This window comes from Leifsonia sp. CL147, assembly GCF_900114565.1.
In the GTDB taxonomy this organism is placed as follows: Bacteria; Actinomycetota; Actinomycetes; order Actinomycetales; family Microbacteriaceae; genus Leifsonia.
Genome location: NZ_FOTM01000001.1, coordinates 222,284 through 276,871 on the forward strand (window position 1 = coordinate 222,284; position 54,588 = coordinate 276,871).

Annotated in this window: 57 protein-coding genes and 1 tRNA gene (1 of these 58 running past the window's edge); 30 read left to right on the forward strand and 28 right to left on the reverse strand. The window is 69.1% G+C overall.

Annotated elements, in window-relative coordinates:
- Positions 1-76 precede the first annotated feature (76 nt).
- The gene (locus BM287_RS01135) at positions 77-1,261 is read left to right on the forward strand and encodes an ROK family transcriptional regulator (protein WP_170857375.1); all 1,185 of its coding nucleotides are present in this window, start codon (positions 77-79) and stop codon (positions 1,259-1,261) included.
- Positions 1,262-1,670: 409 nt separating this feature from the next.
- On the opposite strand, the gene BM287_RS01140 is transcribed toward BM287_RS01135, so the two are convergent.
- The 4 genes from BM287_RS01140 to BM287_RS01155 all read right to left on the reverse strand — a co-directional run bounded on the left by BM287_RS01140 (position 1,671) and on the right by BM287_RS01155 (position 6,739).
- On the reverse strand, positions 1,671-3,437 hold the full coding sequence (locus BM287_RS01140) for a glycoside hydrolase family 35 protein (protein ID WP_090035170.1): 1,767 nt from the start codon (positions 3,435-3,437) through the stop codon (positions 1,671-1,673).
- A gap of 66 nt (positions 3,438-3,503) precedes the next feature.
- Positions 3,504-4,850 (reverse strand): ABC transporter substrate-binding protein, encoded by a 1,347-nt coding sequence (locus tag BM287_RS01145; protein WP_090035167.1) that lies wholly within the window; start codon positions 4,848-4,850, stop codon positions 3,504-3,506.
- A gap of 39 nt (positions 4,851-4,889) precedes the next feature.
- Positions 4,890-5,840 carry a carbohydrate ABC transporter permease gene (locus tag BM287_RS01150; RefSeq protein WP_090035164.1) on the reverse strand — a complete coding sequence of 317 codons (951 nt, stop codon included), beginning with the start codon at positions 5,838-5,840 and terminating at the stop codon, positions 4,890-4,892.
- A complete protein-coding gene (locus BM287_RS01155; RefSeq protein WP_090035163.1) occupies positions 5,840-6,739 on the reverse strand; it encodes a carbohydrate ABC transporter permease in 900 nt (299 codons plus the stop codon). Before BM287_RS01155 ends, BM287_RS01150 begins: the two co-directional genes overlap by 1 nt.
- A 114-nt stretch (positions 6,740-6,853) precedes the next feature.
- Between BM287_RS01155 and BM287_RS01160 the strand changes: the two genes are divergently transcribed.
- The gene (locus BM287_RS01160) at positions 6,854-7,906 is read left to right on the forward strand and encodes a LacI family DNA-binding transcriptional regulator (protein WP_090035160.1); all 1,053 of its coding nucleotides are present in this window, start codon (positions 6,854-6,856) and stop codon (positions 7,904-7,906) included.
- Between the two features lie 143 nt (positions 7,907-8,049).
- On the opposite strand, the gene BM287_RS01165 is transcribed toward BM287_RS01160, so the two are convergent.
- Positions 8,050-8,122, reverse strand: a tRNA-Arg gene (locus BM287_RS01165).
- Positions 8,123-8,885: 763 nt separating this feature from the next.
- Positions 8,886-9,665 (reverse strand): dienelactone hydrolase family protein, encoded by a 780-nt coding sequence (locus BM287_RS01170; RefSeq protein WP_090035158.1) that lies wholly within the window; start codon positions 9,663-9,665, stop codon positions 8,886-8,888.
- Positions 9,666-9,834: 169 nt separating this feature from the next.
- Here BM287_RS01170 and BM287_RS01175 point away from each other — a divergent pair, with 169 nt between their 5' ends.
- Entirely contained in the window at positions 9,835-10,128 is a 294-nt protein-coding gene (locus BM287_RS01175) for a GNAT family N-acetyltransferase (protein WP_090035155.1), read from the forward strand.
- A 6-nt stretch (positions 10,129-10,134) separates the two neighbouring features.
- Positions 10,135-11,136, forward strand: a complete 1,002-nt coding sequence (locus BM287_RS01180) for a zinc-binding dehydrogenase (protein WP_244527806.1) — start codon at positions 10,135-10,137, stop codon at positions 11,134-11,136.
- A 50-nt stretch (positions 11,137-11,186) separates the two neighbouring features.
- On the opposite strand, the gene BM287_RS01185 is transcribed toward BM287_RS01180, so the two are convergent.
- Positions 11,187-11,417 carry a hypothetical protein gene (locus BM287_RS01185; protein ID WP_244527807.1) on the reverse strand — a complete coding sequence of 77 codons (231 nt, stop codon included), beginning with the start codon at positions 11,415-11,417 and terminating at the stop codon, positions 11,187-11,189.
- 149 nt (positions 11,418-11,566) lie between these two features.
- Between BM287_RS01185 and BM287_RS01190 the strand changes: the two genes are divergently transcribed.
- The 5 genes from BM287_RS01190 to BM287_RS01210 all read left to right on the forward strand — a co-directional run bounded on the left by BM287_RS01190 (position 11,567) and on the right by BM287_RS01210 (position 17,832).
- Positions 11,567-12,577: an SDR family NAD(P)-dependent oxidoreductase gene (locus BM287_RS01190; protein ID WP_090035152.1), complete on the forward strand. Its 1,011-nt coding sequence runs from the start codon at positions 11,567-11,569 to the stop codon at positions 12,575-12,577.
- A 243-nt stretch (positions 12,578-12,820) separates the two neighbouring features.
- Positions 12,821-13,378 (forward strand): dihydrofolate reductase family protein, encoded by a 558-nt coding sequence (locus tag BM287_RS01195; protein WP_090035149.1) that lies wholly within the window; start codon positions 12,821-12,823, stop codon positions 13,376-13,378.
- A gap of 104 nt (positions 13,379-13,482) precedes the next feature.
- Complete coding sequence (locus BM287_RS01200; protein WP_090035147.1) at positions 13,483-15,216, forward strand: ABC transporter ATP-binding protein; 1,734 nt, start codon at positions 13,483-13,485, stop codon at positions 15,214-15,216.
- 1 nt (position 15,217) lies between these two features.
- Positions 15,218-17,197 carry an ABC transporter ATP-binding protein gene (locus BM287_RS01205; RefSeq protein WP_090035145.1) on the forward strand — a complete coding sequence of 660 codons (1,980 nt, stop codon included), beginning with the start codon at positions 15,218-15,220 and terminating at the stop codon, positions 17,195-17,197.
- Between the two features lie 248 nt (positions 17,198-17,445).
- Entirely contained in the window at positions 17,446-17,832 is a 387-nt protein-coding gene (locus BM287_RS01210; protein ID WP_090035142.1) for a hypothetical protein, read from the forward strand.
- A gap of 50 nt (positions 17,833-17,882) precedes the next feature.
- Here the strand turns inward: BM287_RS01210 and BM287_RS01215 are convergent, their stop codons facing one another.
- Positions 17,883-18,164 (reverse strand): Fe-S cluster assembly protein HesB, encoded by a 282-nt coding sequence (locus BM287_RS01215; RefSeq protein ID WP_090035139.1) that lies wholly within the window; start codon positions 18,162-18,164, stop codon positions 17,883-17,885.
- Positions 18,165-18,279: 115 nt separating this feature from the next.
- Entirely contained in the window at positions 18,280-18,822 is a 543-nt protein-coding gene (locus tag BM287_RS01220; protein WP_090035136.1) for a type 1 glutamine amidotransferase domain-containing protein, read from the reverse strand.
- 56 nt (positions 18,823-18,878) lie between these two features.
- Between BM287_RS01220 and BM287_RS01225 the strand changes: the two genes are divergently transcribed.
- Together BM287_RS01225 and BM287_RS17725 are read left to right on the forward strand one after the other, a co-directional pair.
- The gene (locus BM287_RS01225; RefSeq protein WP_090035133.1) at positions 18,879-19,703 is read left to right on the forward strand and encodes an aldo/keto reductase; all 825 of its coding nucleotides are present in this window, start codon (positions 18,879-18,881) and stop codon (positions 19,701-19,703) included.
- A 111-nt stretch (positions 19,704-19,814) separates the two neighbouring features.
- Positions 19,815-19,976, forward strand: a complete 162-nt coding sequence (locus BM287_RS17725; protein ID WP_170857376.1) for a hypothetical protein — start codon at positions 19,815-19,817, stop codon at positions 19,974-19,976.
- Between the two features lie 14 nt (positions 19,977-19,990).
- Here BM287_RS17725 and BM287_RS01230 read toward each other — a convergent pair whose 3' ends face one another.
- From BM287_RS01230 to BM287_RS01255, 6 genes are all read right to left on the reverse strand, one after another.
- Positions 19,991-22,129: a S9 family peptidase gene (locus tag BM287_RS01230; RefSeq protein WP_090035130.1), complete on the reverse strand. Its 2,139-nt coding sequence runs from the start codon at positions 22,127-22,129 to the stop codon at positions 19,991-19,993.
- 62 nt (positions 22,130-22,191) lie between these two features.
- Positions 22,192-23,169 carry a zinc-binding dehydrogenase gene (locus tag BM287_RS01235; RefSeq protein ID WP_170857397.1) on the reverse strand — a complete coding sequence of 326 codons (978 nt, stop codon included), beginning with the start codon at positions 23,167-23,169 and terminating at the stop codon, positions 22,192-22,194.
- A 24-nt stretch (positions 23,170-23,193) separates the two neighbouring features.
- Positions 23,194-23,616 carry an organic hydroperoxide resistance protein gene (locus BM287_RS01240; protein WP_090035125.1) on the reverse strand — a complete coding sequence of 141 codons (423 nt, stop codon included), beginning with the start codon at positions 23,614-23,616 and terminating at the stop codon, positions 23,194-23,196.
- Between the two features lie 52 nt (positions 23,617-23,668).
- On the reverse strand, positions 23,669-24,139 hold the full coding sequence (locus BM287_RS01245) for a MarR family winged helix-turn-helix transcriptional regulator (protein ID WP_170857377.1): 471 nt from the start codon (positions 24,137-24,139) through the stop codon (positions 23,669-23,671).
- A gap of 72 nt (positions 24,140-24,211) precedes the next feature.
- Complete coding sequence (locus BM287_RS17730) at positions 24,212-25,801, reverse strand: FUSC family protein (RefSeq protein ID WP_170857378.1); 1,590 nt, start codon at positions 25,799-25,801, stop codon at positions 24,212-24,214.
- A gap of 57 nt (positions 25,802-25,858) precedes the next feature.
- Positions 25,859-27,472: an MFS transporter gene (locus BM287_RS01255; RefSeq protein ID WP_090035119.1), complete on the reverse strand. Its 1,614-nt coding sequence runs from the start codon at positions 27,470-27,472 to the stop codon at positions 25,859-25,861.
- A gap of 172 nt (positions 27,473-27,644) precedes the next feature.
- Here BM287_RS01255 and BM287_RS01260 point away from each other — a divergent pair, with 172 nt between their 5' ends.
- Both BM287_RS01260 and BM287_RS01265 read left to right on the forward strand, forming a co-directional pair.
- Entirely contained in the window at positions 27,645-28,091 is a 447-nt protein-coding gene (locus BM287_RS01260; RefSeq protein WP_090035117.1) for a DUF805 domain-containing protein, read from the forward strand.
- 198 nt (positions 28,092-28,289) lie between these two features.
- Positions 28,290-28,760, forward strand: coding sequence for an SRPBCC family protein (locus tag BM287_RS01265; RefSeq protein ID WP_244527808.1), 471 nt, complete (start codon positions 28,290-28,292; stop codon positions 28,758-28,760).
- Between the two features lie 3 nt (positions 28,761-28,763).
- On the opposite strand, the gene BM287_RS01270 is transcribed toward BM287_RS01265, so the two are convergent.
- The 4 genes from BM287_RS01270 to BM287_RS01285 form a co-directional block, all read right to left on the reverse strand.
- Positions 28,764-29,348, reverse strand: coding sequence for a TetR/AcrR family transcriptional regulator (locus tag BM287_RS01270; protein WP_090035114.1), 585 nt, complete (start codon positions 29,346-29,348; stop codon positions 28,764-28,766).
- 48 nt (positions 29,349-29,396) lie between these two features.
- Positions 29,397-31,652, reverse strand: a complete 2,256-nt coding sequence (locus BM287_RS01275; RefSeq protein ID WP_090035111.1) for a transglycosylase domain-containing protein — start codon at positions 31,650-31,652, stop codon at positions 29,397-29,399.
- A 128-nt stretch (positions 31,653-31,780) separates the two neighbouring features.
- Positions 31,781-32,248, reverse strand: coding sequence for a MarR family winged helix-turn-helix transcriptional regulator (locus BM287_RS01280; RefSeq protein ID WP_090035108.1), 468 nt, complete (start codon positions 32,246-32,248; stop codon positions 31,781-31,783).
- A 626-nt stretch (positions 32,249-32,874) separates the two neighbouring features.
- Complete coding sequence (locus BM287_RS01285) at positions 32,875-33,996, reverse strand: LacI family DNA-binding transcriptional regulator (RefSeq protein WP_090035105.1); 1,122 nt, start codon at positions 33,994-33,996, stop codon at positions 32,875-32,877.
- 113 nt (positions 33,997-34,109) lie between these two features.
- Between BM287_RS01285 and BM287_RS01290 the strand changes: the two genes are divergently transcribed.
- The 9 genes from BM287_RS01290 (at position 34,110) to BM287_RS01330 (ending at position 42,052) form a co-directional block, all read left to right on the forward strand.
- Entirely contained in the window at positions 34,110-35,219 is a 1,110-nt protein-coding gene (locus BM287_RS01290) for a substrate-binding domain-containing protein (protein ID WP_090035102.1), read from the forward strand.
- Between the two features lie 69 nt (positions 35,220-35,288).
- Complete coding sequence (locus tag BM287_RS01295) at positions 35,289-36,332, forward strand: ABC transporter permease (RefSeq protein WP_090035099.1); 1,044 nt, start codon at positions 35,289-35,291, stop codon at positions 36,330-36,332.
- Entirely contained in the window at positions 36,329-37,129 is an 801-nt protein-coding gene (locus BM287_RS01300) for an ATP-binding cassette domain-containing protein (RefSeq protein ID WP_090035096.1), read from the forward strand. Before BM287_RS01295 ends, BM287_RS01300 begins: the two co-directional genes overlap by 4 nt.
- Entirely contained in the window at positions 37,126-37,425 is a 300-nt protein-coding gene (locus tag BM287_RS01305; protein ID WP_090035094.1) for a putative quinol monooxygenase, read from the forward strand. The genes BM287_RS01300 and BM287_RS01305 overlap by 4 nt, the downstream gene beginning before the upstream one ends.
- Complete coding sequence (locus BM287_RS01310) at positions 37,422-38,393, forward strand: carbohydrate kinase family protein (protein ID WP_090035092.1); 972 nt, start codon at positions 37,422-37,424, stop codon at positions 38,391-38,393. Before BM287_RS01305 ends, BM287_RS01310 begins: the two co-directional genes overlap by 4 nt.
- A gap of 118 nt (positions 38,394-38,511) precedes the next feature.
- A complete protein-coding gene (locus BM287_RS01315) occupies positions 38,512-39,312 on the forward strand; it encodes a class I SAM-dependent methyltransferase (protein WP_090035089.1) in 801 nt (266 codons plus the stop codon).
- 78 nt (positions 39,313-39,390) lie between these two features.
- A complete protein-coding gene (locus BM287_RS01320) occupies positions 39,391-40,065 on the forward strand; it encodes a PadR family transcriptional regulator (protein WP_090035086.1) in 675 nt (224 codons plus the stop codon).
- A 152-nt stretch (positions 40,066-40,217) separates the two neighbouring features.
- The gene (locus tag BM287_RS01325; protein ID WP_090035083.1) at positions 40,218-41,231 is read left to right on the forward strand and encodes an ABC transporter ATP-binding protein; all 1,014 of its coding nucleotides are present in this window, start codon (positions 40,218-40,220) and stop codon (positions 41,229-41,231) included.
- Positions 41,228-42,052 (forward strand): ABC transporter permease, encoded by an 825-nt coding sequence (locus BM287_RS01330; protein WP_090035081.1) that lies wholly within the window; start codon positions 41,228-41,230, stop codon positions 42,050-42,052. The genes BM287_RS01325 and BM287_RS01330 overlap by 4 nt, the downstream gene beginning before the upstream one ends.
- A gap of 131 nt (positions 42,053-42,183) precedes the next feature.
- Here BM287_RS01330 and BM287_RS01335 read toward each other — a convergent pair whose 3' ends face one another.
- Together BM287_RS01335 and upp are read right to left on the reverse strand one after the other, a co-directional pair.
- Entirely contained in the window at positions 42,184-42,942 is a 759-nt protein-coding gene (locus tag BM287_RS01335; protein ID WP_090035078.1) for a winged helix-turn-helix domain-containing protein, read from the reverse strand.
- 379 nt (positions 42,943-43,321) lie between these two features.
- A complete protein-coding gene (upp, locus tag BM287_RS01340; protein WP_090035075.1) occupies positions 43,322-43,954 on the reverse strand; it encodes a uracil phosphoribosyltransferase in 633 nt (210 codons plus the stop codon).
- A gap of 50 nt (positions 43,955-44,004) precedes the next feature.
- Here upp and tadA point away from each other — a divergent pair, with 50 nt between their 5' ends.
- Positions 44,005-44,472: a tRNA adenosine(34) deaminase TadA gene (gene tadA, locus BM287_RS01345; RefSeq protein WP_090035073.1), complete on the forward strand. Its 468-nt coding sequence runs from the start codon at positions 44,005-44,007 to the stop codon at positions 44,470-44,472.
- Between the two features lie 18 nt (positions 44,473-44,490).
- Here tadA and BM287_RS01350 read toward each other — a convergent pair whose 3' ends face one another.
- Positions 44,491-45,207 carry a glutamine amidotransferase-related protein gene (locus BM287_RS01350; protein WP_090035071.1) on the reverse strand — a complete coding sequence of 239 codons (717 nt, stop codon included), beginning with the start codon at positions 45,205-45,207 and terminating at the stop codon, positions 44,491-44,493.
- Positions 45,204-46,166: a cation diffusion facilitator family transporter gene (locus tag BM287_RS01355; protein ID WP_090035070.1), complete on the reverse strand. Its 963-nt coding sequence runs from the start codon at positions 46,164-46,166 to the stop codon at positions 45,204-45,206. The genes BM287_RS01350 and BM287_RS01355 overlap by 4 nt, the downstream gene beginning before the upstream one ends.
- Before the next feature lie 23 nt (positions 46,167-46,189).
- Between BM287_RS01355 and proC the strand changes: the two genes are divergently transcribed.
- Positions 46,190-47,035 carry a pyrroline-5-carboxylate reductase gene (gene proC, locus BM287_RS01360; RefSeq protein WP_090035069.1) on the forward strand — a complete coding sequence of 282 codons (846 nt, stop codon included), beginning with the start codon at positions 46,190-46,192 and terminating at the stop codon, positions 47,033-47,035.
- An 88-nt stretch (positions 47,036-47,123) separates the two neighbouring features.
- On the opposite strand, the gene BM287_RS01365 is transcribed toward proC, so the two are convergent.
- The 3 genes from BM287_RS01365 to BM287_RS01375 all read right to left on the reverse strand — a co-directional run bounded on the left by BM287_RS01365 (position 47,124) and on the right by BM287_RS01375 (position 50,265).
- Positions 47,124-48,011, reverse strand: a complete 888-nt coding sequence (locus BM287_RS01365; protein ID WP_244527809.1) for a hypothetical protein — start codon at positions 48,009-48,011, stop codon at positions 47,124-47,126.
- Between the two features lie 153 nt (positions 48,012-48,164).
- Positions 48,165-48,836: a potassium channel family protein gene (locus BM287_RS01370; RefSeq protein WP_090035066.1), complete on the reverse strand. Its 672-nt coding sequence runs from the start codon at positions 48,834-48,836 to the stop codon at positions 48,165-48,167.
- Positions 48,829-50,265 carry a TrkH family potassium uptake protein gene (locus tag BM287_RS01375; RefSeq protein ID WP_090035063.1) on the reverse strand — a complete coding sequence of 479 codons (1,437 nt, stop codon included), beginning with the start codon at positions 50,263-50,265 and terminating at the stop codon, positions 48,829-48,831. Before BM287_RS01375 ends, BM287_RS01370 begins: the two co-directional genes overlap by 8 nt.
- A gap of 81 nt (positions 50,266-50,346) precedes the next feature.
- Between BM287_RS01375 and BM287_RS01380 the strand changes: the two genes are divergently transcribed.
- The 5 genes from BM287_RS01380 (at position 50,347) to BM287_RS01400 (ending at position 51,849) form a co-directional block, all read left to right on the forward strand.
- Positions 50,347-50,772, forward strand: coding sequence for an ArsR/SmtB family transcription factor (locus tag BM287_RS01380; RefSeq protein ID WP_090035061.1), 426 nt, complete (start codon positions 50,347-50,349; stop codon positions 50,770-50,772).
- A gap of 37 nt (positions 50,773-50,809) precedes the next feature.
- The gene (locus BM287_RS01385; protein WP_090035058.1) at positions 50,810-51,022 is read left to right on the forward strand and encodes a helix-turn-helix domain-containing protein; all 213 of its coding nucleotides are present in this window, start codon (positions 50,810-50,812) and stop codon (positions 51,020-51,022) included.
- A 70-nt stretch (positions 51,023-51,092) separates the two neighbouring features.
- Complete coding sequence (locus BM287_RS01390; protein ID WP_003792170.1) at positions 51,093-51,191, forward strand: 30S ribosomal protein bS22; 99 nt, start codon at positions 51,093-51,095, stop codon at positions 51,189-51,191.
- A gap of 98 nt (positions 51,192-51,289) precedes the next feature.
- Positions 51,290-51,553, forward strand: a complete 264-nt coding sequence (locus tag BM287_RS01395) for a glutaredoxin family protein (RefSeq protein WP_090035056.1) — start codon at positions 51,290-51,292, stop codon at positions 51,551-51,553.
- Complete coding sequence (locus BM287_RS01400) at positions 51,550-51,849, forward strand: Dabb family protein (protein ID WP_090035053.1); 300 nt, start codon at positions 51,550-51,552, stop codon at positions 51,847-51,849. The genes BM287_RS01395 and BM287_RS01400 overlap by 4 nt, the downstream gene beginning before the upstream one ends.
- A gap of 16 nt (positions 51,850-51,865) precedes the next feature.
- On the opposite strand, the gene BM287_RS01405 is transcribed toward BM287_RS01400, so the two are convergent.
- Complete coding sequence (locus BM287_RS01405; RefSeq protein WP_090035050.1) at positions 51,866-52,567, reverse strand: GntR family transcriptional regulator; 702 nt, start codon at positions 52,565-52,567, stop codon at positions 51,866-51,868.
- Positions 52,567-53,235 carry a GntR family transcriptional regulator gene (locus BM287_RS01410; RefSeq protein ID WP_090035047.1) on the reverse strand — a complete coding sequence of 223 codons (669 nt, stop codon included), beginning with the start codon at positions 53,233-53,235 and terminating at the stop codon, positions 52,567-52,569. The genes BM287_RS01405 and BM287_RS01410 overlap by 1 nt, the downstream gene beginning before the upstream one ends.
- A gap of 145 nt (positions 53,236-53,380) precedes the next feature.
- On the opposite strand from BM287_RS01410, the gene BM287_RS01415 reads away from it, so the two are divergent.
- Positions 53,381-54,588 carry the 5' portion of an isochorismate synthase gene (locus BM287_RS01415; RefSeq protein WP_244527810.1) on the forward strand. The gene runs 55 nt beyond the window's last position, so only the first 1,208 of its 1,263 coding nucleotides appear in the window; it begins with the start codon at positions 53,381-53,383; the stop codon falls past the right edge of the window.

The window sequence follows — 54,588 nt, forward strand, 5'->3', positions numbered from 1 at the left end:
GAAGCGGGCGGGCCCTGCCGTGATGGCGCACGGGACCGCTGGAAGATTTACTCACCGCGATGTCAAAGGGGGCGCCATGGGGGCATCGGACGGCCCGCGAACCGCAACCACGCGCGATGTGACGGAGATCAACCGCACCGCGATCCTCGACCTGCTGCTCGCCGCCGGGCCCCTCTCGCGCCGCGAGATCCGGGAGCGCACGGGGCTCGGTTCCGCCACCGTCGAACGCCTCACCCAAGCGCTCATCGACGAAGGCGAGCTCGAGATCGCGGGGCTCGACCGGTCGTCGCCCGGCCGGCCGTCCGGCCTGCTGCGCTATGTGTCGAGCCGCCGTGCCATCCTCGCCGTCGACCTCACCGAGGCGAACGCCCGCGGGCGGATCGTCGACCTCGCCGGCACTGTCCTGCACGAGCAGTACCTCCCCTTCCGCTTCGAGGGCTCCGATCCGGGAGCCGCCCGTCTCGACGGCCTGCTCGAACTCGTCGACACCCTCGTCTCCGGCGTGCCCGGAGTCCGGACCCCGGTGACCGGCATCGGGATCGCGGTGCCCGGCATCACCGACGACGGTCACGTGACGAAGGCGAGCGAGCTGGAGTGGCGGGATGTGCCGGTCGCCGATATCCTGCAGGAGCGCACCGGACTCCCGGTCCTCGCCGAGAACGACGCCAATGCGACCGTGTACGGCGAATACCTTCACGGGGCGGCGCGAGGCGAGGAGAGCGCCATCGCCCTCGTGCTCGGGACCGGGATCGGCGCCGGGATCGCCAGCGAGGGCCGCATCCACCGCGGTTTCCGCTCGGCAGCGGGTGAGGTCGGGTACCTGCTGACCTCCACGACCTCCTTCTCGCGCTACTTCACGGACCACGGCGACACGGAGAACGCGATCGCCGCCGAACTGGCCGCATGGGTGGACCGCGACGGCCCGCACGTCGACCGGCGCATCGGTCCGGCCTTCCGGCGCATGATGGCCGCGGTCGAGGCGGGCGAGGACCTCGCCGGCCAGGCCCGCGACGAATTCTTCGACCTCATCGGCCTGGTCTGCGCGGCGATCTCGGTCGTGATCGCTCCCAGCGTCATCGTCCTCGCCGGAGCCTTCGGCCAGTACAGTGCCCTCTCGGTCGACCAGCTCAGCCGTCGGCTCATCGGCCGCATCCCCTCCCCGCCGCGCCTGGTCGCGAGCAGTCTGAGCTTCGACGCGGCGATCACGGGAATCAGCGCGCTCGCGATCGAGAAGGCGCGCGCCGCGACGTATCTCGTCTGAGCCGCCCTCCGTCGTGGCGCAACTGCACATTCGTGACGAATGTTGCCCTGGGCCGCGTCTAACTGCACATTCGTGACGAATCTCGCCCTGGGCCGCGTCTAAGTGCAAATTCGTCACGAATCTCGCCCTGGCCGGTTCGCGAGAGCTTGGGGGTGGAGGGGAGATTCGTGACGAATGTTGCCTTGGGCCGCGTTTAAGTGCACATTCGTGACGAATCTCGCGTGGCTGGTGCGCGAGAGCATGGGGGTGGAGGGGAGATTCGTGACGAATGTTGCCCTGGGCCGCGTCTAAGTGCACATTCGTGACGAATCTCGCGCCGTGCCGTGCCGTGCCGCGCCGTGCCGTGCCGTGCCGTGCCGTGCCGCGCCGCGCCGTGCCGCGCCGCAGCGCCGGCGCGCCGCCGCGGCGCCTAGACCTCGGTGTGCCCGAGCCGGAGCTCGGGGACGAAGGCGGCGATGGGTTCCGCAGCCGACTCCAGCTCCAGCACGATGAGCTCGTTCCGTCCGGCTCGGACCACACCGCGCGGGACGTACAGCGTCTGCTGCGGTCCCCGAGTCCAGTACCGGCCCAGGTTGAAGCCGTTGATCCAGGCGACGCCCTTGCCCCAGCCGGTCGTGTCGAGGAACAGCGCTCCCGCCTCCTCCAGGTCGAACACGGCGCGGGCGAAGACCGGCCCGGCGAGTCGCTCGGGCGCAGCATCCCCCGCCGCCGCGTCGAGGGCCGCGCGCACCGGATCGATGGATGACAGCTGCAGCGGGAGCACGCTCCAGCGCCGCAGCTCCTCGCCGTTGAGCTGCACAGGTCCGACCAGGCCCTTCGGCTCGCCGATCCGGATGCCGTAGTCGACGCGGCCCTGGTCCTCGACCAGCACGGTCAGGGTGCCGCGGCTGGGGGAGAGCGCGATGGCGGAGTCGTGGTGGTCGCGGGCGAGCACGCCCAGGCGGCTGGAGCCGACCGACACGTAGGCGCGGTCCCGGACTTCGCCGAACTCGAGCACGGCGGGCTCCGTCGTGTCGATCTCGGTCCGGTAGAGGCCGAAGCCCGTGTAGTGGCCCAGCTGGTCGAACGTGGGCAGCGTGTCCGTGTGCACCCAGTCGCCGAGCCGGTCGGCCACCGCCCACAGCGGGACCGCGACGTCGAACGGCACCGTGAACGACGGTGCCGCTGCCGCGACGACGGGCTCGAGCTCGGGGACCGGTGCGTGCTTCGCGATGACGTCGCGGAACGCCCAGTACTTCTCGGTCGGTTCGCCCGCCTCGTCCAGTGGCGCGTCGTAGTCGTAGCTGGTGACGATCGGCTGGTAGACGCCCTTGTCGTTGGCGCCGTTCGTGAAGCCGAAGTTGGTGCCGCCGTGGAACATGTAGACGTTGACGGAGGCGCCCAGCGCGAGCAGCTCATCCAGTTCGGCGGCGGATTCCGCCACCGGCGTCGTGTGGTGGTGGCCGCCCCAGCTGTCGAACCAGCCGTCCCAGAACTCGGAGCACATGAGAGGACCGGTCGGCTGGTGGCGCCGCAGCGTGGCCAGACGCTCGCGCGAGCGGGAGCCGAAGGAGGCGGTCTTCAGCACACCGGGCAGCGAGCCGTTCTCCAGCATCCGGTCCTCCGGCTGGTCAACGGTCATCAGCGGAACCGTGATGCCTGCGTCGCGGATCGCGTCCGCCAGCTGCTGCAGGTACTCCGTGTCGTCGCCGTACGCTCCGTACTCGTTCTCCACCTGGACGAGCACCACGGGGCCGCCCTCGGTGATCTGCAGCGGCCGGACGATGTCGAGCACGTTCTGCAGGTAGCGCTTCAGGGCCGCCACGAACTTCGGCTCGGAGCGGCGGATGCCGACCTCGGGATCCGTGAACAGCCACGCGGGCAGTCCGCCGTTGTCCCACTCGGCGCAGATGTAGGGTCCGGGGCGGACGATCGCGTGCATCCCCTCGTCGGCGATCGCGCGCAGGAAGCGGTCCAGGTCGAGCGGGCCGTCGGCACGCCACTCGCCCTCCTGCGCTTCGTGCGCGTTCCACGGGACGTAGGTCTCGATCGTGTTGAGCCCCATCAGGCGAGCCTTGTGGATGCGGTCGGCCCAGTCATCCGGATGCACCCGGAAGTAGTGGAGGGCACCCGAGAGGATGCGGTGGGGTTCTCCATCGAGGAGGAAGTCGTCTCCCGCGATCTCGAAGGTGTTCATGGTTCTCCTGAGGGGTGGGAAAGCCGTGGCCGGCCGCGACGCGCGCGGCCGGCCACGTGCCGATTACTACTTGCCGGTGACCGTGAAGCCCTGCTGGTTTCCGTAGGTCACGAGCGCCTTCTGCCAGGCCTGGAGGCCCGGGTTGAGGCTGCTGTTGGAGCTGTACGACTGCCCGACCGTGTCGCCGTAGATGCTGTTCGCGTAGACCTGGAACGGCAGGTAGTGCCATCCGGTGGAGACGTTCTTGGCGCCATCCACGAGCACCTCGTTGATCTTCTGGCCGCCGAAGTACGACGGGGCGGTGGCCAGGAAGTCGGACGAGTTCAGGTCCTTGGTGGTGGACGGGAATCCGCCCGACGCCAGGAAGACCTTGATGCTGGCCGGGTCGTTGTTCAGCCACTTGAGGAAGCCGGCCGCGAGAGCCTGGTTCTTGCTCTGCTTCAGCACCACCTGGGCGCCGCCGCCGTTCTCGGCGTTGGTGGGCGTCCCGTCGTAGGTCGGGATGGGCGCGACGCGCCACTGTCCGGCGCCGTCCTTCACCGACGACTCGAGCACGCCGGGCATCCAGGCGCCGGTGACCAGGGTCGCGATGGAGCCGTTGCCGAGCGCCTTGAACCAGTCGTCGCTCCAGCCGGGGACGGTGGAGAGCAGCTTGCCCTGCACCAGCTTGTCCCAGGTCGCCGTCCACTTCTTGGTGCCGTCGTCCTGCAGGTTGATCGACACCTTGGTGCCGTCCGCGGAGAACGGCCGGCCGCCCGCCTGCCAGATCATCGACGTCGTGAAGCCGGAGTCGCCGGAGTCGCTGGTGATGTAGGCGTTCGGGTCGGCGGCGTGCAGCTTCTGCGCGTCGGCGACGTACTCGTCCCAGGTCTTCGGGACGGTCAGGCCGTACTTGTCGAAGACGGTCTTGTTGTAGAACATCGCCATGGGCCCGGAGTCCTGGGGGAGGCCGACCAGCTTGCCGCCGACGTTGACCGAGCCCCACGGGCCGGGCGTGTAGTCGCTCTTCAGCTTGTCGAAGCCGTACTTCGTCAGGTCGACGAGCGAGTCGGAGAGGGCGAACTGCGGGATGGCGTAGTACTCGACCTGCGCGACATCCGGGGCGCCGGAGCCGGCCTTGATCGCGTTCTGCAGCTTCGTGTACTCGGTGGTGTTGGTGCCGACGTTCGCCAGCTTGACCTTCACCTTCGGGTACTGCTTCTCGAACGCGGCGACCTGGGCCTGCGCGGACGGGGTCCACGACCAGTACGTGATGGTCCCGCCCTGCTTGAGGGCTGCGTCGACGTCGGAGGCGCCTCCGCCGCCCGACGAGGTGCCGCCCGAGCAGGCGGCGAGCGAGACGCCGACGACGGCGCTGACCACCGCGGCCGTGACGATCCGGCGGAGGGGCCGGGACGCAAGTATGCGCTTCATGGAGCTTCCTTTCACTTCTTTGTGGAGTGTGATTGCGGGTTACTGCTTGACGCTTCCGGCGGCCAGACCCGACTGCCAGTAGCGCTGGAGCACCAGGAACGCGGCCACGATCGGGATGATCGTGATGAGCGATCCGGTGATCACGAGGTTGAAGATCGGCTGAGCGCCGACCCCGGTCGCCTGCGCGCTCCATTGGCTGAGGCCGACCGTGAGGGGGTACAGGGTCGGATCGCTCAGCATGATGAGCGGCAGGAAGTAGTTGTTCCAGGTGGCGACGATCGCGAACAGGGCGACGGTGACGATGCCGGGCGCGAGCAGGCGCAGCGAGATGGTGAAGAACGTGCGGAACTCGCCGGATCCGTCCATCCGTGCCGCCTCCAGAAGCTCGGTCGGCACCGCCTCGATCGTGTAGGTCCAGATCAGGTAGAACCCGAACGGGCTGATGAGCGAAGGCAGGATGACGGCCCAGGGCGTATTCGTGAGCCCGACCTGGCTGAAGAGGAGGAAGGTCGGGACGGCCAGGGCCGTTCCCGGGACGGCGATGGCCCCGAGCACCACCGCGAACACGGCGCGCTTCCCGGGGAAGTCGAACTTCGCCATCCCGTATCCGGCCACGGTGGCGAGGAGGGTCGCCCCGCCGGCGCCGACGACCACGTAGAGGAGGGTGTTGCCGAGCCACTGGACGAAGATGCCGTCACGGTAGGTGAAGGTGTCGGCGATGTTCTGGAAGAGGTTGAAGTCCTTGCCGAACCACAGTCCGAACGTCGAGTAGAGGTCCGGCTGGCTCTTCGTGGCGTTCACGATCAGCCAGATCAGCGGGATGAGCGAGTAGAGCACCAGGACGACCATCACGATCGTCAGGAGCGGCGACTTCCGGATCCGGCGTCCACCGGCGGCGTCGCCCCGGTTGCGGGCGGCCGCCCGCGAGGGGGCCTTGCGTGCGGGAGCCTTGCCGGCCTGGCGGCTCGTGGTGTCGGTCAGGGCGGCCATCAGCGGAGCTCCTTCCTCGAGCCGCGCAGTTGCACGACGTACGCGATGACGGCCGTGACCACGCCCATGACGATCGCGACCGTCGCGGCGTAGTTGAACTGCTGTCCGGCGAACGAGAGGTTGTAGGCGTACATGTTCGGGGTGAAGTAGCTCGTGATCGCGTTCGGCGCCAGCTGCTTCAGGAGGTTCGGCTCATTGAAGAGCTGGAAGCTGCCGATGATCGAGAAGATCGTGGCGATCACCAGGGCGCCGCGGATGGCCGGGAGCTTGATGCTGAACACCGTGCGGAACGCGCCGGCTCCGTCGATCTCGGCCGCTTCGTACAGCTCGCCCGGGATGACGCGGAGCGACGCGTAGAAGATGAGCATGTTGTAGCCCATGAACTCCCAGGTGACGACGTTGCCGATGGAGCCGAGGACCCACTGGTTGGTCAGCGGGGCGAGCGCGGTGCCGAGCAGGTGGTTCACGCTCGCCGTCAGGCCGAACTGGTCGCCGTAGATGAAGCCCCAGATCAGGGCGGCGACCACTCCCGGCACGGCGTAGGGGAGGAAGAGCGCGATGCGGAAGAAGACCGCTCCGTGCAGCCGGGCGCTGTCGAGGGCGAGCGCGGCGACCAGCGAGAGGACCAGCATGATCGGCACCTGGACCACGAGGAACAGGGAGACGCGTCCGAGCGACTCCCAGAACTTCGCGTCCTGGAGCAGGGCGACGTAGTTCCCGAGGCCGACGAACTCGTTGCCGCCGATGAGCTGCTGCCGGAACACGCTCAGGTAGAGCGCGTACACCACGGGTGCGATGATCATCGCCGCGAAGACGATCATGAAGGGGGCGACGAAGGCCCAGCCGCGCCAGTCGCGGCGGACCCGGCGCGCCGGCCGGGAGATGGACGTCGTTGTCATGCTCTTTCCTGAGGTGTGTCGGGTTTGATGTTTACGTCAACATCGTGCGCGCTACTCTAGCATGTTGACGTCAACATGACGCAAGGTCGTGTTGCAAGGGGAATAGTGGGGACCATGGCAGAGTCGATCGCCGAAATACCGCCCGCCCGTTCGGCAGGGCGCAAGCGCGGGCCGTCGCTGGGCGACGTCGCCCAGCACGCCGGCGTCTCAACCCAGACGGTATCGCGTGTCGCCAACGGACTCGCCAACGTGGAGGACTCCACGCGGCAGCGCGTCCTGACCTCGATGCAGCTGCTCGGCTACCGGCCCAACCGCGCGGCGCGCGCACTGCGCTCCGGGCAGTTCCGCAACATCGGCGTCGTCATGTTCACCCTCTCCTCCTACGGGAACATGCGCACGCTGGATGCGATCGCCGTCTCGGCCGCGACCGCCGGCTACTCGATCACGGTCATCCCCGTCGAGCGCCCCACCCAGCAGGATGTGAGCGTCGCCCTCGGCCGCCTCCTGGAGCAGGCCGTCGACGGCATCATCGTCGTCATCGAGGCGCACATCGTCGACCGGGCCGACGTGGAACTGCCGCCCGGACTCTCCGTGGTCGTGATCGACTCCACCGAGCGGCCCGACTACCCGCAGGTCGACACGGACCAGGCCGAAGGCGCGCGCCAGGCCACCCGGCACCTCCTGGACCTCGGCCACACCACCGTCTGGCACATCTCCGGCCCCGAGGACTCGTACTCCGCCGGCCGCCGCGAGGAGTCCTGGCGCCGGACGCTGGAGGAGGCCGGCGCTCCGGTGCCCGAGGTGTTCCGCGGGGACTGGTCGACCGCCGCCGGCTACCGGCACGGCCAGGAGATCGCCTCCCGGCCCGAGATCACCGCCGTCTTCGCCGCGAACGACCAGATGGCGCTGGGCGTTCTGCGCGCACTGCACGAGGCGGGTCGCCGGGTGCCGGAGGAGGTGAGCGTCGTGGGCTTCGACGACATGGCCGAGTCGGACTCCTTCTGGCCGCCGCTCACGACCATCCATCAGGAGTTCGAGGCGATCGGCCGCCGGGCGCTGGAGCTGCTGGTCGCCGAGATCGAGGAGCGCCCGGAGCCCGTGCGCTCCTCCGTGCTGCACACCCGGCTCGTGGTCCGGTCGAGCACCGCTGCGCCTCCGTCCCGCTGAGTCGGGGTGCGGCGGCGGCTGGGCGCTGGCGGCGCCTGAGCGCTGGCGGCGGCGCTATGGGGCAGCGGGGAGGCGAAACGAAAAGCCCCACATCGCCGGCGATACGCCGGTTCAGCGGGGCTTCTCCACTGTCTCAACCAGTGTGCGCCACGAGGGATTCGAACCCCCAACCTTCTGATCCGTAGTCAGATGCTCTATCCGTTGAGCTAGTGGCGCATGATCCGCACGGACCGGGTTAGAGCTTACATGACCCCTTCCCGCACCGCCAATCGCCCGCGCATCCCCTCTCTTCCCGAGGTGCTCGTTGTTGCGTGCGACACGCCGGCGAGAGGTGCAACAACGAGCACCTCGGTGAGGGACCCGTTCTCGCACCGCCAATCGCCCCAGCCCTTGCCCGCCCCCGCCCTTGCCCGCCCTTGTCCGCCCCGCCCTTCCCCGCCCCGCCCTTGCTCGCCCTACCCTTCCCGCGCATCCACCCCTTCTCTTCCCGAGGTGCTCGTTGTTGCGTGCGACACGCCGGTGAGAGGTGCAACAACGAGCATCTCGGCGAGGGACCCGTTCTCCCACCGCCACTCGCCCTGCCCTGCCCCGCCCTTCCCGCCCCGCCCTTCCCCGCCCCGCGCATCCACCCCGTCTCTTCCCGAGGTGCTCGTTGTTGCGTGCGACACGCCGGTGAGAGGTGCAACAACGAGCATCTCGGCGAAGGACCCGTTCTCGCACCGCCACTCGCCCTGCCCTTCCCCGCCCCGCGCATCCACCCCGTCTCTTCCCGAGGTGCTCGTTGTTGCGCGCGACACGCCGGCGAGAAGTGCAACAACGAGCACCTCGGCGAGAGACGGAGCGCGGAGGGACGCGGAGGGACGCGGAGGGAAGCGGAGGGACGCGGAGGGACGCGGAGGGACGAGGACGGACGCGGAGGGACGCGGACGGACGAGGACGGACGCGGACGGGGACGAACGAGGAGGGGCGCGAGGCGCGCTCAGCGGAACACTTCGTCGAGGAAGCAGACGAGGGCGCGCCAGCTGCGCGCGTCCGCGACAGGGCGGTAGCGATCGGTCCCGGGGATCGTGAATGCGTGCGGCGCCCCGGAGTACGTGGTCACCTGCCAGTCGACATGCGGCGCGCCGCGCAGCTCCTCCTGGAAGGCGGCCACCGCAGCATCCGGCACCACCGGGTCGTCGCCTCCCGTCAGGACCAGCAGGGAGGCGGCGATCTGCGCCGCGTCGGACGGCTCGTGGGCGATCAGGCGGCCGTGGAACGACACGATTGCGCGGGCCGGCGCTCCAGTGCGCGCGAACTCGAGGGCGGCGGAGCCGCCGAAGCAGTAGCCGATCACCGCCAGCCGGGCCGGATCGACGGCGGGATGCTGTCGCAGCCAGCTGAATCCGGCCGCCACCCGGGAGCGTAGCAGGGGCAGATCGTCGTAGTACTTTCGTGCCTCGGCTGCAGCCGCATCCCCGGTGGGCCGGACGCCCGCTCCGTAGAGGTCGGCCGCGAAGGCGACGTACCCGCGGCGCGCCAGCATCTGCGCGCGCATCCTCACGTTGTCCGCGACACCGCTCCAGTCGTGCACGACGAGCACCGCGGGGCGCCGTTCGTCCGCCTGGATGTCGCGCGCCAGGTATCCCTCGAGCGGCAGGCCTTCGTGGTCGTAGGCGACGGTCTCGGCTTCGATCACCGAGTGCTCCCCGATCGGCACCTGCTCGAGCAGGGCCTGGAAGGCGGGGGCGAGTGCGGGCGACGGGGTGTCCAACGTCACGGTCGTGCTCCAGGGTCGTCACGTCGCACGGTCGGCGGGTGCCGCCGGCGGCCGGGTCTGCTGTGACGTGGTCGCGGGATGCGCGCGGGGACCTGAAGGTGCGGGCCGGGTTCCCACAGCATCACACTACCCGGCTTCCCGCGCGAGTCGACGGACGTAGCATGGGCACATGGGCACGGAGTTCAGCGATCAGAAGGACGCCAGCCGCTACGCGATGCACGTCGACGGTGAGCTGGTCGGCGTGCTCGACTACCGCATCCTGGGCGATTCGATCTCGCTGACCCGGGCCTTCACGGTGCCGCACCACCGCGGCAAGGGGTATGCGGCCCAGCTGGTCGGATACGCGGTGGACGACATCGAGAAGAGCGGCGCGCTGCGGATCGTTCCGATGTGCTGGTACGTCGCCGACTGGTTCGAGTCGCACCCGGAGCGCGCAGCCCTGCTGCAGCGCCGCGCCGGCTGACGGCCGATGGGTTCCTCAGAGCACGACATCCCTTCCCGCCTCGTCGCCCGGGTCTCCCGTTTCGGCGACGCGTCGGCGATGGTGCTCGCCCGGGAGGCTCTGCCGGCGCCGCGCGGCACGGACGTGGTGGTCCGCGTGACGTACGCCTCCCTCGGTTCGACCGATCTGCTCGCCCGGCGTGGGGGCTATGTGCTGCAACCCCGGCCCGGGTTCGTGACCGGGTACGACTTCGTAGGTGAGCTGGTGACGGAGTCGGCCGTCTCGCTGGCGCTCGGCCTCCGGGAGGGCGCTGCCATCGCCGGCGTGCTGCCGCGCATGGGCGCGCATGCGACGTTCCTGACGATCTCCCCGACGTTCCTCGTCGCGCTGCCGAGCGGGATGGATGCGGCCGCGGCCGCGGTGCTTCCCCTCGACGCCGTGACGGCCGCCCGCGCCCTCGAGCTCGCCGGTCCGGCGCGACGCGTGCTGGTGCAGGGCGCGTCCGGCGCGGTGGGTGCGCTCGCCGTCCAGCTGGCGCGGCGGGAGGGGCGCGTCGTCGTCGGCACGGCGTCCGAACGCGGCCGGGATGCGGTGGAGCGTCTCGGAATCCCGTTCGTGGATTACGCCGCGGCGGACTGGCCGGCCCACGTCCGCGAGGCGTCCGGGGGAGGCGTGGATGCGGCGATCGACCACACGGGTTCGCCGCGGGTCCGCGAGGCGCTGGCTCCCGGCGGGGCGGTCATCCACACGGCGTTCGCCGGGCGCCCCGGCCACGAGCGCGGCGACGCTGTGCGCGGCTCCTTCGATTCCGCCGCACACCTGCGGGACCGTGTGTGCAGCGTGCCTCTCTACGTCGCCACGCGTCGGGCCGAGTACCGGCGCCTTCTCGCTTCGCTGCTCGCCGATGCCGCGAGGGGTTCGCTCCGCGCGGCGGAGCCCGTGCTCTTCCCCCTCGGCGAGGTCTGGGAGGCGCACCGGTTCGCCGAAGCGGCCGAAGCCGGCCGCAAGGTCGTCCTCGCCGTCGGCTGACGCGCCGTCGGCTGACGCGCCGTCGCTGATTCGGCTGACGGGCCCGCAGCTCAGAGGTCGTCGGGTGTGCCGATCACGACCGGCACGCACTCCGAGAACCGGTACCGGATGACCTCCGGCCAGAAGGAGGAGTCGCAGAGGTCGAAGACGTCCATGACGGCGGCCCCGCCGATGTGCGAGGGGAGGCGCAGCTCGAAGGGGGGCTCGCTCGTCCGCTCGAACTCGATCTCGAACGCGACGTCGTCGCGTTCGAGCACGGCGATCACCGTGTCCACGCGCATCCCTCCCTCGTCCCGTCTCTCGGCTACGCACATCCATACGCCTTCACCGAGCCCGTGGAAACCCCCTATGGGCGCATACCGGATTCACGGACGATTTGTGGCATCAAGTGCCATAATCGAGATCCCACCCCCGGACGAAAGGGACGGCGATGACCGATCCGAAGCCTCTGACCGCACACAGCACCATCGGCGAGTGGCTGGCGCATCCCGAGGGCGCCCCGCTCATCCAGGGACTGCTCGCGCAGGCGGGCGTCGGCGAGGAGATGCTCGCACCGGTGCGCGGACTCCCGCTGCAGCAACTCGTCGCCCTCAGTCAGGGTCGGATGCCCCAGTCGGTCGTCGACGATCTCGTCCTGCGGGTGAACGGCGGCGTCATGCCCGAAGATCTCGAGTCGGGATGGGTGGAGAAGGTCACGCCCGGACGTTTCGACGGCAAGACCGTCATCGTGACTGGCGCGGCATCCGGGATCGGGCGTGCCACCGCATCCCGCATCGCGCGCGAAGGCGGTCGCGTGGTCGCTGTCGACATCTCGGCCGCGCGGTTGGGCGAGCTCGCCGCCTCCCTCCCGGACGGTTCCGTGGTGACGGTGACCGGCGACATCACGCAGCAGGCCGACATCGACAGCATCGTCGCCGCGGCGGGCGATCGCATCGACGCCCTCGCCAACGTGGCCGGGGTCAACGACGACTTCTCGCCGGCGCATGAGACCTCGGACGCCGTGTGGGACCGCACCATCGGCATCAACCTGACGGGCGGATTCAAGCTCACCCGCGCCGTCCTGCCGGTCATGCTCCAGGCGGGCACCGGATCCATCGTCAACGTCGCGTCGGAGGCGGGCCTGCGCGGCAACGCGTCGGGGACGGCGTACACCGTCTCGAAGCACGGCGTCGTCGGGCTGACCCGCAGCACGGCGTTCATGTACGGCTCGCAGGGGATCCGTGTCAACGCCGTCGCGCCGGGTGGCGTCGCGACCGGCATCCCCATGCCCGCGCATCCGTCCGAAGCGGGCACGGCGCGCCTCACCCCCTTCCAGCAGCAGATCCCGACGATCGCGACGGCGGAGCAGCTCGCGGCGTCGATCACCTTCCTGCTCAGCGATGACGGCGTCAACATCAACGGTGCCGTCCTGCCGAGCGACGGCGGCTGGTCGGTGCAATAGGGCCCCGGTCGCCCCGGTCGCCCCGGCCAAACCTTTGGGCGGACACCTCTGTCCGGCCAGTGAAGGAGAATCGAACGAAAACCGTCCGAATCTCCTTCACCACTGCCATCCGAAGGAGATTCGACACCCGATCTCCTTCGATAGCGGCAGACCGCGACGGCTGTGGGGCGGCAGCCCGGCCGAATCCGGTCTCCGCATTCGCCCGCCCAGCCCGTATGCTGTTCCGGGGGAAAGGGGAGTCGGATGGGCGCGATCGCTGTGCACGAATTCGTCTCGCTCGACGGCGTCTTCGAGGATCCGAGCTGGACCTTCGACTTCGGCTTCGACCCGGCGATGGGCGAGGACATCGGGCGATTGACGCGAGAGTCGGATGCCATCCTGCTCGGCCGCCGCACCTTCGAGATGTTCGCTCCGGCCTGGTCGACGCGCACCGCGGAAGACGATCCCGGGGCTCCGTTCTTCAACGACAGCCCGAAAGCCGTCGTCAGCTCCACGCTGGACGACGAGACCGCGGAGCGCACCTGGCGCAACTCCCGCTCCCTCGGCGGATACGACGTTGCGCGCATCCGGGAGTTCGCGGACGGCTTCAGCGGCGGCGTCTACATCAGCGGATCCGGCTCGCTCGTGCGCAGGCTGCTCGGCGACGGACTCATCGGATCCCTGCACCTCTTCGTCTATCCCCTGGTCCGCGGAACAGGCGCCCGCCTCTTCCCGGAGGGCAGCCCGCCAGCTACGCTACGGCTGCGCCAGCACGACGCCTACGACAACGGCGTCCTTCACCTCCACTACACCGCCGCCTGACGCGTCATTATTGAGGTCGCCCCGCGTCCTCAATAGTGAATAGCGTCGAAGGCGTCGCGCATCGTCGACACCGATATCCACACACAGCACACCCGGGACTCACTGTGACTCTGCTCCGCCTCTCCTTCCGCTTCGTGCGCCCCTACTGGCGCTCGGTGACCGCGGTCGTGATCCTGCAACTGATCGCGACGATGGCCGCCCTCTACCTGCCGACCCTCAACGCCGACATCATCGACAAGGGCATCTTCACCGGCGACACCGGATTCATCTGGCGCACCGGCGGCCTCATGCTGATCGTGTGCTTCGCGCAAGTGATCGCGGCCGTCACCGCCACATACTTCGGCGCACGGGCCTCGATGTCGGCAGGCAAGGACATCCGCCGCTCCTTCTACCGCAAGGTGGATGCGCTCCCCTCGCTCGACCTCGCCCGCTGGGGCACGCCGACTCTGATCACGCGGAACACCAACGACGTGCAGCAGGTGCAGATGCTCCTGCTGATGACGTTCAACTTCATGGTGTCGACGCCGATCATGTGCATCGCCGGCATCATCTTCGCCGTCCGCGTCGATGCGGGTCTGTCCTGGCTGATCTGGGTGTCCGTCGCCGTCCTCTTCGTCGTGGTCGGCATCCTCGTCTCCCTGCTGCTGCCGATGTTCCGCATCATGCAGGAGCGAATCGACGGGGTGAACGGCGTCATCCGCGAGCAGATCGTCGGTATCCGCGTGATCCGCGCCTTCGTCCGCGAGCGGTTCGAGACGAAGCGCTACGACGACGCCAACGCCGCTCTCACGCGCATCTCGGTCAAGGTCGGCAACGTCTTCGTGCTGATGTTCCCGGTCATCATGCTCATCCTCAACGCCGCCACCGTCGCCGTGCTGTGGTTCGGCGGACACCGAGTGGATGCGGGCGACATCCAGATCGGCGCCCTCACCGCGTTCCTGCAGTACCTCCTGCAGATCCTCGTCGCGGTCATGATGGGCGTGTTCATGGCCATGATGATCCCCCGCGCGATGGTCTGCGCCGAGCGCCTCGAGGAGGTGCTCGGGGCCGAGCCCAGCAGCACCCAGACGGGCGCGGGCGGAGCGGCCCTCCCGACGAGCGGGCGCGTCGAGGTCCGGGATGTGACCTTCGGCTATCCGGGGGCAGAGAAGCCCGTCCTGAACCAGGTGTCGTTCACGGCCGAACCCGGTGAGGTGACGGCGATCGTCGGCTCCACGGGTTCGGGCAAGACCACGCTGGTGTCGGTGATCGCAAAGCTGTTCACCCCGCAGAGCGGAACGGTCCGGGTCGGCGGCGTCGCGGTCGACGGTCTCTCCCGGCAGGAGGTGGCGGGCGTCCTGGGACTCGTGCCCCAGCGGCCCTACCTCTTCTCGGGCACCATCGCCTCCAACCTCCGTTTCGGCCGGCCGGACGCTACCGACGACGAGCTGTGGGAGGCGCTGCGGATCGCGCAGGCGGCGGACTTCGTCCGCGCCAAGGAGCACGGGCTCGACGAGCGCATCGCCCAAGGCGGCACCAACGTGTCCGGAGGACAGCGTCAACGGCTCTGCATCGCCCGGGCCCTGGTCGCCCGGCCGAAGGCGTTCCTGTTCGACGACTCGTTCTCGGCGCTCGACGTCGCGACCGACGCGCGCCTGAGACGCGCGCTCGCCGACTCCATCGGGGACGCCGCGCTGATCGTCGTCGCGCAGCGCGTCTCCACCATCCGCGAGGCCGACACGATCATCGTCATGGACGATGGCCGGGTGGTCGGACGCGGCACCCACGACGAACTGCTGGAGACCAACGAGACGTACCGCGAGATCGTCGAGTCGCAGCTGAGCCTGGAGGTGGCCTGAGATGGCACGCACCACGGAACGCAAGAAGCGCGGCGGCCGCCCCGAGGAGGGGCAGACCCCGGCCGCGAAGGACATCGTGCTCGACCAGCTCGAAGAGGACTACGACTTCACGCCCGGCGAGGGCGACGGCGACATGTTCGGCGGCGTGCCCGCGAAGAAGGCCGAGAACTTCTGGCCGTCGTTCAAGCGGCTGATGGGCCTGCTGAAGCCGGAGTGGCTCGGGATGACGTGGGTCACGCTGCTGACGGTCGTCTCGGTCGTGCTCGTCGTGATCGCGCCGAAGATCCTCGGCGACGCGACCAACGTGATCGCCCGCGGTGTCTACGGACCGCACAAGGGCATCGATTTCACCGAGCTCGGGCGCCTGCTGACGATCGTGCTGGCGATGTACTTCGTCGCCGCGCTGCTGCAGTGGTGGCAGGGCTACCTGCTGAACGCCCTCGTGATGCGCGTGGTCTACGGGCTGCGCAAGGACGTCGAGGCGAAGCTCAACCGCCTCCCGCTCAGCTACTTCGACACGCGCCAGCGCGGAGACCTGATGTCGCGCGTGACCAACGACGTCGACAACATCCAGACCGCACTGCAGCAGGCGTTCTCGCAGCTGATCCAGTCCGTGCTCATGGTGCTCGGCATCGGCATCATGATGTTCATCGTGTCGTGGCAGCTCGCGCTGATCGCGCTGATCTCCATCCCGCTCTCCGGGGTGATCGCCGGTGTGATCGGCTCGCGCTCGCAGAAGCTGTTCAAGGCGCAGTGGGCATCGACCGGCACGCTGAACGGCCACATCGAGGAGTCGTACTCGGGACTCGACCTGGTGCGGGCCTTCGGCCGGGATGCGGTCATGCTGGAGGAATTCGACGCACGCAACGCGAAGCTGCACAAGGCTCAGGTCGGCGCGCAGTTCGTCTCGGGCAGCATCATGCCGGCAATGAACTTCGTGTCGTACCTGTCCTATGTGCTCATCGCCGTGGTCGGTGCGCTCCGGGTGGCAGCGGGGCAGCTGACCATCGGCGACGCGACCGCGTTCATCCAGTACTCGCGCGAGTTCTCGCAGCCCATCGGTCAGATCGCCGGCATGGCCAACATGCTGCAGTCCGGCGTGGCCTCGGCCGAGCGCACCTTCGAGTTCCTCGACTCGGAGGAGCAGGAGGCGGAGACGGCGACCGAGCACCTGCCCGAGCGGGCGGACGGCCGGGTCGAGCTCGACCACGTCGACTTCTCCTACGACCCCGAGGCCGAGCTGATCCGCGATCTGTCGCTGAGCGTCCAGCCGGGCAGCACGGTCGCGATCGTCGGCCCGACGGGTGCGGGCAAGACCACGCTCGTCAACCTGATCATGCGGTTCTACGAGCTGACGGGCGGCGCCATCCGCCTCGACGGCGTCGACACCAGGCACCTCTCGCGGGACGAGCTCCGCGGTCAGGTCGGCATGGTCCTGCAGGATGCCTGGCTGTTCTCGGGGACCATTCGCGAGAACATCCGCTACGGCCGTCTCGACGCCACCGACGAGGAGGTGATCGCCGCGGCCAAGGCGACCATGGTCGATCGTTTCGTGCGCCAGCTGCCGGACGGCTACGACACGGTGATCGACACGGAGGGCGGAAACGTCTCGGCCGGCGAGCGACAGCTCATCACGATCGCGCGGGCGTTCATCGCCAACCCGTCGCTGCTCATCCTGGATGAGGCGACCTCGTCGGTCGACACGCGCACCGAGCTGCTGGTGCAGCACGCGATGGCGGCTCTGCGCACCGACCGCACGTCGTTCGTCATCGCGCACCGGCTCTCGACGATCCGTGACGCCCACACCATCCTCGTGATGGAGCAGGGGCGGATCGTGGAGCAGGGCGACCATGCCACTCTGCTGCAGCGACGCGGCGCCTACTACGACCTGTACATGACGCAGTTCCGTGGCGACGACGCGGAGGCCGAGCAGGAGCGCGAGCAGGAGCAGGAGCTCGCCGACGAGGTTCCCGCCGGCTGACGCCGGCGGCCGGAAAGGGAGGTGCGCGAGCCGCCGATCGGGGTTGATGCCGCTCGCGCACCGGAACCATCTGATCGTGGCCGCCCTGCCGTGGCCAGTGATTGACACCTCAGCGACGGGGTGCGCCTAGAACGACCGGTTCAGCCGAATCGGCACCCGCGTTCGGCCGGTGCTTCGGCCGCCCTACACCGTTTCGCTAGGCAGGTGAACGAGTTGTCCCTGCGATCACGGCGCCGTAGAACGGGAGCATGACGAAAGACGAGCGCGCGTCCCTGCCTCCCGGGCCGGAATTCTCCTACGGCGGGTACACGGTGCGGCTGGAGCCCGAGCACGGACGCACCGGGCGGTGGCGCGTCGTGGACGACGGGAGCTACTACGGGCTCATCGCGGCGGCGGACCCCATCCACGGTGAGCCGGAGGTGCACTTCGCGGCGCATTTCCCCGGCGAGGAGGACATCCCTCCGATGAAGATCGTTCCGCTGTGGACGTCGGCCGTGGAGTTCCTGCTCGACGCCGGCCACGGCGAGGCCCTGTGGGGACTGCCGGAGCAGCGGACCGCGCCGCATCCCATCGTGGTGGACGAGTTGCCCGATCCGGACGAGGAGAGCGAGTCCGAGGGCGCCACGGGGAACTGAGCACGCAGAGAGCCCGGATCCAACCGGATCCGGGCTCTCTGCGCGGGATGCTAGCCGTTCACGCCGATGGCGAAGCTGACGGCTCCCTGGTCGTCGACCTGTGCGTCCAGCACCTTGTCGTCGAGCACCTCGGCGGCCTGCGTCTCCAGGAAGATGCGGGCGCCTCCCGACTCCACCACCTGGTCGGTGGCTTCCGGCTCCGGCGCGACGTTCGCCGCGAACGCGGTGCTGTCGGGGTTGCTGCTGCTGATCCGCAGGCCGGCCGTCTCGTCGGGGGACTGGTCGGTCAGCGTCTTGACGATCGTGCTGGCGTTCTCCGTGAGGGTGAGCATGTGCTCTCCTTCCGTTCGATGGTCCAGGAGTGCCCCACGCTCCCGCAGACCCCGCCCGGTCGCAACCGGCATGGAGGTCATTGCCAGGTAATGCGGACCGGCCTCCGACACGCACCTACTCGAACGCCGCGACCAGCTCCCGGCAGAACGCCGGCAGATCGTCCGGCTTCCGCGAAGAGACCAGTGGGAACGGCCCCTCATCGACCACGACCTCCCGATCGACCCAGGTGGCGCCGGCGTTCCGGTAGTCCGTCTGCAGGCTGGGCCAACTGGTCACTGTCCGTCCGCCGACCACGTCCGCCTCGATCAGCACCCAGCCGCCGTGGCAGATCACCGCGATCGGCTTGCCTGCCTCGGCGAACCCTTTCACCAGCGACACCGCCTCCGGGAAGGTGCGGACCTGATCGCCGTTGGCGACGCCGCCGGGAAGCACCAGGGCGTCGAACTGATCCGCGTTCGCCGAGGCGAGGGTCGCATCCACCGGAAAGGTGTCGGCAGGCGTGAGGTGGTGGAATGCCTGCACGGTGCCCGGCTCCTTCGAGACGAGCTTCGGGCTGCCGCCGGCATCCTGCACCGCCTTCCACGGCTCCACCAGTTCGGCCTGTTCGATACCCTCCGGACCGACGAGGAACGCGATCGTCTTGCCGGTCAATGCCATTGTGGTTCTCCTTCCGTCATCTCACGTCTACGCTCCGGTCCGGGCAGAATGAACCCATGGCGAGCATCCCGGAGCTGACTCTCAACGACGGCAACTCCATCCCGCAGCTGGGCTTCGGCGTGTACAAGATCCCGGAAGCCGAGACAGCGGATGCCGTGGTCGCCGCCCTGGAGGCCGGGTACCGTCACGTCGACACGGCCGCCTTCTATGCGAACGAGCACGGGGTCGGCGAGGGGGTTCGCCGCAGCGGGCTCGACCGGTCGGAGGTCTTCGTCACGAGCAAGGTGTGGTGGACCGACAACGGCTACGACTCGACGCTCCGCTCGTTCGACCGGAGCCTCGAGCTTCTGGGCTTCGACACGATCGATCTGTTCCTCATCCACTGGCCGGCGCCGAAGAGCGACCGCTACGTCGAGACCTGGCGCGCGCTGGAGCGCGTGCGCGACGAGGGCCGCGCGCGGTCCATCGGCGTGGCCAACTTCCACACGCACCACCTCGACCGGCTGGCCCGGGAGTCGGGAACGGTCCCGGCCGTGAACCAGGTCGAGCTGCACCCGTGGCTGCCGCAGGAGGAGGTGCGAGCCTACGACGCCGCCCGCGGCATCGTGACGGAGGCGTGGTCACCGCTCGCGCGCGGCCGGATCCTGGGCGATCCGACCCTCGCCCGGCTCGCGGACAAGCACGGCGTCACGCCCGCGCAGGTCGTCATCCGCTGGCAGCTGCAGCTGGGCAACGTCGTCATCCCGAAGTCGACCTCCCCGGAGCGCATCCGCTCGAACCTCGACGTGTTCGGCTTCGTGCTCGACGCTGAGGATCTCGCGGCCATCGCGGCGCTGGAGAGCGGTGAGCGCACCGGGAAGGACCCGGACGATCTCGGCTGAGCCGTTCGTGCGGGTCGCGCCGCGTGCCGCTAGGATCGCTCCAGCGACGGGTCGGAGCGTGCACGGTGCACGCAGGGCCTCCGGGGGACGCGTCGTTGGGGGAGTCTCTCGATGAAGGTCCGTCTCGTCGCCGTCGCCGGCGCGCTCGCCGTCCTCGCCGCAGCGCTGCTGACCCCGCAGCCGCGCTCCGCTGCTGACTGCGGTCGTTCGGAACGTCTGCGCCCGGTCGACCCGGCGCAAACGTTCCGAACCGGCGCAGTCACGCGCGGGTGACCGGCTGGCGCGCCTCACTCACCCGACGGGTGCGACCCCACGACGTCGAGCAGCCACGCGAGCGCGAACGCCCGCTCGCGCCAGGCGGCGTACCGGCCGGAGACGCCGCCGTGACCGGCGGCCATCTCGATCTTCAGCAGCACGTCCGCATCCACGTCGCGCAGTTTCGCCACCCACTTCGCCGGCTCGACATAGAGCACGCGCGTGTCGTTGAGGCTCGTGATGGCGAGGATCCGCGGGTAGTGGGTGGCGTGCACGTTCTCCAGCGGCGAGTACGACTTCATGTAGTCGTACACCTCCGGGTCGTGCAGCGGGTCGCCCCACTCGTCCCACTCGATCACCGTGAGCGGCAGCGACGGGTCCAGGATGCTGGTCAGCGGATCCACGAAGGGCACCTCGGCCAGGATGCCCGCGAACTCGCGCGGCGCCAGGTTCGCCACGGCGCCCATCAGCAGTCCACCCGCGCTGCCGCCCTGCGCGGCCAGGCGCGAGGGCTCCGTCCAGCCCTGGTCGACGAGGTGGCGCGCGGCCGCCACGAAGTCCGTGAACGTGTTCTTCTTGTGCAGCTTCTTGCCGTTCTCGTACCAGAGTCGGCCGAGCTCGCCGCCGCCGCGCACATGCGCGATCGCGAAGACCACGCCGCGGTCGAGCAGGCTGAGGCGCGGGATGCTGAACGACGGATCCATGCTCGCTTCGTACGAACCGTAGCCGTACAGCACCAGCGGCGCCGGCTCGCCGGGGGTCACCAGGTCGCGCCGGTAGACCAGCGAGACCGGGATGCGCGCACCGTCCTCCGCGACCGCCCACTCCCTGCGCTGCGCGAACAGCGACGGGTCGAACCCGCCGAGCACCGGCTGCTGCTTGCGCAGGGTCAGCTCACGCGTCCGCACGTCGTAGTCGTAGACCGTCGACGGCGTGACGAAGCTGCCGTAGCCGAGGCGCAGGAAGGGCTGCGTCCACTCGGGGTTGCCGCCGACGCCGACCGTGAACAGCTCCTCGTCGAAGTGCAGCTCGTGCGGGGTGTCGTCGGCGGGCTGCTCGCTGTCCGGCTGGGGCACGCAGGCGACCGCGACCCGGGTCATCCCTTCGCGGCGGTACTCGACGCTGACGAAGTCGCGGAACGCATCCACTCCCTCCAGGCGCACGGCCGGGTCGTGAGGGAGGAGCATCCGGCGGGGTCCCTGCGGGTCGTCGGCCGAGACGCTGACGAGCTCGAAGTTGACGGCGCCGTCGTTGTGCACGATGAGCAGCCGGTCGTGGCCGCCGACGATCGCGTGCTCCACGTCGTACTCGACGCCCTCCTTCCGCGGCCACACCACGGTGAACTCGCCGGTCGGGTCGTCGGAGCGCAGCAGCCACGCCTCGCTGGTGATGCTGGATCCCGCCTCGATGACGAGGAACCGGCGGCTGCGGGTCAGCCCGACGCCGATCCAGTACCGCTCGTCGGGCTCGTGGAACACCTGGACGTCGCTGGTCGCCGGGTCGTCGCCCACCCGGTGGCGCCACACCGTGTCCGGCCGCCACGAGTCGTCCACGGTCGTGTAGAAGAGGTAGGCGCCGGTCTGGTCGAAGAGGGCACCGGCTCCCGTGCCCGTTATCTCATCGGGGAATGTGACGCCGTCGTCCACGAGGGAACGCACCCGGATGGTGTACCGCTCGTCGCCCTCGGTGTCCACGGCCCAGAGCAGGCGCGTGCCGTCCGCGCTGACATCGAAGCTGCCGAGGGAGTAGAAGTCGAGGCCGGCCGCCTCCACGTTGTCGTCGAGCAGGATCTGCTCGCCGGGGAGCCCGCTCTTCTGGGCGTCCTCGTCCAGGGTCGGGGGTACCCAGTCGTCGGGCGAGGCGATCGGAGCACGACAGTGGATGCCGTACTGCTTCCCCTCGACCGTCCGGGTGTAATACCACCAGTCGCCCTCGCGGACGGGCACGCTCAGATCGGTCTCGCGGGTGCGGGCCTTGATCTCGTCGAAGATCTGCTCGCGCAGCACCGCGAGGTGCTCGGTTCGTGCGTTCGTGTACGCGTTCTCCTCGTGCAGGTGCGCGATGACCGCCGGGTCGTCCTTCTCGCGCAGCCACTCGTAGTCGTCCAGGTAGACGTCGCCGTGGTGGGTGCGTTCGACGGGTTTCTTCGCGGTGACCGGCGGGGTGAGCATGCTCCCAGGCTAGCGGGCCATGCCCACCCCGGGCGTGGCCGGTGCGGGTCCGTCCGGGTCGGTCAGGGCCGCAGCAGGACCTTGCCGACGCGTCCCGGCTCACTGCCCGCGGCGACGGCCGCCGCGATGTCGTCGAGCGAGTGGATGCCCGCCACCGGCAGGGTCAGTGTGCCGTCGAGGATGCGGGCGATCAGCTCCCCGAACAGCCGGCCGCGCTGGTCGGCCGGCATCTCGCGGCTGACGACGCTGCCCCAGAAGCCCTTCACTGTCGCCTGCTTGAAGATGAGATCTCCGGAGGCGAGCTCCAGGGTCGGGGAGGCCATGGCGCCGAAGACGACCAGGGTCCCGCTCTCGGCAAGCGTCGAGAGGACGTCGCCGGCGGCCCTCCCGCCGACCGAGTCGACCCCGGCGCGGAGGGGCGCTCCGCCGGTGATCGCCGCCAGGGCATCCCTCCAGCCTGCGTCGTCGGTGGCGACGACCCGCTCGATGCCCTGCGCGCGGAGCTCGTCGACTCCGGCTGCGCGCCGGACGAGCCCGACCACGTTGAGCCCGCGTGCGGTGGCGAGCTGAGCGACCATCCGGCCGACCGCCCCGTTGGCGGCGTTCTGGATGAGCCAGTCGCCCTCCTGCAGGTCGAGCGATTCGAGGAGGCTGATCGCGCTGAACGGCATCGAGACCAGCTGCGCGGCGGCCTCGTCCGGCAGTGCCTCCGGCACCGGGATGAGGCTGGCGGCGCGGGCGACGAAGTACTCCGCCCAGACGCCGAAGGTGCCTCCGGTCACGACCCGCTGACCGACGGCCAGCTGCTCGACGCCCTCGCCCAGCGCATCCACGACGCCGAGCGCTTCGGTGCCGGACGCGGCAGGCAGCTCCGGCTTGAAGCCGTACGTTCCGCGGACGGTCCACAGGTCATGGTTGTGGATGGGGGAGAGGAGCACCCGGACGCGGACCTCGCCCGGACCCGGCTGCGGAAGCGGACGCTCTCCGACGGCCAGGACCTCGGCGGGGTCGCCGAACTCGGCGTGGATGAGGGCGCGCATGGTCGCATTCGTGTCCGTCATGCCTCAGTCCTCCGTGACGGTGATGGTGACATCGATGTTGCCGCGCGTCGCGTTCGAGTACGGGCACACCTGGTGCGCCGCGTCGGCCAGCGCCTGCGCCTGCTCCGCCTCGATCCCGGGCATGACGACCTCGAGCAGCACCGACAGCTGGTAACCGCCCTCGCCGTTGGGGCCGATCTTCACGCGACCGCCGACGGCGGAATCCTCGAGCTTCACCTTCTGGATGCGGGCGACCGCCTGAAGCGCCGAGTGGAAGCAGGCGGCGAAGCCGGCGGCGAACAGCTGCTCCGGGTTCGTGCCGGCGCCGGAACCGCCCATCTCCTTCGGGATGGCGAGATCGAGCGCGAACGAGCCGTCGCTGGTGGCGACGCGGCCGTTGCGGCCGGCCCCCGTCGAGAGGGCTTCCGCGGTGTAAAGGGTGTCCAATTCGGGCCTTTCAGGTGGTTCTTGGCTGGTGGTTCGGTGGTTCGGTCGTACGTCAGTTGGTGTGGTGCGCTCGGCTCGGGGAGACCTGCTGCTGCGCCGAGACGGCGTGCATGGTCTCCGTGAGCCGGTGCAACGTGTCGATGAGGGCGGCGGCCGCCTGCTCGTCGGGGAGGCCGGTCCCCGCGGCGATCCGTCCCGGGATGTGGGCGAGCTGCGGGCGCAGCTCCCGCCCGTGCTCGCCGATGGCGACCGTCACGACGCGCTCGTCCGTCGAGCGGCGCTCGCGCCGGACGAGCCCGGCCTGTTCCATGCGCCGCAGCAGGGGGGACAGTGTCCCCGAGTCGAGCTGCAGGTGCTCGCCGAGCGACCCCACGGTCTGCTCCCCCTCCACCCACAGCGTCACGAGGACGAGGTACTGCGGGTAGGTGAGTCCCCACGGCTCGAGCAGGGATCGGTACGCCTGGGTCGTCGCGCGGGTCGCTGCGTATAGCGAGAAGCACACCATCTCATCGGTCACGGGCATGTTGCAAGCATTGCACGCAATCAAGTTGTGCACAACTCGATGAGTGGATGCGCCGGTCCCGGATGACCGTCCTCACCGACTCGTATCGGGCTCCGGGTCGCCGCGCAGGGCGTGGGCGAGTGCGTCCAGAGCGTCGCGCGTCCGGGCGAGTTCGATGGGCGCGGCGAGGCTGCGTCGTGCTCGACCGATGCTCGAACGGAGAATCTCGCGGTCGCGCTCCTCCGAACCGTCGTGGGCTCGCGCCAGCCGGGCGTCGAGGGCAGCAGGCAGGGCGTTGGCCGCCTCGATGCAGTCGATCGGGAGGATGACCGGACGACGCCGCAGGAGCCGGGCGGCGCGATGCGCAGGCGCGAGCTGCTCCACGCGCGCGACAGCCGAGCGGAAGGCGGCGACCCGGGTCCGCCGATCCGGTGCCTCACGGGGGAAGACGTCGCTCAAGGCCGTCAGCATCTCGGACAGTCGTCGCCGCAGCACGTCGACGCTCCGCACCGGCAGCACGAACCAGCTCGCCGTGATGCCCAGGGCGGCACCGACGACGATCGCCAGCATCCGCTCGGCGAGCATCCCGGTCTCCCCGGTCAGCGTCGCGGTGCCGATGAGCTCCTGCAGCAGGGACAGCACGAGCGTCACCGTGAGCGCCCAGAAGGCGTAGCTGTACGCCCGGAGCGAGGTGGCGGCGAAGAGCGCCACGAAAATCACGGCGATCGCAGCGATTCCGGACTCCTGAGGGGCGGCGAAGCCGGGAACCCCGGGCGCGACGGCGATGAGGGCGACCGCTCCGATGGTGCCGCCCAGCGCGCCGAGGATGCGCAGCGCGCTCTTGTGCACCACATCCGCCCGGCCGCGGTTGCCCGAGCAGACCAGGAACGCGGTCAGCACGACCCACATCGCGTGCTCCGGGAAGACGAGCCAGCCGACCACGAATGCGGCGGTCAGTGCGATGGCCAGCTGCAGCGCCATCCGGGTGCTCGCGGGAAGCCGGGCGGGTCGCGCCCGTGACAGCGACGGCGACGGAGCCGCCGACGGCGAGGCCGACGGAGCCGCCGACGCCGACGCCGACGGAGCCGCCGACGCCGACGGAGCCGCCGACGGAGCCGCCGACGGAGCCGCCGACGGCGACGGCGTGACCCGGCCGGGCAGCAGCCTCGCCGCCTCGCGGCCCAGCGCAACCCAGAGCGCTGCGACGACGCCGGAGAGCAGGACGATGACCGGCGCAAGCCACGGCGGCCCACCGGTGGCCGGCCGGACGGGCGCGACGAGGATCGCCGTCAGGGGCAGAGCGATCAAGGCCCCCAGCCGGGAGGCGCGCGGGCCGAACCTGCGCAGCCAGACGGGCACGCTCATCCCCGCCACGAAGAGGGCGGCTCCCGCGGGCGGCAGGGCGACCATCAGCCAGCCGACGCCGCCGGCGGCGAGCCCGATCGCCGGCAGCAGCGCGGCCGAACGCGCGAACTCGGCGCGCGACGCGAACGCGCGGCGACCCAGGCTGAGAGCGACCACCGTGGCGAGCACCATCCCGCTGGCCACGCTCGTGCCCGCCTCTGCGCCGGCAAGCAGCGACGCCAGCCACCCGATCGTTGCGCACGCTCCCGCCGCGGCGGCGGTCGTGATCAGCGCCTCCGCAGCCTCTCGCAACACTGTCGCGGTTCGCTCCCTGCTCACCGCCACATCCTCTCACTGCCCAGGATTCGAGCTCCAGGAGAGGTCGGCTGAACCGTCTCAGGTCGCGACCGCCTTCGACCGCGGGCGTCCAGCCACTTCGACCGGGAGCCCGCGTGCGAAGACCAGCGACAGCAGGCTGATGGCGATCAGACCGACGAAGGCGACACGCAATGAGTCGAGTTGTGAATCGCGGTAGATCCCCGCGAGCTTGTCCGCGTCGGCGCTGGACAGCCCCGCGCTCGCCGCGATTTCATCGACGCTGGCGGCGGGGACGATGCTCACTCCGCCCTGGGTCTTCTCCTGCACGATGGAGATCGTCTCGGGGGAGAGCCCGCTCGTCGCGACCCCGGACGCGAACGAGCTCGACAGCGCACCGATGAGGATGGATCCGATCAGCGCGGTGCCGAGCGACGACCCGAGATTCTGGAACACGCCCTGGAGGCCACCCACCTCGCTGGTCTCCTTGTCGCTGACGCTCGACATGTTCACGTTCCCCAGCTGCGACGCCAGGAGCCCCAGCGCGGAGCCGGTCAGGAACATCCCGGCGGCGAACAATCCGCTTCGCAGGTCGGTCGTGACCGACGAGAGCAGAAGGAACCCGCTGAGCACGAGCACCAGTTGCCCCACCCAGACGATCCGGCGCGGCGACCACCGGCGCGACAGCCGGGTTCCGACGATCGAGAAGAGGATGAGCGCAACCGACAGAGGGAAGATCCGGATACCCGTCTCCAGGGCGTCGAGGCCGAGCGTCATCTGAAGGTAGACCGGGACCATGAAGAACAGCCCGGCGGTGACCGTGTACTGGGCTCCCAGCACCGAGAGCCCGCTGCGCAGCCGCCTGATGGAGAACATGCCGACATGCACGAGCGGCGCTCGACCCTGCTCGACCAGCGACTCCTGACGCCGGGCGAACAGGAAGAGGAGGACAGCGCCGGCGGCGATGAACCACGCCGTCAGCGACACTCCGAGCGGGGCAATGGGCACGCCCCCGATCTCCGGCGAGGACTGCGGCAGAACCCATCCCCAGGTCTTGCTCTGCAGCATCCCGAAGACGACGAGCACGAGCCCCGCGGCCGACAGCAGCACGCTGAGCACGTCGATGCGCACCTTCTGGGGAACAGCGGCGTCATTGACGCGTCGCGCGAGGATCGCGACCACCGCCATGATCACGACTTCGCCCGCGAAGACCAAGCGCCAGCTGGAGTAGGTGGTGATGAATCCACCGATCAGGGGACCGGCGGCGACCGCTGCACCGGAAACCGCGCCGATGATCGCAAAGGCAGTGATCCTGTCCTTCCCCGAATAGTTGTCCGCCAGGAGCGCTGCAATGGCAGGGATCACCAAGACGGCGCCGAGGCCCTCGATGATGGACCAGCCGAGGAACAGTACCTGGATGTTTCGGCTCAACGCCGTCATCAGTGACCCGAGACCGTAGACGCAGGACCCGATCAGGAAGGCCCGTCGACGGCCCCAGACATCGCCGAGCTTGGCTCCGAACAGCATCATGGAGGCCATCGTCAACGTGTAGAAGGTGATCGCGGCCTGCATCGCAGAGACGGTCGTGTTGAGATCCTTCACCACCGTCGAGATCGACACGTTCATGACGGTCCCGTCGAGGACCATCACGAACTGGGCGCACCCGAGGATGACCACCACCGACCACTTCTTCATACGAGGGCACCCATCGCCGTAGCCTCCCTCTGGGCCTGCCCCGCCCGTCGCGCTCACAGTAGCGCCGCCGCTCGACGCGGCGAAAGGCGGTGTGTCCTTCGGCGACCGGATGCGGTTGACTGGGGTTGCTCCATCTCGACGCTTGCCACGATCTCGCTCGGAAGGATCCATCATGACGACTCCGCAGACTCCCGCCGCCGCGCCCCTCGACCCGCCGCTGTACGGCGCCTCGTTCGGCGACAGCATCCGCCGCTTCTTCAAGAAGTATGCCGACTTCTCAGGGCGGGCCAGCCGCAGCGAGTTCTGGTGGTGGTTCCTGTTCGCGGTGATCATCGCCGCCGTCTACGAAGTCCTCCTCCTGGTTCTGGGAAACGTGGGTAACGGAGGCCGCGGGCTCGGCCCCATCGGGTACATCCTGATCGTGATCTACGTCGTGTGGGGGCTGGTCATCCTCGTGCCGAGTCTCGCGTTGAACTGGCGCCGACTGCACGACGCCAACCTGCCGGGCCCGATGTGGTTCCTCGGTTTCATCCCGCTGGTCGGCTGGATCATCCTGCTGGTCTTCTACCTGATGCCGTCCAAGCCGGAGGGTGCGCGCTTCGACCGCCGGCGCGCCTGACGCTGGGCTTGAGCACGAGGAGCCAGGAGAGGTAGTGCTCGGCGACCGCGCCACCCAGCTCGTCCACTGCCGAGGCGGCCATCGCGTCGAAATGCATCGGGTCCCTCACGCCGGAATCATGATCTCGGTCCGCGCGGGCGTCCCGCGACCGTGTACGACGAAGCGATCGGCTTGCGCACGGCAGCCGACGGGTGTGGGATGGGCGGCACGGACGAGGGGGCGGCGATGGGCAACTACGTGGCACGGGCGGAGATCGAGGTGGACGCGCCCCGGCGCGCGGTGTGGCAGGTGCTGACGACGAACGGGTCGCGACCGGAGATCATGTTCGGCGCCGAGGTGGTGTCCGAGTGGAGGCTGGGGTCGCCGATCGTCTGGCGCGGCGAGTGGCAGGGGAAGACGTTCGAGGACCACGGCCGGGTGATCGAGCTGGAGGACCAGCAGGAGCCCTGGCGGATCGTGCTCACGCACTACAGCCCGCTCAGCGGGCTGCCCGACGAGCCGGAGAACTACCACACCCTCCGCTTCGAGTTGGATGAGATCCCCGGCGGGACGAGGATCACCCTCGACCAGGACAACAACCCTACGCGCGAGGCGGCCGCGCACTCGCAGGCGAACTGGGCGCAGATGCTCGAGGGCGTGAAGACGGTCGCCGAGCGGGAGTCACGGTAGCGGTCAGTCGCCGAAGGCCTCGCGCAGGAAGGCCCCGAGGAAGACGTCGAACGCCTGCACGGTGGCGGAACGGTCACCGCTGATCAGGAAGCCGAAGTGCAGGCCCGCAGCCGAGTCGACCATCCAATGGGCGAGGACGCCGGCGCGGCGCGACTCGATCCCCTGCGCCTTGAGCCACGCCTTGACGGTGTCCCGCCACTGCGTGAACGAGGTGGTGATCCGTTTGCCGATGTCCGGGTCGATCGGCTCGAGCGTTCCTGCTTCGAACTGCAGCCGGAGGCCGGTGCGGTTGCTCTCGCGCAGCGAGTGCCGGAAGGCCTCCTTGTACCAGTCGCGGAACTGCTCCCGGTCGAACGCGGCCACGTCCACCGCCCGGAGCGATTCCGTCTGCTGCCGCACGCCCTCCTCGAGGATGGCGTCGATCATCTCCTGGCGGGACCCGAAATGGTAGACGAACGAGTAGGTGCTCACACCGAGCGCGCTGGCCAGACTGCGGAAGGTCATGCGTGAGAGCGGCTCGGTCGCCACGTGGTCCATGATGCGGCCGAGGAGCTCTGGCTTGCGGTTCGGATCTGGAGTTCGTCCCACGCGATAACACTAGTCCGAATATCGCTCAGGATGGATAGACAGTTCGGATCACGGCTTGCCCTTCGGGGGACCGCCCTTTCCGGGGGTGCCGCCCCCGCCCGTGCCGGGTGCGGGAACTGTCGGGGTGGTCGGTTTCGGCGGCGCCGGTGCCGTGACGAACTTGCCGTTGGGCGACGGGAAGGCCGTCCCTCCGTATGCGGCGTTCAATGCGGCGATGATGCGCTTGGCGATCGCGAACTTGACGTTGCCACCGCCGATTCCCTGGAAGCTCTGGCTCCGCAGCGCGACGGCGCCCTCTACGTTGCCGACCCAGGTCGCCTGGGCCACCTTCGTGCTGGAGGTCACCAGCCAGTTCTCGATGGAGTTGTCCGTCGTCCCCGTCTTTCCGAAGATGGGGATGCCGTCGTTCGGGTTCGCGGACGCCGCGGTGCCGCCTCCGCGGAGGACGCCCTGCAGCGCGTAGATGGCCGCCGCCGCGATCTGGGGGTCGATCGGGGTGGTGGAGCACTGCGACTTCGGCACCGCATGCGCGGCACCGTTCGCGTCAACGACCTTGTCGATGGCGACCGGGCTGCAGGCCACGCCGTTGTTCGCAAGGCCCGCGTAGGCGGTCGCCATGGTGATCGGCGCGATGTAGTTCGTGCCGAGCACCGAGGACGGGTTCGCCATGAAGCGGTTGGCGGACTCGTCGGCGCCGTGGACCAGCAGGTCCTGCGCTCGCTGCTTGATGCCGCAGAGATCCAGCTGGGTCGCCATCTTGGCGAAGATCGTGTTGATGGATTGCGCGGTGGCGTTCATGACCGTGGTGGATGTCACGGTCTCGCCTTCGTCATTGGAGACCGGCCACGGCGCTCCTCCGATGTCCTCGCAGGGCTCGCTCTCGTGGAACGCCGTCTGGGGGAAGAGATGCTGGGTGCCGCTGACCGACTGGTAGAGCGAGTGCCCCTCCTGCAGCCACTCCAGCAGGTCGAACACCTTGTACGCCGATCCGGTCTGGAAGCCCTCCGAGCCTCCGTAGTCGTAGTCGGTGTTGTAGTTGACCGCCGTGGTCGCCGGGGACGGGGTCGCCGTGTTGTCGTAGGGCCTGTTCTGCACCATCGTGACCACGCGTCCGGTCCCGACTTCGACCGAGACATTGGAGGAGCCCAGGTCGAGGGCCGGATCGGCCGGAGGGATGTAGGAACTGATCGCCGCCTGCGCCTGTGCCTGCAGGTCGAGGTTCAGCGAGGTGTAGATCTTCAGCCCGCCCCGGGTGAGGAAGTTCGAGCGGTCGTCTTCGGTCTTGCCGAAGATCGGGTCCTGCTCGATGATGCGCTCGACGTAATCGCAGAAGAACGCGGCGTTGTACTTCTGCGCGGTCATGCAGCCGTTCGACATCGGGCTGATCTTCGGCTCCACCTTGGTGGCACGAGCGGCGTCGTGCTCCTCTTTCGTGATCTTGCCATTGGCCAGCATCCGGTCGAGGACGTAGTTGCGGCGCTCCAGAGTGGCCTTGTAGCCGTTGGCCGCCCCGTTGTCCTTGCTGTCGGGCCTGTCGATCCGGAGGTTGTCCGGATTGTTCAGGATGGCGATCAGCGTCGCCGCCTGTTGCAGGTTCACATCTTTCGCTGCGACCCCGAAGTAGTACTCAGCTGCGGACTGGACGCCGTACACGCGGCCGCCGAAGAGCGCGATGTTGAGGTAGCTCTGCAGGATGTCGTTCTTCGAGTACTCCTTCTCGAGGCCGATGGCGTAGCGCATCTCTTTGAGCTTGCGGGAGGGGTCGACCTTGGTGGCGTCGTTGTAGCAGGACTCGTAGATCGTCAGCTGCTTCTTCTGCACGGCCTCGCTCGCCGTCGGGTCCGGCTGCTTGTTCTCGCAGCGCTGCACCAGGATGTTCTTCACGTACTGCTGCGTGATGGACGAGCCGCCCTGGACCGACTTGTGCAGTGCCGTGAGCACCGCTCCGCGGAGGGTGCCGCTGACGTCGACACCGCCGTGCTCGTAGAAGCGCGGGTCCTCGGTGGCGACCGCCGCATCCTTCAGGTTCTGCGAGATGGCGTCCCAGCCGACCTCGATGCGGTTCTGGGAGTAGAAGGAGGCGATCGGTACCTGCTGCCCGTTGCTCTGCGCGTACATCGTGGAGGCCTGCGCGAGCGGTTCGACCTTGATGTACTCCGGCAGCCCGTCGAACACGCTGATCGTCGAGTCGGCCGCGCTTCCCGTGAGCGCCACCGCCGGCGTCACCGCCGCCGCGGCGAGCACGCCCGCCAGGCCGCTCAGCGCGACGAATCCGACCAGGGCAGGCGCCCATCCCCATCTCATGCGTCTTCCCCTCGTGGTGAAACCATTCGTCCGTGGCCGCAATGATACGCGGCGATTTCGACGGCTTCGGGAGGTCGACGCTCAGGTTGGGGGGAACAGCGAAGGCCGCCCGGCCTGTGGAGAAATCGTCAGGAGTCCAGGCGCAGCTTGTCGCAGAGCTCGGCGAGGGTGTGCAGCTCCTCGGTGCTCAGCCGGGACCCGACGCGATCTGTGATGGTCTTCATGTGCTCGATCGCCACACGCCGGAACAGGTCGTAGCCGGCGTCGGTGAGGCGGATGACCGTGCCCCGTGCATCGGACGGCTCCGGGCACTTCGCGACCAGCCCGCGGGAGACCAGACGGTCGACGAGGCGACTGACGCTCGGCTGCGACAGCAGCACGTGCGTGTTGAGATCGCGGAGCCGCAACGTGCGGTCGGGCTGGCGCGACAGGTTGAACAGCACGTCGTACTCGTTCAGCGAGATGTCTTTGGTCGGGAACTCGGCAGCCAGGGTGCGCATCACGGCGACCTGGGCGCGGAAAAGCGACTCCCACGCTGCCACCGCGCTGATCCTGGCACGCTTGTCCGGTTCCGTCGCCGTCGTGCTCTCGGCCATGGCCGTCCTCCTCCGCCAGCTCAATGCATTCGCATCTTCTCATCATGCGCGCGCGAGCGACATCCGTGCCACTACGGGGCAGAGCCGACGGCCGGGAGGAGGTCACCGGCGGGAGGGCGAACGTGGCGGACCGGAAAAGATCGAGGGCCGACCGCAGAGGCTAGCGGCCGGCCCTCTCCCTTGCACCAAGAGTGTCCTGCAATCACATTCCGCGATGGCTGCCACAGCAAACAACCATTGCCCTTGAACTATATAACGAAGAGGTAACGGCATCTAGTTATCAAGTCGTTATTTTTTCTGCGAGTTCCCTATGCGTCCCTCTGAGCTCGTGCGGAGTCGGTCGGCCGAGGTGCTCGTTGTTGCAGGCGCCTGCGGCGTGTCGCCTGCAACAACGAGCACTTCGGGGACTCGGGCAGCGCGAGACGTCGTCGGCGTCCCCGCCCGGCGACGGACCGAGCGCGTCCGCACGAGCGGGAAAAGGGAGGAGGATGCGCGTCGTATCGAACCCGATCGCCTCCCCGACCGGCCGGATCGCGGCGTGTCGCATCCCGCATCCTCCGTTCCCCACGCACCCCGTGCAGTGCTGAGCAGACCGACAGGAAATGCCCGCATGGTGACGGCCTTCGCTATGCGTCCCTCTGAGCGCGTGCGGAGGCGCGTGCAGAGGTGGTTGCGGAGGCGGTCGCGGAGGCGGTCGCGGGAGCGATCTCGCCGGAGCCGCGCACGATGAGTTCGACGGGGAGGACGAGGTCGGTCGCGGGCAGCTGCTCGCCGGCGTGGATGCTCGCGAGCTGGGCGAAGAGCCGCTCGGCCGCCGTCCGGCCCATCGCGACCGGATCCTGCGCGATCACGGTGACCCCGGGGTCGAGGAGATCTCCCAGCTCGATGTCGTCGAAGCTGACGAGGGCGACCTCGTGCTGGCGGCCGAGTTTGCGCAGGGCGCGGACGACGCCGATCGAGATCAGGTTCTGGCCGGCGAAGATCGCGGTGGGCGGAGCGGGGGAGCCCAGCAGGGCCAGCACGGCCGCCTCCGCGGCTTCCGCCGTGGTCACATCGTCCACGATCGTGTACGAATCCGGCGGGATGTCGAACTCCTCCAGAGCGCCGAGGAAGCCGATCTTGCGCTGGGAGGCCGTCCAGATCCCGGAGCGGTCGAAGATTCCCGCGATCCGCCGGTGGCCCCGCGCGAGCAGGTGCCGGGTGCCGAGCGCGGCCCCGCCGACGTTGTCGGAGCGGACGACGTCGGCCTCGTAGCCGAAGGGCTCGCGGTCGATGAAGACGACGGGGATGCGCGGGGGGACCAGCTCCTCGAGGTAGGACTGGTTGCCGGTGGAGGTGGTCAGGATGAGACCGTCGACCTTCCGCCGGATGAAGTTCTCGACCGCTGCGACCTCGCGTACGGGGTCCTCATCCAGGCTGGAGGCGAGGACCGCCACGCCATGCGAGGCGGCGACGTCTTCGATGGCGCGATGCGTCGTAGCGGCGAACGGGTTGTCGACGCTTCCGAGCAGCAGCCCGATCGACTTCGTCCGGGTGTGCGTCCGCCGCAGGTTGCTCGCGTGGGAGTCGGGTTCCCACTGGAGCTGGGCGATGGCCGCCTTGACCCGTTCCGCTGTCGCGGCGGAGACGTTCGGCTCGCCGTTGATGACCCGGGAGACGGTCTTGATGCCGACGCCGGCCTGCTGGGCGACATCTCGGATCGTCACGCGGCCGGAGCCGCGCCCGATCGACTTTGATAACGATGTCATTACCAGCCTTCCGAATGTGAGGAAAGTGTAGCGTTTTCCTCCGTGTTGTGTCAGACTTCTCGTTGACACCGTTGTCAGGGTGTTCATTCACCCCCGATGAAAAGGAAGCAAAGATGCCCACCCGATTCTCACGTCGCTCGCGCACTGCCGCGATCGCCTCCCTCGCGGCGGCCTCCGCTCTGGCTCTCTCCTTGACGGCGTGTTCGTCCGGAAGCTCAGGCGGAAGCTCAGGCGGGAGCAACGACCACGTCGGCGTCTCTCTGATCGTGAAGACCACCAGCAACCCGTACTTCGTCGCCATGGAGACGGCTGCGAAGGCGGACGCCAAGAAGAACAACGTCACCCTCACCCTCGCCGCAGGCAAGAAGGACGGCGACACCGACTCCCAGATCCAGGCCATCGAGAACGCCATCTCCCGCGGGGACAAGGGCATCCTGATCACGCCGAACGGATCGGCCGTCAACAACGAGATCCAGAAGGCGCGCCGTGCCGGCCTCTACGTGATCGCACTCGACACCGTCCCCACCCCGGCGAGCACGGTCGACATCACGTTCGCGACCGACAACTACGCTGCCGGCCAGTCCATCGGCAAGTGGATGGCGAACACCCTCGGCGGCAAGAAGGCCGTGATCGCCATGATCGACCTCTTCTCCGACCAGATCGTCTCGGTCGATGTGGACCGCGACCACGGCTTCCTCAACGGCATGGGCATCGACGTGGGTGACAAGTCCAAGAACGGCGGCGAGGCGTCCAGCGGCTCCTACACCGGCGGCAAGGGCGGTCAGTACCAGATCGTCGGCCACCAGCCCTCGCAGGGCGCTGAGGATGGCGGCCGCACCGCCATGGAGACGCTGCTGTCCAAGAACCCGGACATCAACGTCGTCTACACCATCAACGAGCCGGCGGCGTACGGTGCCTACCAGGCGCTGAAGGCGGCGGGCAAGCAGAACAGCGTGACCATCGTCAGCATCGACGGTGGCTGCACGGGTGTCGGCTACGTGAAGCAGGGCATCCTGGGCGCCACGGCTCAGCAGTACCCGTCCAAGATGGCGTCGCTCGGCATGGAGGCCATCGCCAAGATCGCGCGCGGTGGAGAGAAGCCCAAGCCCAGCAACGGCCTCGACTTCTTCAACACCGGCTCGACGCTCATCACCGACCACCCGGTCTCGGGCCTCGACAGCGTCGACGCTGCCAAGGGCGGGACCACCTGCTGGGCGAACTGACCTCGCGGGAGGGCGCCCGATGCGGCGCCCTCCCGGAACGTCAGGCCAGCTGAATCGTCAGGAGCACTCATGTCCCAATCGAAAACCGCCTCGCCTCCCACCTCGTCGCTGAACCTCGCGGATGAGTTCATCAACCGGCAGACTCCGCTCATGCGGGTCCGCTCGGCCCTCCACCGGTACCCCGCGCTCAGCCCGGCCATCGTGCTGGTCATCTCGATCATCGTCTTCGGCGTGATCAACCCGCGCTTCCTCGCACCGACGAACCTCTCGCTGATCACTCAGCAGGTGGCCGTCATCGGCACCCTGGGCGTCGCGGAGACCCTCGTCATCCTCACCGCCGGCATCGACCTGTCGGTCGGCGCCGCCATGGTCCTCAGCTCCATCGTGATGGGGAACGCGGCCGCCAGCCTCGGGATGCCCGCCGTCGTCGCACTGCTGCTCGGCCTCCTCGCCGGACTTGCGACCGGTGTCCTCAACGGTCTCCTCGTCACCCGGCTGAACCTTCCGCCCTTCATCGTGACGTTGGGAACCCTGAGCATCTTCACGGCCCTGACGCTGTTGATCTCGAACGGCGCCACCGTGCAGGGCAACCAGTTGCCCGACATCCTCACCTGGACCGGGCTCACGGTCCGCGTCTTCGGTGTGGACATCACCTACGGCGTCATCCTCATGATCGTGGTCTACCTCATCGCGGCCTTCGCGCTCGGACGGACCTCCTGGGGACGCCACGTCTACGCCGTCGGAGACGACAAGGAAGCGGCCCGACTGACGGGTATCCGCGTCAGCCGCGTGCTGCTGAGCGTGTACATCACCGCCGGTGTGGTCGTCGCTCTCACCGCGTGGATCCAGATCGGCCGCGATTTCGGGTCCAGCCCGAACGCCGCGGTCGACGCCAACCTGAACGCCATCACCGCTGTGGTGATCGGCGGGACCAGCCTGTTCGGCGGTCGCGGCAACGTGTGGGGCACCCTCCTCGGTGCTCTGATCGTCGGCGTGTTCCGCAACGGTCTGGCCCTCGCCGGCCTCGACGTCCTCTACCAGACCCTCGCCGTCGGGGTCCTGGTGATCGTCGCCGTCTCCATCGACCAGTGGATCCGAAAGGTGCGGAAATGAACGCCATCGACACGCAGGACTCCGTGACCCCCACCGAGACCCGGACCCCGGTCCTCTCGGCCCGCCGCCTCGTCAAGACGTACGGCCACGTCGTCGGCCTCGACGGCGTCAGCCTCGAGCTGTTCCCGGGCGAGGTGCTCGCCATCATCGGTGACAACGGCGCGGGGAAGACCACGCTCATCAAGTGCCTCACCGGAGCCGAGATCCCCGACGAAGGGGAGATCGAGCTGGACGGCAAGCGGGTCCACTTCCGTCGTCCGCAGGATGCGCGCGAGGCCGGCATCGAGACGGTGTACCAGTCGCTGGCCGTGTCGCCGGCGCTCGACGTCGCCGCCAACATGTACCTCGGCCGCGAGCTGCGTCGTCCGGGATTCCTGGGCTCCGTGCTGCGGATGGTCGACACCAAGACCATGCGCGCCCGCGCGCGGGCGGAGCTCACCGAGCTGGGCATCTCCACGCTGCAGGATGTCGCCGTGCCGATCGAGAACCTCTCCGGTGGTCAGCGGCAGGCTGTCGCCGTCGCCCGCGCGGCCGCTTTCGGCTCGAAGGTCGTCGTGCTCGACGAGCCCACCGCCGCCCTCGGCGTGCGGGAGTCGAACCAGGTGCTCGATCTGATCAAGCGCCTGCGCGAGCGCGGCATCCCCGTCATCCTGATCAGTCACAACATGCCGCATGTCTTCGAGGTCGCCGACCGGATCCACATCCAGCGGCTGGGCAAGAAGGCGGCGACGATCACGCCGCAGTCGCACTCGATGACGGACGCTGTGGCCATCATGACCGGGGCGAAGCGCGAATGAGCACCTCCAAGTTCCTGTATGCGGAGTTCGAGGCCCTCCCCGGCCATGCGGACACCGTGACAGCCCTGGTGGAGGAGTACGGCCGGACGGTGCGCGCGGAGCCGGGCAACCGGCGCTTCGACGCCCACCGCCTGGCCGACCGCCCGGAGCGCTTCTTCGTCTACGAGGAGTACGCCTCCGACGTGGCCTTCCAGGCTCACGTCGAGGCCGACTACTGCCACCGCTTCAACGAGGCTCTGCAGCCCCTGGTGGCGGGAGGCGGATCCACGCTGACGTGGCTGGAGCCGGTCGGATGAGCATCCAGCCGGCCCCAGCGGGCGGTGCGGCCGCCGGCGTCCTCACCGGCGTGCTCGTCGTCGGCGAAGCGCTCATCGATGTGGTGGACCGGGACGGGGTGCGCTCCGAGCATCCCGGAGGAAGCCCGATGAACGTCGCGTACGGCCTCGGACGGCTGGGCTTCCCGACGATCTTCGCCACCCGGTTCGGCGATGACGACCGGGGGCGGGCCATCGAGGCGCACCTCCACGGAGCCGCTGTGCAGGTCATCCGAGGGCGGTCCGCCTGCCGCACCTCGACCGCCACCGCGCGAATCGATGAGACCGGCTCAGCGACCTACGAGTTCGCCTTCGACTGGGAGCTCGAGCCGTTGCAGTTCCCCCGGACGGCGGCTCTTCACGTCGGCTCGATCGGAGCCTTCCGCGAGCCCGGGGCGACCGTGGTGCGGCAGCTCGTGGATGTGCGCCCGGCCGAGACGTTCGTCTCCTTCGACCCGAACATCCGGCCGGCGCTCATCCCGGACGTCGAACGCTCGCGCGAGCTCGTCGACTGGTACAGCGGCCGCGCGCACCTGGTGAAGCTGAGCGACGAGGATTCCGCCTGGCTGTATCCCGGCGCATCCGACGACGAGGTGCTGGATCGGCTCCTCGCCAACGGTGCCCGTATCGCGGTGCTCACCCGCGGGGCCGAGGGGAGCCTCCTGCGCAGCCGTGAGGCGTCGGTGAGCATCCCTGCCGCCGCGACCACGGTCGTCGACACGATCGGCGCGGGCGACGGCTTCATGACCGGGCTGATCGCCGGCGCTCTCGAGCACGGGACGCTGTCGCTCCTCGCCGGGCCGGCATCCGAAGAGGTGCTCCTGGGCATCGGGACGCTCGCCGCGACCGTGGCAGCCATCACGGTGTCGCGCGCCGGCGCATCCCCGCCCGACCGCCGAGAGGTGGATGCCGTCCTGCGAGCCGAGGCCGCCCCCGACGTCATCCGGTAGCCGCGGGCCGAGCACAGGCGGGGAGCACCGCGGGGAGCGCCGCCGGGGAGCGCCTGGAAGCACCGCCTTCTGCGGGGACCCTGCCCGAGCAGGGCCGCTCCGGTATATCGTCAGCACCGTGGACGACGACGCCGCGGCCTTCCGGGACTCCATCCCGGAGCACTACGACTCCGGCCTGGGGCCGGTGCTGTTCCGTCACTACGCCGAGGTGCTCGGTGCTGCGGTCGCGGCGACGGATCCGCAGCGCATCCTGGAGACGGCCGCCGGCACCGGGATATCATCGGCCGCGATCGCGGAGCACTGCCCGGGCGCGCAGCTGACCATCACCGACCTCAACGAGGGGATGCTGCAGCTCGCCCGTGCGAAGGTGCCGCCGGCGACGCGCATCCGGACGGCGGACGCCCAGGCGCTTCCGTTCGACGACGGCAGCTTCGACGCGGTCGCCTGCCAGTTCGGCATCATGTTCATGCCCGATCTGCCGGCGGCTTTCCGCGAGCAACGCCGCGTGCTGGCCCGGGGCGGCGTCTTTCACTTCAGCGTCTGGGACAGCCACGCCAAGAACCGCTTCGCCGCCGTCATCCACGGGCTGCTGGTCGAGACGTTCCCGGACGATCCGCCGCCCTTCTACCGCGTCCCGTTCGGGATGAGCGAGGTCGATCCGCTCCGGAATCTGGCGCAGGAGAGCGGCTTCGGCCGGGTGACCATCGATGTGGTGCCGCACGACGCGCCTGTGGCCTCCTGGGAGCGGTTCGCCGATGGACTCATCGTGGGCAACCCCGTCGCCGACCAGGTGCGAAAGCGCGGAGGGGATCTGGATGCGCTCGTGCGGGAGGCGGAACGCCGGCTGACGGACGAGTTCGGGCCCGGGTCCACGACGACCCCCGTGCAGACGCTCTTCTATCGCGCCGTCGCCGTCTGAGATTCCGAACCACAGGGCTGGACACGACCACTCGATATCGAATACTCTGGATCGAGTAATCGATTCCGGAGGTGCGAGATGTCGAAGCACGTGGTGGCCAACCCGTTGGCGCTGGCGGTGCTCTCGTGCCTGTGGGAGCGGCCGATGTATCCCTACGAGATGACCACGACGATGAAGGAGCGGGGCAAGGAGGACAGCATCCGCCTCAACTTCGGCTCGCTCTACTCGGTCATCAAGTCCCTCGAGAAGCACGGCTTCATCCGGGTGGCCCAGACGGAACGCGAGGGCAACCGTCCCGAGCGCGTCGTCTACGCCATCACGGACGCGGGCCGCGCCGAGGCCGAGGAGTGGCTGCGCGAGCTGGTCGAGATTCCCGTCAAGGAGTACCCCGCGATCGAGACCGGGCTGTCGCTGCTCCCGATGCTGCCTCCGGAGACGGCGGCCGCCCTGCTCGAGAGCCGGCGTGACCGTCTCGACGCCGAGCTGGCCGGGCGGCGGGCCGTCGCCGAGGAGGCGCGCGCGCTCCCAGAGCTGTTCATGGTCGAGAGCCAGTACCGGATCGCCGTGCTGGACGCGGAACGCGACTTCGTCGCCGACCTCGCCGCCCGCATCCGCGACCGCTTGATCGGCGGCTACGGCTGGTGGGAGCAGCTGCACCGGCTGCTCGGCCAAGGGGTGAGCATGGAGGAGCTGAGCGGCCGGATCGCCGCCGGCGACTTCGGGGAGGAGGCGGCAGCACTGTTCACATCCTGACACCGCAGAACGATGGCCGGAGAGCGGCAACTCTCCGGCCATCCACACCTTCAGTCGTTCCGTCAAGGAACCTGCGTCAACAGTCACCGAGGGCTGTCTTCAAGGATATCCCGCGCCGGTGGCTGCCAACCAAGAAAGAAAGGACAGCCACCATGGCATCCGCAACCGGTCCGGCGCTCGTCGCCGACCATCTTGTGAAGACCTACAGCGGCGGCAGGGGCAAGCCCTCCGTCCGCGCCGTCGACGACCTCGGATTCGAGGCGGAGACCGGAACCGTGTTCGGCCTGCTCGGCCCCAACGGAGCAGGCAAGTCGACCACCATGAAGATCCTGTCGACGCTCGCCCGTGCCGACGCCGGCTCGGCATACGTCGCGGGGATCGATGTCACCCGGCATCCCGCTGGCGTCCGCCGGGCCATCGGCTTCGTCGCCCAGAAGCCGGTCTCCGATCCCAACGACACGGGCGTTGAGAACCTGGTGCTCGCCGGGCGGCTGCACGGCATGTCCGGACGGGATGCGGCGGCGCGCGCACGCGAGCTGCTCGAACGCTTCGGACTGACCGAGCATGCCGGCCGCCAGGTGAAGACCTACTCGGGCGGGATGGCCCGCAAGCTCGATGTGGCGATCGGCCTGATGCACCGTCCGCAGGTGCTCTTCCTCGACGAGCCCACGACGGGTCTCGACCCGGAGGCGCGCGCCGAACTGTGGCTGGAACTCGAGCGGATGACCACCGCCGAGAACCTCACGGTCCTGCTCACGACGCACTACCTGGACGAGGCCGACCGCCTGGCGGACCGCCTCGCGATCGTCGACCACGGCCGCGTCGTCGCCGGCGGGACCCCGGAGGAGCTGAAGAACGACCTCCGGGGGGACGCGGTCGTCGTCGAGCTGGCCGGGGACGCCGATCCCTTCGCCGGGCTCACCGCGCTCCAGCGGGTGGACGGGCTCCGCGAGGTCGGCGGGGACGGCCGCACGCTCCGGGCGCGCGCTGACAGCGGCGCCGCGACCCTCCCGCTCGCCCTCTCGGCGCTGGAGGCCGCCGGCGTCGCCGTCGCCTCCGCCACGGTCGCCCGGCCCAGCCTGGACGACGTTTACCTGCGGCACACCGGCCGCACCTTCACGCGGGCGCAGGAGTCCGCCGAGCTCGTCCTGGAGAACGCATCATGACATCCACAGCCCTCACCTCACCCCGGTCGCTGCGACGCGGCGGCCCGACCTTCGTGACGCACACGGCGCTTCTGACGGGCCGGCTGCTCCGGGCCGCCTGGCGGATGCCGGTCTTCCTCGTCATGAACCTGGTCCAGCCGATCATCTGGCTGCTGTTGTTCGGACAGCTCTTCAAGGCGGTCGTCGAGATCCCGGGCTTCAGCGCGGGCGGGAGCTACCTGGAGTACCTGACGCCGGGTGTCGTGATGATGCTCGCACTGTTCGGGAGCGCGTGGTCGGGGACCGTGTACATCCAGGACATGGATCGCGGCGTCATGGATCGCCTCCTCACTTCGCCGACCAACCGTGCGTCGATGATCGTGTCCACGCTCGTGTACCAGTCCATCCTCGCCATGGCGCAGTCGCTCATCGTGGTCGGGATCGCGTTCTGGACCGGTGCCCGGTTCGAGGGCGGCTTCAGCGGGATGCTGCTCCTGCTGCTCGGCGTCGTGCTGCTGACCGCGGTGTTCTGCTCGCTCTCCAACGCGGTCGCACTGCTCGCACGGGATCAGACGGCGCTGATCGGGATCTCGCAGCTGATCACGCTCCCGCTCATGTTCCTGAGCTCGGCGATCATGAACACGAAGCTCTCACCGGAGTGGGTGCGGAACGTCGCAGCCTACAACCCGTTCGAATGGGCGGTGGTGATCGGACGGGAGGCGCTCAGCGCGCATCCCGACTGGGCCTCCCTCTGGGGCCACGCCGGCCTCCTCGCCGCGCTCGCCGTCGTCATGGCCGCCTGGGCGACGAGCGCCTTCCGCGTCTACCAGCGCTCCGCCTGACCCGTCCCGCTCTCCCCGGGCGAGCCCCACCGTCGAGTCCGCACAGATTGCACGCTGTACCGTCGAAAATCGTGCAATCTTCGTGGACTCGACGGTGGGGCGCTCGCGCGGGGGAGGCGGGGGAGGTGGGGTCAGAAGAGGTCGGGGGAGGGGGCGCCGGCGTAGCGGATGGAGACGTCGGCGTGGCGGTCGAAGCGGTAGCCGAGACCGCGGACCGTGCGCACGATGTCCTCGTAGCGGCCGAGCTTGGAGCGGAGACGGCGGACGTGCACGTCGATCGTGCGCTCGTTGGGGACCTCGTCCTCATCGGCGCCGCTCCACAGCGAGCTGATCAGCTCGGAGCGCTCGATGGTGCGGCCCTCGCGCAGCACCAGGTACTGCAGCAGCTCGAACTCCTTGTAGGTGAGCGCCACGGTCTGGTTGTCGAGCACGAGCCGCTTGCGCGAGATGTCGACGACGACGCCGGAGGCGGCACGGTCGTCGTCCTCGTCGACGGTGGCGGCGTGGCGGTGCTTGGCGATCGCGGCCGGGTCCTGCAGGGCCAGGCGGACCACATCCACGTCGCGTCCACCGGCGCCGGCCGGGGCGAGCGCCACAGCGGCGTACGTCTCGGCGGCCGGGGCGAGCTCGGCGGTGAGGCGCTTCAGCGCATCCACGATCCGGCCGAGGTCGGTGCCGGCAGCGGCCGCTTTCGCCTCGTCGATGCCGACGTAGAGGACGAAGCCACGGGCTTCCGTGCCCTCCGGGACGGCGCGGATGCGGGGCGCCGGGTCGGCCGCGGCGGCAGCAGCGGGCGCGGCGGCAGCGGGCTCCGCGGCGGGACGGATGGGGCTGACGGGCGAGACGGCGGAGGTGCGGGCGAAGGGGGTGTCGATGGTGGCCAGAGACATGGGAATCGAGTCCTTAGTGATGATGGTCCGCATCCCGGTACGTGGGCCTCCGCGGGTACGGCAGAGGGACGGGATTGTGCGGGGAGTGTCGTGTTGTGGCCCTACAGAACGGGCCGGGTGCACGGAAGCGTGAGTGTGGCGCTCCCGGGGAGCGAGTGCCCGGTCACGACGCGATGGCGTCGGAGGGCGGCTGCTCGGCGAAGGGTCGTCAGATCAGCGACACATTCGGCAACACATGACGGAGTCGCGGCTGGCCATCATCATGCCAGCATTCCCAAGGGCCTCGAAGGAGGTCAGGGTACGCGAGTTGTCAGTCATGCGTCACAGTAAAACGGACAGTGACTCGGCGTGTCAAATCATTACGCAGAATTGCGGGCGGTTACACAGTTCCGTAGAGGCGGTCTCCGGCGTCGCCGAGGCCCGGGACGATGTAGCCGTTCTCGTTCAGCCGCTCGTCCAGCGCACCGAGGACGATGGTGACATTCCGGCCCTCGGTCGCTTTCTCGAGGGCCGCGAGACCCTCGGGCGCTGCGAGCAGGCAGATGGCCGTCACATCCACGGCGTTGCGGTGGAAGAGGAACTCGATGGCTGCGCCCAGCGAGCCGCCGGTGGCCAGCATCGGGTCGAGGACGAAGCACTGCCGGTCGGAGAGGTCCATCGGCAGCCGCTCGGCGTACGTGGTCGGCTCGAGCGTCTCCTCGTTGCGCACCATCCCGAGGAAACCGACCTCGGCGGTGGGCATCAGCCGCACCATCCCCTCGAGCATGCCGAGGCCGGCGCGGAGGATCGGGACGACGAGCGGGCGCGGTTCGCTGAGCGCGACGCCGGTCGTCGTCGTGACCGGCGTCTGGATCTCGACCGGCTTGACCCGGACACCGCGCGTCGCCTCGTAGGCGAGCAGCGTGACGAGCTCCTCGGTGAGCTGCCGGAACACCGGAGACGGCGTCCTCACGTCGCGAAGCACCGTCAGCTTGTGGGTGATGAGGGGGTGGTCCGCAACGTGCACTCGCATAGGCTCAGGCTAGCCGAACATCCCCGGCACCCCAGCCCAGGAGGACCGCCATGAGCCTGGCCGTACCCGCCGCCTACGAGCAGTGGATGCGCCGCGCGCTCGCCGATGCGCGGCTCGCGTTCGGCACCGGTGACGTCCCCGTCGCGGCGCTGGTGGTCGACGGGCTCGGCGACGTGATCGGCACCGGCCGCAACGAGCGCGAGCTGCGGCACGACCCGACGGCGCACGCCGAGGTGCTGGCGCTGCGGGAGGCCGCCGCGAGCCGCGACGACTGGCACTTGGAGGGATGCACCCTCGTCGTGACGCTGGAGCCCTGCGTGATGTGCGCCGGCGCGGTGCTCGCTGCGCGGATCCCGACCGTGGTGTTCGGCGCCTGGGACGAGAAGGCGGGGGCCGGCGGCTCCGTGTACGACGTGCTGCGCGACCGGCGGCTCAACCACCGGGTCGAGGTGTTCCCCGGCGTGCTGGCGGAGGAGTGCGGCGAGGTGCTGCTGGACTTCTTCCGCGCGAAGCGGTGACGACGCGGCGTTCGTCGCTCAGGCGTCGAGCCCGTTGAGCCACTCCGAGAAGGCCGCGCGCGACGCCTCCTGCATCCGGGCCGAATAGAGCTCCCGGTCGCGCCTCAGCGCCTCCGGGTCGATGGCGAGCTCATCCAATTGGCCGCCGCCCGACGGGTCCGTGCCCGCGGCGACCCAGGCCTCGTGCATCTCGTCGGTGACTTCGGGATGGAACTGCACCGCCAGGGCGAAGTCGCCGATGGCGAACGCCTCGTTCGAGTACTCGTTCGACGACGCCAGCAGCGTCGCCCGCTCGGGCAGCTCGAAGGTGTCGCCGTGCCACTCCATGACCGGGACGCCCTCGAAGTGCCGGATGGGCGACGCCGCGCCCGCCTCCGTCGTCTCTACGCGCCGGTAACCGATCTGGGTGGTGTCGCCGCGGTAGACGCGCTCGCCGAGGGATCCGGCCATGAGCTGGGCGCCGAGGCAGACCCCGAGCGTAGGTCGCTCCGCGTCCAGCCGGGCGCGCAGCAGCTCCCTCTCGGCCGCGAGGAAGGGGAACTCGTCCGTCTGGTACGCGCCCATCTCGCCGCCCAGCACCACGACCAGGTCGGCCTCTGCGGGGCCGATCGCCGAGAGGTCCTCGGACGACGTGTCCACGATGCGCAGCTCATAGCCGTGCTCGACGAGCACCGGGCCGATGTTGCCCAGGTGGATGCTCGGGTCGTGCTGCAGGACGAGGGCCGTGCGGGTCACTCGAGACCCTTGATGACGATGGTGTCGGTCGCCGGTGACTGCACGTTCGGGTCGATCCACACGTCGGGCTCGATGTAGATGACCCTGGCTGCGGGGACCGCATCCCGGATCCGCCGCTCGACGGTGTCGATCGCGGCCGCGACGTCCGCCAGCCGATGCTCGCCGGAGAAGGCCAGCTTGGCGGCGACCATCAACTCGTCCGGTCCGAGGTACAGGGTCTTCATGTGGATGATGCGCTCCACCTCGGGGCCGGAGGTCACCGCCCGCTCGATGGCCGTCACATCCACCTCGCTCGCGCCCTCGCCCACCAGGAGGCTCTTCGTCTCGACGCCCAGCACGACGGCGACGGCGACCAGCAGGGCGCCGATCAGCAGCGTCCCGATCCCGTCCCAGACGCCGTTGCCCGTGATGATCGTGAGGCCCACGCCGAGCAGGGCGAACACCAAGCCGGTGAGCGCAGCAACATCCTCGAGCAGCACGACGGGCAGCTCGGGCGCCTTCGCCCTGCGGATGAACTGCGGCCACGAGAGGCTCTGCTTGTGCGGCCGGGACTCGCGGACCGCAGTGCGGAGCGAGAACGACTCGAGGCCGATCGCGATCAGCAGCACCAGGATGGGCAGCCACGCGTTCTCCAGCGGGTGCGGGTGTGCGAGCTTCTCGATCCCCTCGTAGATCGAGAAGACCCCGCCGACCGAGAACAGGATGATGGACACGACGAAGGCGTAGACGTAGCGCTCGCGGCCGTAGCCGAACGGGTGCTCCTGGTCCGGCGCGCGCCGCGACTTCCGGCCGCCGAGCAGCAGGAGCAGCTGATTCCCCGAATCGGCCAGGGAGTGCACGCCCTCAGCGAGCATGGACGACGAGCCCGAGAACGCCCACGCGATGAACTTGGTGAGGGCGATCCCGAGGTTGGCTGCCAAGGCCGCGACGATCGCCTTGCTTCCGCCCGATGCGCTCATGCACCTCATCCTAGGATGGCGGAATGGACGACGCGCAGAACGTGACCCTTCCCACGATCGCCATGCTGGGCGCCGGATCGATGGGGCGCGCCATCCTGAGCGGGCTGCTTGCGCCGGGCGTCCAGGTCGCCGGTATCCGGGTGACCAATCGGTCGGCGGCGCGCGCCGCAACGCTCGCGGGCGCACCCGGCGTCACGGCGTATGCGACCGAGACCCGGGCTGATGCGAACCGGCTCGCCGTCGAGGGCGCGCAGGTCGTGCTCGTGGCGGTGAAGCCCGCGATGGTTCGCGACCTGCTCGCCGAGATCAGCGACTCGCTCGCGCCAGGGACGGTCGTCGTCAGCGTGGCGGCGGGGGTGACCGCCGCAACCATGGAGTCTTTGCTGCCCGACTCGATATCGGTCGTCCGGGCGATGCCCAACACGCCCGCCGTGGTGGGCAAGGCCGTGACCGGCGTCAGCGCGGGCTCGCGCACCGAACCCGAGGACCTGTCCCTCGTGCGCACCCTGTTCGAGACCGTCGGCGAGGTGGTCGAGGTGCCCGAGTCCCAGTTGGATGCGCTGAGCACCATCTCCGGCTCGGGCCCCGCCTACGTGTTCCTCCTCATTGAAGCGCTGACCGAGGCCGCGGTTCAGAAGGGGTTCACGCCCGCTCAGGCGGCCACCCTCGTCAACGGGACCTTCCTCGGCGCGGCCGAGCTGCTGGTCTCCTCGGGCGAGGAGCCCGCCGAGCTCCGCCGCCGCGTCACCAGCCCCAACGGAACGACCGAGCGGGCCATCGCCGTCCTCGCCGAGGCGGACCTCCCCGCCCTCTTCGCCCGCGCGACCGACGCCGCCCTCGCCCGCGCCCGAGCCCTCGCCGCCGGCTGACCCCCCGCGCGCCCCCCTCCCCCTCCCGCGCTTGCGCCCCACCGTCGAGTACGCAAAGACTTGACGCTTTGAGCCGAATTTCGTGAAGTCATCGTGTAGTCGATCGGTGGAGAGCTCTGCGGACGCGCAACGCCACCACGTCGAAGGGATCCGCCGCGGTGACGAAGATCACGTCCCAGCCGAGGTCGACGAGCCGCTCGCGCCGGTGGATGTCGTTGCGGAAGACGGTCTGATCGACGCGGTGGTGATCCCCGAGGTACTCGACTGCGACGTGAGCGTCGGGATAGGCGAGATCGATCATGGCTTCGATCCGTTCACCGTCATCGGACCGGATCACGTGGTTCAGCTCCGGCGTGGGGAGCCCGGCGTCCTCCAAAGCGATCCGGAGGCGGGACTCTTGCGGTGAGAGGGAGCCGTACCGGATCCGATCGAGGGCGAGGCGCAGTGTTCGTACTCCACGGCGCCGGCCATGACGCCGCACCGCCGCCTCGAGGTCGTCCCGTGCCAGCGGCGGGGGTGTGCCCGAATACGGCTCGTCACCGGTGATGAGATAGTCGCCGATCGCGACCAGGTCGGCGAGCGGCAGCCGCGAACTGAGCTGAGCCCACGCATCCTGTGCCGCAATGACGCGCAAGCCTTCGACGAACGTCCACCGGTGGTCGTCCGGCGTGAGCTGGTGGGAGAGGACGCCGCGCAGCCGGGGCGGCCGGCAGGGCTCGAACACGGCGACCTCCACGTCGGTCGGTTCCGCCCAGCGGGGCAGGGGCATCCCGTGGATGACGGCAGCTGATCGATGGCTGAAGAGCGCATCCCGGGGCAGCACGACCGAGGCCGCGCGGCAGCGCGCGAGATGGCTCTCGGGCGGCGTTTCGGTGCGCATGCCGTAGAAGGGACGGTGGAATCTCGTCCCGAAGACCGCGCGCCACGGCACGCCGTCTCTGAGCAGTTCACGTGTCCGGGTCCCGTTCTCGTCCATCCCCCCAGCCAACCCTGGCTGCGCACCCTCCGCCCCGTTATCCACAGCCCCACCGTCGAGTCCGCAAAGACTGCACAGGACACGCCGCCGTAGCGTGCAATCTATGCGGACTCGACGGTGGGGCGCGTGCGGCGGGAGCGGCGGGCGGGCGGGTCAGGCGTCGAGGGCGGCGAAGCGCTCGATGTCGCCGGAGGTGCCGGAGACGATGACGAGGTCGTGGTCGGAGACGACGGTGTCCGGCGTCGCATGGGTGAACGGCTTGCCCGGGCTCTTCACACCGACGACCGTGATGTTGTACTTCGAGCGGACGCCGGATTCGCCGAGAGGCAGTCCGCGGATGGGCTTCGGCGGGTACAGCTTGACGAGGGCGAAGTCGTCGTCGAACTGGATGAAGTCCAGCATCCGGCCGGACACCAGGTGCGCCGCGCGCTCACCCGCCTCGGCCTCGGGGTAGATGACGTGGTTGGCACCGATCCGCTCGAGGATCTTGCCGTGCGACTTCGAGATCGCCTTCGCCCAGATCTGCGGCACCTTCAGATCGACGAGGTTCGCCGTGATCAGCACGCTCGCCTCGATCGACGATCCGACGGCGACAACGCCGATGGCGAAGTCCTCCGCCCCGATCTGGCGCAACGTCTCGATGGACCGGGCGTCCGCCTGCACCGCGTGCGTCACCCGGTCGGCCCACTTCTGCACCAGCGCGGAGTCGGTGTCGATGGCGAGCACTTCGCGACCGAGACGGTCGAGCTGTCCGGCTGTCGCCGCGCCGAAGCGTCCCAGGCCGATGACGAGGACCGGCGCGTTGTGTCTGATCCGGTCAACCAACGAGCGGCCTCTCCTCCGGGTTCTGGTACAGCTGCCGCCGCTGGCTCTGCGCCAGCGCCGCGGCGAGAGTCACTGTACCAACGCGGCCGCAGAACATCGTCGCGGCCATCACGTAGACGCCGGCGTCGGGGAGCCGCTCGGTCAGGCCGGTCGAGAGGCCGCACGTGGCGAACGCCGAGATGACGTCGAACAGCACGTGGTCGAGCGGCGCCCGGGTGATCTGCAGGATGAGGATGCTCGACACGGCGACGATCGTCGCGCCCCACAGCGCGACCGCGACGGACAGTCGCAGCACATCGATCGGGATGCGCCGGCGGAACGCATCCATCGCATCCACTCCCTTGGCTTCCGCGAATGCGGCCAGGAACAGGACAGCCAGCGTCGTCACCTTGATGCCGCCGGCAGTAGATGCCGACCCGCCGCCGATGAACATCAGCATGTCCGTGACGAGCAGGCTCGACCCGTTGAGGTGGTCGATCGGAATGGTGGCGAAGCCACCCGAACGCGCCATCGTCGACAGGAAGAACGACTGGAAGATCGTGTGACCCGCGTCGAGATGCCCGAACGTCCTCGGATTGTCGTACTCGAGCACGATGTACAGCACCGCGCCAGCGACCAGCAGGATCAGGGACGTCAGCACGGTCAGCTTGACGTGGATGGACCACCGTCGGCGCTTCTTCCGGAGGTTGGTCGCGATCGCGAAGATGACGGGGAACCCGATGGCGCCGAGGAGCACGCCGACCATGAGCGCCCCGAGGAACCAGTAGTCCGTCGCGAACGCCTGGATGCCCTCGGCGTTCGGCGCGAATCCGGTGTTGGTGAACGCCATGGCGGAGTAGTACGCCGATTCCCACGCGGCCGTGCCGACATCGATCCCCGCGATCAGCATCCTCGGAAACAGGAGCAGGGCGACCGCGGCCTCGATGACCACCAGACTGATCGCCACCGTCGTCAGGAGTTTTCCGACCTCGCCGAGGCGGACCGCCTGCCCTTCCGCCACCGGGCCGGCGTGCATCCGGAGGGGGTTGCTGTCGCCCGCCGCCAGGAGTTTGGCGCGCAGCCCGAGCTTCCGCGAGATGACGAGGCCGAGGATGGATGCCATGGTCAGGACGCCCACCGCGCCGACCTGAACCCCGAGGTAGACGAGCAGGTGGCCGAAGAGGGACCAGTGCGTCGCCATATCGACCGTCGCCAATCCCGTCACGCAGATGACCGAGACGGCGGTGAACAGGGAGTCGGCGAGCGGTGTCCATCGTCCGTTCGCGGAGGAGATGGGCAGCGAGAACAGCAGCGTGAAGACCAGGATCAGCATCGCGAAGACCAGGATCGCGAACCGTGAGGGGCTGCGTGCGGCGAAGTCGTCGATCCCCGCGCGGAGGCGGGCGACCGGCGAGATCGCCTGGCCGCGGACAGCGCGGGTGGCGCTCATTGCTCGTCCTCCCCGTCGTCTTCCTGTCTCGGCCGGGCTCCCGACATGGTACTGCGCCGGGGGAATGGCTAGCCTGGGGACATGGCCGACATCTTCGACGTGATCGCCGATCCAACGCGGCGCGAGATCCTCCGCGTGCTCCTGGACCGCAACACGGAGGTGACGCATTCCGTCGGCGAGATATCCGTGTCCGAGATCGTGGCGAGTCTGGAATTGAGCCAGCCGACCGTCTCCAAGCACCTGAAAGTGCTGCGCGAGGCGGGTCTGGTGTCCGTTCGCGAAGAGGGCCAGCACCGCTACTACCGCCTCGACCCCCAGCCGCTGGAGGCTGTCGAGGACTGGGTCATTCCCTTCACGGCATCCGATGAGGATGTGGCCATCAGCGTCCGCATCGCGGAGGAGACCCGCGAGTTCGCGAGCACCGTCGGCAAGGTCCTGGCCGACACCCGCCACCGCGTCTCCTCGGCGACCGAGCGCGTGACCCCGAAGAAGTGGCGCAAGGACTGACCGTCCCGAGTACGATGACCGGGAAGAGGAGGTGACGATGGCTCACGATCTGAAGGACGTGCGCTTTCTGACGGTCGCCGAGGTGGCCGGCATGATGCGCGTCTCCCGCATGACCGTGTATCGCCTCGTCCATTCGGGCGAGCTGCCCGCCATCCGCTTCGGCCGGTCGTTCCGCGTCCCGGAGTCCGCGGTCGAGCACATGCTGCAGGCGGTCACCCTCGAAGAGGGCGGCGTCGCGGACTCGGCGTGACGTCGGGTAGACTGACACCTCGTGTCGCCGCGCGCCCCGCGGCATACCCCTGATTCTTTGTGAGGTCCACGTGGGTTCCGTTATCAAGAAGCGTCGCAAGCGTATGGCGAAGAAGAAGCACCGCAAGCTGCTTCGCAAGACGCGCCACCAGCGCCGCAACAAGAAGTAGACCCCGGTCTACCGCTCAAGCGTCGGTCCACTCGGTCCGGCGCTTGTCTTGTCTCTGCAGGAGTTCGTGCACCATCCGCTCCGCTTTAGAGTGGAGGGGTGCCCACCGTCTCGCTCACCCTCATCGGCAAGCCGGGCTGTCACCTGTGCGATGACGCCCGGGAGATCATCCGCTCGGTGATCGCCGAGCTGCCCGCAGACGCGCCCGCGGTGACGGTGGATGAGCGGGACATCCTGCAGGAGCCCGATCTTCACGAGAAGTACGTGGAGGAGATACCCGTCGTCCTGGTGGACGGCCGCGTCCACACGTATTGGCGCGTCGATCCCATCCGCCTGCGCACCGCCATTCTGGAGGACCGATGACCATCCGCCACGTCGTCTCGTGGAAGCTCGCGACCACGGACGAGACGGAGCGTGCTCAGCACGCCGCCGGCATCAAGCGCGGCTTGGAGTCGCTGCCCGCCGTGATCCCGCAGCTGCGGTCCCTGCAGGTGGGAGTCAACGTCGCGCCGGGCGACAACTTCGATGTCGTCCTGATCAGCGATTTCGAGACCCTGGACGACATCCAGGTGTATCAGGAGCACCCCGCCCACCGTGAGGTGGCGGCGTTCATCCGCTCGGTCGTGTCCGCGCGCACGGCCGTCGACTACGAGGTCTGACCGCCCGGATCCTGCGTCAGAAGACGGGGCTCCCGGCGATCTCGGAGTCGCGGCGACGGTAGTCCTCGAGGAACTGCGTCAGCGTTCCCGCGTACAGCTCACGGACCAGGTCGCCCGCCTTCGCGCCGTCGCGGTCCTTGACGGCGGCAAGGATTCCTGCGAGCGCCGCCGCGAGATCCTCGACGCCGAAGGGCGTCTGCCAGACGGAGATGTACCGCAGCAGCTGGGGGCTGAGCCCCTCGCTCACCGTTACCAGGACAGAGTTGTCGCCGGCTCGCTCCAGTTCGAGGAAGAAGTCGTTGAACGCGTGCCCGAGGCCAGGGATGTCTCGCGCCTTCGCGGCCTTCTTGACGTCCTTCTGCGCCTTGTCGAGGCGAGCGACGGTCGCATTGTCGACGCCCGGGACGATCGTGCGCGCGGCATGCTCGTGCAGGAGGCCGGTGGTGTAGATGGCCTCGTCGATCGCTTTGAGGTCGATCGGCGCGACCCGGGTGTAGCGGTTCGGGGCCATCTCGACGAGCCCGATGTCGGCGAGCTTCATCAGGGCCTCGCGGATGGGCGTGCGCGAGACGCCGAGCCAGGCCGTCAGCTTCTCGTCGAGGAGCGTCTCTCCGGGCTCCAGCGTGCCGTCGAGGATTCCGTCGTACAGGCGGCTGTACACGACGTCGCGCAGCAGCCGGCGCTCGACGGGGGCGGTGTCACTCACGGGCAATGGCATCAGCGGAGCTCCTTGCGGGATGCGGCGAACTCGTCCGCGATGGTGACGAGCGCCTTGTCGAAGATGTCGGCGGCGGCGCGAGCCGCCTTGTCCGCCTTGCCCGCCACGGCGGCGTCGACGAGCGCCTTCAGCGGAGGCCGGGCCTTCTCGTGCGCCGTCTGAGACGGTGCGGCGTTCAGTGCGCGGAGCACCTCGGGCAGGTGGCGCTTGAGCAGACGGGCGATGGTCGCGTTGTCCAGACGCCGGATGAAGACGCCCAGGAAGCCGTCGCTCGAGAGGCCGGTGCCGATGGAGGACCTGTCGGCGTCCTCGAGGATGGCGCGCAGCGCATCCCGATCGGCCTCGGTGAGCAGAGGCGTGGTGTCGCGCACGATCCCGGAGATGAGCACCCCGACCGTGACGATGAGCTCGCGGAGCCGGGACGGTTCGATCGGCGTGACGCGGGTGCGTCGCTGCGGGAGGATCTCGACCAGCCCCATCGCCGCGAGCTGGTTGAGCGCTTCGCGGACCGGGGTGCGCGAGACGCCGACCCACCGTTCGATCTCGGCGTCGTAGAGCTGCTCGCCGGGAAGCAGGTCTCCGTCGACGATCGCGTCGAGGAGGCGGAGGAAGACTTCGTCACGAATGAGCCGCCGGGGGCTGGAGGCTTCGGTCACGGGGACGGGCATAGATGAATGTTATATCCAGCTGGACCGGTTTTGTCGTTGAAGTACAGAGTGTCGGGTAGGCAGGCCCTGTGCTGTTCGCCGACGTGGAGTGGTCCGGCGTCCTGCGCCCACCGGGCGCACAGCGAGGCGGGCGTAGGCTGGGCCGGTGAGATCAGCCCCGACCGCTCGACGTGAGACGGGCGTGGCGGTCCTCGAGGTCGAGACCGCACCGCTCGACGACCTCCGCCGGCTCATCCCCTTCCTCGACGCGCGCGCGCCGCTGCTGTGGCTGCGCAAGGGCGACGGGATGGCCGGGATCGGCCAGGCGCTGCGCCTCGACTTCACCGGGCCCGACCGCATCCAGCAGGCGTCCGCCGCGTGGCGCGAGACCGCCGCAGCAGCCGTCGTCGAGGATGCCGTGCACACGCCCGGCACGGGCCTGGTGGCCTTCGGGACCTTCGCGTTCGACGACGAGAGCACGGCGACCAGCACGCTCATCGTCCCTGAGCTGGTCCTGGGACGGCGTGGCGGCCGGAGCTGGATCACGCGCATCCGCCGGGCCGGAGAGCCCGCGCACTCCGTGACGCCCCATCCCACCCCCCTCGGCGACGAGTACCGGCTGGCGCTGCTGCCCGGCGAGCTCGGCGCGGATGCGTACCGGTCGGCGGTCGCCGCAGCGGTCGAGCACATCCGGGAGGAGGATCTCTCGAAAGTCGTCCTGGCGCGGGATCTGCGTGGCCACCTCCCGCTGGAGTCGGACCTTCGGCGCGCCCTGGTGGAGCTCGCGCTCGGCTACCCCGACTGCTGGACGTTCGCCGTCGACGGGCTGGTGGGGTCGTCTCCGGAGACGCTGGTCCGCGTCCACCACGGCACCGTCACGGCTCGCGTGCTCGCAGGGACGAGCTCCCGCGGGTCGGATGCCGCGAGCGATCAGGCGGCCGCCACCGCACTCGCGGAGAGCACCAAGGACCAGGGCGAGCACCGCTTCGCCGTCACGAGTGTGATGGATGCGCTGCGCCCGCACAGCGCAGACCTCGCCGCCAGCGACGAACCGTTCACCCTGAAGCTGCCGAACCTGTGGCACCTCGCGACCGACATCGCAGGGATGCTGAGCGACGGATCGAGCTCGCTCGACCTGGCGGCCGCCCTCCACCCGACGGCTGCGGTGGCCGGGACGCCCCGACGGGAAGCGCTCCATCTCATCCGCGAACTGGAGCCGTTCGACCGCGGCCGGTACGCCGGACCCGTCGGCTGGGTCGGCGGGGACGGCGATGGCGAGTGGGCCATCGCGCTGCGCTGCGCGCAGGTCGCACCGGACGGCGACCTGACCGCCTACGCGGGCGCAGGCATCGTCGCCGACTCGGATCCCGACCG

Bases quoted from the DNA above. Each gene is read 5' to 3' on its own strand.
- BM287_RS01135 (WP_170857375.1), top strand. From the start codon at position 77: ATGGGGGCATCGGACGGCCCGCGAACCGCAACCACGCGCGATGTGACG.
- BM287_RS01140 (WP_090035170.1), bottom strand. From the start codon at position 3,437: ATGAACACCTTCGAGATCGCGGGAGACGACTTCCTCCTCGATGGAGAA.
- BM287_RS01145 (WP_090035167.1), bottom strand. From the start codon at position 4,850: ATGAAGCGCATACTTGCGTCCCGGCCCCTCCGCCGGATCGTCACGGCC.
- BM287_RS01150 (WP_090035164.1), bottom strand. From the start codon at position 5,840: ATGGCCGCCCTGACCGACACCACGAGCCGCCAGGCCGGCAAGGCTCCC.
- BM287_RS01155 (WP_090035163.1), bottom strand. From the start codon at position 6,739: ATGACAACGACGTCCATCTCCCGGCCGGCGCGCCGGGTCCGCCGCGAC.
- BM287_RS01160 (WP_090035160.1), top strand. From the start codon at position 6,854: ATGGCAGAGTCGATCGCCGAAATACCGCCCGCCCGTTCGGCAGGGCGC.
- BM287_RS01175 (WP_090035155.1), top strand. From the start codon at position 9,835: ATGGGCACGGAGTTCAGCGATCAGAAGGACGCCAGCCGCTACGCGATG.
- BM287_RS01180 (WP_244527806.1), top strand. From the start codon at position 10,135: ATGGGTTCCTCAGAGCACGACATCCCTTCCCGCCTCGTCGCCCGGGTC.
- BM287_RS01185 (WP_244527807.1), bottom strand. From the start codon at position 11,417: ATGCGCGTGGACACGGTGATCGCCGTGCTCGAACGCGACGACGTCGCG.
- BM287_RS01190 (WP_090035152.1), top strand. From the start codon at position 11,567: ATGACCGATCCGAAGCCTCTGACCGCACACAGCACCATCGGCGAGTGG.
- BM287_RS01195 (WP_090035149.1), top strand. From the start codon at position 12,821: ATGGGCGCGATCGCTGTGCACGAATTCGTCTCGCTCGACGGCGTCTTC.
- BM287_RS01205 (WP_090035145.1), top strand. From the start codon at position 15,218: ATGGCACGCACCACGGAACGCAAGAAGCGCGGCGGCCGCCCCGAGGAG.
- BM287_RS01210 (WP_090035142.1), top strand. From the start codon at position 17,446: ATGACGAAAGACGAGCGCGCGTCCCTGCCTCCCGGGCCGGAATTCTCC.
- BM287_RS01215 (WP_090035139.1), bottom strand. From the start codon at position 18,164: ATGCTCACCCTCACGGAGAACGCCAGCACGATCGTCAAGACGCTGACC.
- BM287_RS01220 (WP_090035136.1), bottom strand. From the start codon at position 18,822: ATGGCATTGACCGGCAAGACGATCGCGTTCCTCGTCGGTCCGGAGGGT.
- BM287_RS01225 (WP_090035133.1), top strand. From the start codon at position 18,879: ATGGCGAGCATCCCGGAGCTGACTCTCAACGACGGCAACTCCATCCCG.
- BM287_RS17725 (WP_170857376.1), top strand. From the start codon at position 19,815: ATGAAGGTCCGTCTCGTCGCCGTCGCCGGCGCGCTCGCCGTCCTCGCC.
- BM287_RS01230 (WP_090035130.1), bottom strand. From the start codon at position 22,129: ATGCTCACCCCGCCGGTCACCGCGAAGAAACCCGTCGAACGCACCCAC.
- BM287_RS01235 (WP_170857397.1), bottom strand. From the start codon at position 23,169: ATGCGCGCCCTCATCCACGCCGAGTTCGGCGACCCCGCCGAGGTCCTG.
- BM287_RS01245 (WP_170857377.1), bottom strand. From the start codon at position 24,139: ATGCCCGTGACCGATGAGATGGTGTGCTTCTCGCTATACGCAGCGACC.
- BM287_RS01255 (WP_090035119.1), bottom strand. From the start codon at position 27,472: ATGAAGAAGTGGTCGGTGGTGGTCATCCTCGGGTGCGCCCAGTTCGTG.
- BM287_RS01260 (WP_090035117.1), top strand. From the start codon at position 27,645: ATGACGACTCCGCAGACTCCCGCCGCCGCGCCCCTCGACCCGCCGCTG.
- BM287_RS01265 (WP_244527808.1), top strand. From the start codon at position 28,290: ATGGGCGGCACGGACGAGGGGGCGGCGATGGGCAACTACGTGGCACGG.
- BM287_RS01275 (WP_090035111.1), bottom strand. From the start codon at position 31,652: ATGAGATGGGGATGGGCGCCTGCCCTGGTCGGATTCGTCGCGCTGAGC.
- BM287_RS01280 (WP_090035108.1), bottom strand. From the start codon at position 32,248: ATGGCCGAGAGCACGACGGCGACGGAACCGGACAAGCGTGCCAGGATC.
- BM287_RS01285 (WP_090035105.1), bottom strand. From the start codon at position 33,996: ATGACATCGTTATCAAAGTCGATCGGGCGCGGCTCCGGCCGCGTGACG.
- BM287_RS01290 (WP_090035102.1), top strand. From the start codon at position 34,110: ATGCCCACCCGATTCTCACGTCGCTCGCGCACTGCCGCGATCGCCTCC.
- BM287_RS01295 (WP_090035099.1), top strand. From the start codon at position 35,289: ATGTCCCAATCGAAAACCGCCTCGCCTCCCACCTCGTCGCTGAACCTC.
- BM287_RS01300 (WP_090035096.1), top strand. From the start codon at position 36,329: ATGAACGCCATCGACACGCAGGACTCCGTGACCCCCACCGAGACCCGG.
- BM287_RS01305 (WP_090035094.1), top strand. From the start codon at position 37,126: ATGAGCACCTCCAAGTTCCTGTATGCGGAGTTCGAGGCCCTCCCCGGC.
- BM287_RS01310 (WP_090035092.1), top strand. From the start codon at position 37,422: ATGAGCATCCAGCCGGCCCCAGCGGGCGGTGCGGCCGCCGGCGTCCTC.
- BM287_RS01320 (WP_090035086.1), top strand. From the start codon at position 39,391: ATGTCGAAGCACGTGGTGGCCAACCCGTTGGCGCTGGCGGTGCTCTCG.
- BM287_RS01325 (WP_090035083.1), top strand. From the start codon at position 40,218: ATGGCATCCGCAACCGGTCCGGCGCTCGTCGCCGACCATCTTGTGAAG.
- BM287_RS01330 (WP_090035081.1), top strand. From the start codon at position 41,228: ATGACATCCACAGCCCTCACCTCACCCCGGTCGCTGCGACGCGGCGGC.
- BM287_RS01335 (WP_090035078.1), bottom strand. From the start codon at position 42,942: ATGTCTCTGGCCACCATCGACACCCCCTTCGCCCGCACCTCCGCCGTC.
- upp (WP_090035075.1), bottom strand. From the start codon at position 43,954: ATGCGAGTGCACGTTGCGGACCACCCCCTCATCACCCACAAGCTGACG.
- tadA (WP_090035073.1), top strand. From the start codon at position 44,005: ATGAGCCTGGCCGTACCCGCCGCCTACGAGCAGTGGATGCGCCGCGCG.
- BM287_RS01355 (WP_090035070.1), bottom strand. From the start codon at position 46,166: ATGAGCGCATCGGGCGGAAGCAAGGCGATCGTCGCGGCCTTGGCAGCC.
- proC (WP_090035069.1), top strand. From the start codon at position 46,190: ATGGACGACGCGCAGAACGTGACCCTTCCCACGATCGCCATGCTGGGC.
- BM287_RS01365 (WP_244527809.1), bottom strand. From the start codon at position 48,011: ATGGACGAGAACGGGACCCGGACACGTGAACTGCTCAGAGACGGCGTG.
- BM287_RS01375 (WP_090035063.1), bottom strand. From the start codon at position 50,265: ATGAGCGCCACCCGCGCTGTCCGCGGCCAGGCGATCTCGCCGGTCGCC.
- BM287_RS01380 (WP_090035061.1), top strand. From the start codon at position 50,347: ATGGCCGACATCTTCGACGTGATCGCCGATCCAACGCGGCGCGAGATC.
- BM287_RS01385 (WP_090035058.1), top strand. From the start codon at position 50,810: ATGGCTCACGATCTGAAGGACGTGCGCTTTCTGACGGTCGCCGAGGTG.
- BM287_RS01400 (WP_090035053.1), top strand. From the start codon at position 51,550: ATGACCATCCGCCACGTCGTCTCGTGGAAGCTCGCGACCACGGACGAG.
- BM287_RS01405 (WP_090035050.1), bottom strand. From the start codon at position 52,567: ATGCCATTGCCCGTGAGTGACACCGCCCCCGTCGAGCGCCGGCTGCTG.
- BM287_RS01410 (WP_090035047.1), bottom strand. From the start codon at position 53,235: ATGCCCGTCCCCGTGACCGAAGCCTCCAGCCCCCGGCGGCTCATTCGT.